The sequence below is a fragment of the Demetria terragena DSM 11295 genome, from assembly GCF_000376825.1.
GTDB classification, from domain to species: Bacteria; Actinomycetota; Actinomycetes; order Actinomycetales; family Dermatophilaceae; genus Demetria; species Demetria terragena.
Map to the genome: position 1 here is coordinate 1,883,726 of NZ_AQXW01000004.1, position 57,523 is coordinate 1,941,248.

The 57,523-nt window shown below is 64.2% G+C and carries 55 protein-coding genes and 3 tRNA genes (1 of these 58 only partly in view); 33 read left to right on the forward strand and 25 right to left on the reverse strand.

Going from position 1 to position 57,523, the window contains the following annotated elements; all coding sequences use genetic code 11:
- The first annotated feature begins 77 nt into the window (after positions 1-77).
- The 7 genes from F562_RS0113445 (at position 78) to F562_RS0113475 (ending at position 7,325) form a co-directional block, all read left to right on the forward strand.
- Positions 78-1,526 carry an APC family permease gene (locus F562_RS0113445; RefSeq protein ID WP_018157491.1) on the forward strand — a complete coding sequence of 483 codons (1,449 nt, stop codon included), beginning with the start codon at positions 78-80 and terminating at the stop codon, positions 1,524-1,526.
- Positions 1,523-2,413: a universal stress protein gene (locus tag F562_RS0113450; RefSeq protein WP_018157492.1), complete on the forward strand. Its 891-nt coding sequence runs from the start codon at positions 1,523-1,525 to the stop codon at positions 2,411-2,413. Before F562_RS0113445 ends, F562_RS0113450 begins: the two co-directional genes overlap by 4 nt.
- A 97-nt stretch (positions 2,414-2,510) precedes the next feature.
- Positions 2,511-4,328, forward strand: a complete 1,818-nt coding sequence (gene ggt / locus F562_RS0113455) for a gamma-glutamyltransferase (protein ID WP_018157493.1) — start codon at positions 2,511-2,513, stop codon at positions 4,326-4,328.
- Between the two features lie 117 nt (positions 4,329-4,445).
- Entirely contained in the window at positions 4,446-5,219 is a 774-nt protein-coding gene (locus F562_RS0113460; RefSeq protein ID WP_018157494.1) for a CHRD domain-containing protein, read from the forward strand.
- Between the two features lie 242 nt (positions 5,220-5,461).
- Complete coding sequence (locus F562_RS20945) at positions 5,462-5,926, forward strand: class F sortase (protein WP_281164235.1); 465 nt, start codon at positions 5,462-5,464, stop codon at positions 5,924-5,926.
- Between the two features lie 71 nt (positions 5,927-5,997).
- Positions 5,998-6,555, forward strand: coding sequence for an ECF RNA polymerase sigma factor SigK (gene sigK, locus F562_RS0113470; RefSeq protein ID WP_018157496.1), 558 nt, complete (start codon positions 5,998-6,000; stop codon positions 6,553-6,555).
- Positions 6,555-7,325 carry an anti-sigma factor gene (locus F562_RS0113475; RefSeq protein WP_018157497.1) on the forward strand — a complete coding sequence of 257 codons (771 nt, stop codon included), beginning with the start codon at positions 6,555-6,557 and terminating at the stop codon, positions 7,323-7,325. Before sigK ends, F562_RS0113475 begins: the two co-directional genes overlap by 1 nt.
- Positions 7,326-7,331: 6 nt before the next feature.
- On the opposite strand, the gene F562_RS19225 is transcribed toward F562_RS0113475, so the two are convergent.
- From F562_RS19225 to F562_RS0113500, 5 genes are all read right to left on the reverse strand, one after another.
- Positions 7,332-8,381 carry a methyltransferase domain-containing protein gene (locus F562_RS19225; protein ID WP_018157498.1) on the reverse strand — a complete coding sequence of 350 codons (1,050 nt, stop codon included), beginning with the start codon at positions 8,379-8,381 and terminating at the stop codon, positions 7,332-7,334.
- Positions 8,382-8,453: 72 nt separating this feature from the next.
- Positions 8,454-8,939, reverse strand: a complete 486-nt coding sequence (locus F562_RS0113485) for an SRPBCC family protein (protein ID WP_018157499.1) — start codon at positions 8,937-8,939, stop codon at positions 8,454-8,456.
- Positions 8,940-9,061: 122 nt separating this feature from the next.
- Positions 9,062-9,145 (reverse strand) — tRNA-Leu (locus F562_RS0113490).
- A 109-nt stretch (positions 9,146-9,254) separates the two neighbouring features.
- On the reverse strand, positions 9,255-9,656 hold the full coding sequence (locus F562_RS0113495; protein ID WP_018157500.1) for a VOC family protein: 402 nt from the start codon (positions 9,654-9,656) through the stop codon (positions 9,255-9,257).
- Between the two features lie 217 nt (positions 9,657-9,873).
- Positions 9,874-10,404, reverse strand: a complete 531-nt coding sequence (locus F562_RS0113500; RefSeq protein ID WP_026181271.1) for a YbaK/EbsC family protein — start codon at positions 10,402-10,404, stop codon at positions 9,874-9,876.
- 204 nt (positions 10,405-10,608) lie between these two features.
- Between F562_RS0113500 and F562_RS0113505 the strand changes: the two genes are divergently transcribed.
- The 7 genes from F562_RS0113505 to pknB are packed head-to-tail and all read left to right on the forward strand — an operon-like array spanning position 10,609 to position 19,455.
- Positions 10,609-11,493 (forward strand): FHA domain-containing protein, encoded by an 885-nt coding sequence (locus tag F562_RS0113505; protein WP_018157502.1) that lies wholly within the window; start codon positions 10,609-10,611, stop codon positions 11,491-11,493.
- Positions 11,490-11,966 (forward strand): FHA domain-containing protein FhaB/FipA, encoded by a 477-nt coding sequence (locus F562_RS0113510; RefSeq protein WP_018157503.1) that lies wholly within the window; start codon positions 11,490-11,492, stop codon positions 11,964-11,966. The genes F562_RS0113505 and F562_RS0113510 overlap by 4 nt, the downstream gene beginning before the upstream one ends.
- Before the next feature lie 5 nt (positions 11,967-11,971).
- Positions 11,972-13,285, forward strand: a complete 1,314-nt coding sequence (locus F562_RS0113515; protein WP_018157504.1) for a PP2C family protein-serine/threonine phosphatase — start codon at positions 11,972-11,974, stop codon at positions 13,283-13,285.
- Complete coding sequence (locus tag F562_RS0113520) at positions 13,282-14,655, forward strand: FtsW/RodA/SpoVE family cell cycle protein (protein WP_018157505.1); 1,374 nt, start codon at positions 13,282-13,284, stop codon at positions 14,653-14,655. Before F562_RS0113515 ends, F562_RS0113520 begins: the two co-directional genes overlap by 4 nt.
- Positions 14,652-16,109, forward strand: a complete 1,458-nt coding sequence (locus F562_RS0113525) for a peptidoglycan D,D-transpeptidase FtsI family protein (RefSeq protein ID WP_018157506.1) — start codon at positions 14,652-14,654, stop codon at positions 16,107-16,109. The genes F562_RS0113520 and F562_RS0113525 overlap by 4 nt, the downstream gene beginning before the upstream one ends.
- Positions 16,106-17,569, forward strand: coding sequence for a protein kinase domain-containing protein (locus F562_RS20300; RefSeq protein ID WP_018157507.1), 1,464 nt, complete (start codon positions 16,106-16,108; stop codon positions 17,567-17,569). Before F562_RS0113525 ends, F562_RS20300 begins: the two co-directional genes overlap by 4 nt.
- A gap of 23 nt (positions 17,570-17,592) precedes the next feature.
- Positions 17,593-19,455: a Stk1 family PASTA domain-containing Ser/Thr kinase gene (gene pknB, locus F562_RS19235; RefSeq protein ID WP_018157508.1), complete on the forward strand. Its 1,863-nt coding sequence runs from the start codon at positions 17,593-17,595 to the stop codon at positions 19,453-19,455.
- On the opposite strand, the gene F562_RS0113540 is transcribed toward pknB, so the two are convergent.
- Both F562_RS0113540 and F562_RS0113545 read right to left on the reverse strand, forming a co-directional pair.
- Entirely contained in the window at positions 19,452-20,075 is a 624-nt protein-coding gene (locus F562_RS0113540) for an aminodeoxychorismate/anthranilate synthase component II (RefSeq protein WP_018157509.1), read from the reverse strand. The two genes, pknB and F562_RS0113540, sit on opposite strands and share 4 nt — an antisense overlap.
- Before the next feature lie 33 nt (positions 20,076-20,108).
- Positions 20,109-20,825: a DUF881 domain-containing protein gene (locus F562_RS0113545; protein ID WP_018157510.1), complete on the reverse strand. Its 717-nt coding sequence runs from the start codon at positions 20,823-20,825 to the stop codon at positions 20,109-20,111.
- Positions 20,826-20,951: 126 nt separating this feature from the next.
- Here F562_RS0113545 and F562_RS20640 point away from each other — a divergent pair, with 126 nt between their 5' ends.
- A complete protein-coding gene (locus F562_RS20640) occupies positions 20,952-21,269 on the forward strand; it encodes a cell division protein CrgA (RefSeq protein ID WP_018157511.1) in 318 nt (105 codons plus the stop codon).
- A 65-nt stretch (positions 21,270-21,334) separates the two neighbouring features.
- Here the strand turns inward: F562_RS20640 and F562_RS0113555 are convergent, their stop codons facing one another.
- Positions 21,335-22,252 (reverse strand): rhomboid family intramembrane serine protease, encoded by a 918-nt coding sequence (locus F562_RS0113555; RefSeq protein ID WP_026181274.1) that lies wholly within the window; start codon positions 22,250-22,252, stop codon positions 21,335-21,337.
- Between the two features lie 20 nt (positions 22,253-22,272).
- Positions 22,273-22,791 (reverse strand): peptidylprolyl isomerase, encoded by a 519-nt coding sequence (locus F562_RS0113560; protein ID WP_018157513.1) that lies wholly within the window; start codon positions 22,789-22,791, stop codon positions 22,273-22,275.
- Between the two features lie 134 nt (positions 22,792-22,925).
- Here F562_RS0113560 and F562_RS0113565 point away from each other — a divergent pair, with 134 nt between their 5' ends.
- The 5 genes from F562_RS0113565 (at position 22,926) to dcm (ending at position 28,786) form a co-directional block, all read left to right on the forward strand.
- Positions 22,926-23,720 carry a VOC family protein gene (locus F562_RS0113565; RefSeq protein WP_018157514.1) on the forward strand — a complete coding sequence of 265 codons (795 nt, stop codon included), beginning with the start codon at positions 22,926-22,928 and terminating at the stop codon, positions 23,718-23,720.
- A 63-nt stretch (positions 23,721-23,783) separates the two neighbouring features.
- Complete coding sequence (locus F562_RS0113570) at positions 23,784-25,001, forward strand: ATP-grasp domain-containing protein (protein ID WP_018157515.1); 1,218 nt, start codon at positions 23,784-23,786, stop codon at positions 24,999-25,001.
- Positions 24,998-25,978: a type 1 glutamine amidotransferase family protein gene (locus tag F562_RS19240; protein ID WP_018157516.1), complete on the forward strand. Its 981-nt coding sequence runs from the start codon at positions 24,998-25,000 to the stop codon at positions 25,976-25,978. Before F562_RS0113570 ends, F562_RS19240 begins: the two co-directional genes overlap by 4 nt.
- Positions 25,971-27,158: an alpha/beta hydrolase gene (locus F562_RS0113580; protein WP_018157517.1), complete on the forward strand. Its 1,188-nt coding sequence runs from the start codon at positions 25,971-25,973 to the stop codon at positions 27,156-27,158. Before F562_RS19240 ends, F562_RS0113580 begins: the two co-directional genes overlap by 8 nt.
- A 212-nt stretch (positions 27,159-27,370) precedes the next feature.
- Entirely contained in the window at positions 27,371-28,786 is a 1,416-nt protein-coding gene (gene dcm, locus F562_RS0113585; RefSeq protein ID WP_018157518.1) for a DNA (cytosine-5-)-methyltransferase, read from the forward strand.
- 45 nt (positions 28,787-28,831) lie between these two features.
- Here the strand turns inward: dcm and F562_RS0113590 are convergent, their stop codons facing one another.
- Complete coding sequence (locus tag F562_RS0113590; RefSeq protein ID WP_018157519.1) at positions 28,832-30,043, reverse strand: hypothetical protein; 1,212 nt, start codon at positions 30,041-30,043, stop codon at positions 28,832-28,834.
- Between the two features lie 72 nt (positions 30,044-30,115).
- Between F562_RS0113590 and F562_RS0113595 the strand changes: the two genes are divergently transcribed.
- The 3 genes from F562_RS0113595 to F562_RS0113605 all read left to right on the forward strand — a co-directional run bounded on the left by F562_RS0113595 (position 30,116) and on the right by F562_RS0113605 (position 31,412).
- On the forward strand, positions 30,116-30,691 hold the full coding sequence (locus F562_RS0113595) for an NYN domain-containing protein (protein ID WP_018157520.1): 576 nt from the start codon (positions 30,116-30,118) through the stop codon (positions 30,689-30,691).
- Entirely contained in the window at positions 30,688-30,972 is a 285-nt protein-coding gene (locus F562_RS0113600; protein ID WP_018157521.1) for a hypothetical protein, read from the forward strand. The genes F562_RS0113595 and F562_RS0113600 overlap by 4 nt, the downstream gene beginning before the upstream one ends.
- A 101-nt stretch (positions 30,973-31,073) precedes the next feature.
- Positions 31,074-31,412, forward strand: a complete 339-nt coding sequence (locus tag F562_RS0113605; protein ID WP_156822662.1) for a hypothetical protein — start codon at positions 31,074-31,076, stop codon at positions 31,410-31,412.
- 8 nt (positions 31,413-31,420) lie between these two features.
- Here the strand turns inward: F562_RS0113605 and F562_RS0113610 are convergent, their stop codons facing one another.
- Entirely contained in the window at positions 31,421-31,840 is a 420-nt protein-coding gene (locus F562_RS0113610; protein WP_018157523.1) for a hypothetical protein, read from the reverse strand.
- Between the two features lie 4 nt (positions 31,841-31,844).
- A complete protein-coding gene (locus F562_RS0113615; protein WP_018157524.1) occupies positions 31,845-32,858 on the reverse strand; it encodes a TerC family protein in 1,014 nt (337 codons plus the stop codon).
- A gap of 195 nt (positions 32,859-33,053) precedes the next feature.
- On the opposite strand from F562_RS0113615, the gene F562_RS0113620 reads away from it, so the two are divergent.
- Positions 33,054-33,710, forward strand: coding sequence for a maleylpyruvate isomerase family mycothiol-dependent enzyme (locus F562_RS0113620; protein ID WP_018157525.1), 657 nt, complete (start codon positions 33,054-33,056; stop codon positions 33,708-33,710).
- Here F562_RS0113620 and F562_RS0113625 read toward each other — a convergent pair.
- A complete protein-coding gene (locus F562_RS0113625; protein WP_040385334.1) occupies positions 33,700-35,142 on the reverse strand; it encodes a phytoene desaturase family protein in 1,443 nt (480 codons plus the stop codon). The two genes, F562_RS0113620 and F562_RS0113625, sit on opposite strands and share 11 nt — an antisense overlap.
- Before the next feature lie 44 nt (positions 35,143-35,186).
- Here F562_RS0113625 and F562_RS21225 point away from each other — a divergent pair, with 44 nt between their 5' ends.
- The 4 genes from F562_RS21225 (at position 35,187) to F562_RS0113645 (ending at position 38,077) form a co-directional block, all read left to right on the forward strand.
- Positions 35,187-35,444, forward strand: coding sequence for a hypothetical protein (locus F562_RS21225; RefSeq protein WP_018157527.1), 258 nt, complete (start codon positions 35,187-35,189; stop codon positions 35,442-35,444).
- A 449-nt stretch (positions 35,445-35,893) separates the two neighbouring features.
- The gene (locus tag F562_RS0113635; RefSeq protein ID WP_018157528.1) at positions 35,894-36,172 is read left to right on the forward strand and encodes a hypothetical protein; all 279 of its coding nucleotides are present in this window, start codon (positions 35,894-35,896) and stop codon (positions 36,170-36,172) included.
- Between the two features lie 97 nt (positions 36,173-36,269).
- Positions 36,270-36,788 carry a hypothetical protein gene (locus F562_RS20305; protein ID WP_018157529.1) on the forward strand — a complete coding sequence of 173 codons (519 nt, stop codon included), beginning with the start codon at positions 36,270-36,272 and terminating at the stop codon, positions 36,786-36,788.
- Positions 36,789-37,312: 524 nt separating this feature from the next.
- Positions 37,313-38,077 (forward strand): class I SAM-dependent methyltransferase, encoded by a 765-nt coding sequence (locus F562_RS0113645; RefSeq protein ID WP_018157530.1) that lies wholly within the window; start codon positions 37,313-37,315, stop codon positions 38,075-38,077.
- A gap of 69 nt (positions 38,078-38,146) precedes the next feature.
- Here the strand turns inward: F562_RS0113645 and F562_RS0113650 are convergent, their stop codons facing one another.
- Positions 38,147-39,652, reverse strand: coding sequence for a PucR family transcriptional regulator (locus F562_RS0113650; protein ID WP_026181276.1), 1,506 nt, complete (start codon positions 39,650-39,652; stop codon positions 38,147-38,149).
- 122 nt (positions 39,653-39,774) lie between these two features.
- On the opposite strand from F562_RS0113650, the gene speB reads away from it, so the two are divergent.
- The 4 genes from speB to F562_RS20645 all read left to right on the forward strand — a co-directional run bounded on the left by speB (position 39,775) and on the right by F562_RS20645 (position 43,786).
- Entirely contained in the window at positions 39,775-40,809 is a 1,035-nt protein-coding gene (gene speB, locus F562_RS0113655) for an agmatinase (RefSeq protein WP_083915628.1), read from the forward strand.
- The gene (locus tag F562_RS19250) at positions 40,806-42,230 is read left to right on the forward strand and encodes a purine-cytosine permease family protein (protein ID WP_018157533.1); all 1,425 of its coding nucleotides are present in this window, start codon (positions 40,806-40,808) and stop codon (positions 42,228-42,230) included. Before speB ends, F562_RS19250 begins: the two co-directional genes overlap by 4 nt.
- Entirely contained in the window at positions 42,223-43,032 is an 810-nt protein-coding gene (locus F562_RS0113665) for a nitrilase-related carbon-nitrogen hydrolase (RefSeq protein ID WP_018157534.1), read from the forward strand. Before F562_RS19250 ends, F562_RS0113665 begins: the two co-directional genes overlap by 8 nt.
- A 103-nt stretch (positions 43,033-43,135) precedes the next feature.
- Positions 43,136-43,786, forward strand: a complete 651-nt coding sequence (locus F562_RS20645; protein WP_083915555.1) for a DUF998 domain-containing protein — start codon at positions 43,136-43,138, stop codon at positions 43,784-43,786.
- Here the strand turns inward: F562_RS20645 and F562_RS0113675 are convergent.
- The 4 genes from F562_RS0113675 to F562_RS0113690 form a co-directional block, all read right to left on the reverse strand.
- Positions 43,760-43,832, reverse strand: a tRNA-Ala gene (locus tag F562_RS0113675). The two genes, F562_RS20645 and F562_RS0113675, sit on opposite strands and share 27 nt — an antisense overlap.
- Positions 43,833-43,845: 13 nt before the next feature.
- Complete coding sequence (locus F562_RS20825) at positions 43,846-44,004, reverse strand: DLW-39 family protein (RefSeq protein WP_018157535.1); 159 nt, start codon at positions 44,002-44,004, stop codon at positions 43,846-43,848.
- A 24-nt stretch (positions 44,005-44,028) separates the two neighbouring features.
- A tRNA-Ile gene (locus F562_RS0113685) sits at positions 44,029-44,105 on the reverse strand.
- Positions 44,106-44,199: 94 nt separating this feature from the next.
- A complete protein-coding gene (locus F562_RS0113690) occupies positions 44,200-47,301 on the reverse strand; it encodes an endo-alpha-N-acetylgalactosaminidase family protein (protein ID WP_018157536.1) in 3,102 nt (1,033 codons plus the stop codon).
- Positions 47,302-47,406: 105 nt separating this feature from the next.
- On the opposite strand from F562_RS0113690, the gene F562_RS0113695 reads away from it, so the two are divergent.
- On the forward strand, positions 47,407-48,456 hold the full coding sequence (locus tag F562_RS0113695; RefSeq protein ID WP_026181278.1) for a LacI family DNA-binding transcriptional regulator: 1,050 nt from the start codon (positions 47,407-47,409) through the stop codon (positions 48,454-48,456).
- A gap of 330 nt (positions 48,457-48,786) precedes the next feature.
- Here F562_RS0113695 and F562_RS0113700 read toward each other — a convergent pair whose 3' ends face one another.
- From F562_RS0113700 to gnd, 7 genes are all read right to left on the reverse strand, one after another.
- Entirely contained in the window at positions 48,787-49,311 is a 525-nt protein-coding gene (locus tag F562_RS0113700) for a DUF3566 domain-containing protein (protein ID WP_156822663.1), read from the reverse strand.
- Positions 49,308-51,908 carry a DNA gyrase subunit A gene (gyrA, locus tag F562_RS0113705; RefSeq protein WP_018157539.1) on the reverse strand — a complete coding sequence of 867 codons (2,601 nt, stop codon included), beginning with the start codon at positions 51,906-51,908 and terminating at the stop codon, positions 49,308-49,310. The genes F562_RS0113700 and gyrA overlap by 4 nt, the downstream gene beginning before the upstream one ends.
- A 57-nt stretch (positions 51,909-51,965) precedes the next feature.
- Positions 51,966-54,041 (reverse strand): DNA topoisomerase (ATP-hydrolyzing) subunit B, encoded by a 2,076-nt coding sequence (gene gyrB / locus F562_RS0113710; RefSeq protein WP_018157540.1) that lies wholly within the window; start codon positions 54,039-54,041, stop codon positions 51,966-51,968.
- A 271-nt stretch (positions 54,042-54,312) separates the two neighbouring features.
- The gene (locus tag F562_RS20310; RefSeq protein WP_051080172.1) at positions 54,313-55,074 is read right to left on the reverse strand and encodes a hypothetical protein; all 762 of its coding nucleotides are present in this window, start codon (positions 55,072-55,074) and stop codon (positions 54,313-54,315) included.
- Positions 55,075-55,158: 84 nt separating this feature from the next.
- Entirely contained in the window at positions 55,159-55,695 is a 537-nt protein-coding gene (locus F562_RS21310; protein WP_018157541.1) for a DciA family protein, read from the reverse strand.
- On the reverse strand, positions 55,692-56,879 hold the full coding sequence (recF, locus tag F562_RS0113725; protein WP_018157542.1) for a DNA replication/repair protein RecF: 1,188 nt from the start codon (positions 56,877-56,879) through the stop codon (positions 55,692-55,694). Before recF ends, F562_RS21310 begins: the two co-directional genes overlap by 4 nt.
- A gap of 47 nt (positions 56,880-56,926) precedes the next feature.
- On the reverse strand, positions 56,927-57,523 hold the 3' portion of the coding sequence (gene gnd / locus F562_RS0113730; RefSeq protein WP_018157543.1) for a phosphogluconate dehydrogenase (NAD(+)-dependent, decarboxylating). Its footprint extends 399 nt past the window's final position; only the last 597 of its 996 coding nucleotides appear in the window; the start codon falls outside the window, past its right edge; its stop codon occupies positions 56,927-56,929.

The following is a 57,523-nucleotide window of genomic DNA, read 5'->3' on the forward strand; positions in this document are numbered from 1 at the left end:
CGCTTGGGCCGGTGGCTACGGCACCGAAGGCATCGGCTTTCCTCGCCCGTGCGCAGGTTGGGGGTTATGTTGCGACGATGACGACATCGCTGTCGCAGCAGTTGCGGCTCAAGAAGCCGCTCGCGACCAACCCGCTCGATGGCCACGATCTCTCCCGAAACCTCAGCACCTTCACGTTGATGATGTTCGGCGTCGGGTCAACGGTCGGCACTGGGATCTTCTTTGTCCTCCAGGAGGCCGTCCCTGAGGCCGGCCCGGCCGTGGTGATCTCGTTCATCCTGGCGGGCATCGCTGCCGGGCTCTCGGCTCTCAACTACGCCGAGCTCGCGAGCGCGATGCCAGTCTCCGGATCGAGCTATTCGTACGCCTACCACTCCCTCGGGGAGGGCGTCGCGATGCTGATCGGCGCCTGCGTCCTGCTGGAGTACGGCGTCTCCGCCTCGGCGGTCGCCGTGGGCTGGAGTGGTTACTTCAATGAGCTGACCGACAAGTTGTTCGGAGCGCGGCTCCCCGATGCGTTGTCGTACTCACCTATCTCGGTGGACGGCAGCACGACCGGCCTCCTCAACCTGCCGGCCGTCGTCCTGGTGGCAATGTGCGCCGTGCTGCTGGTGCGCGGAGCCAGCGAATCGGCCCGCGCCAACGCGATCATGGTCGGCATCAAGCTCGCGGCCCTCGCCATGTTTATCGTCATCGCGTTGACCGCCTTCGAGGTCGACCGCTTCGATCACTTCTTCGACTCCGGCCTGCACGGTATGGCCACTGCTGCGGGCACCATCTTCTTCTCCTTCATCGGACTTGATGCCATCTCGACCGCGGGTGAGGAGGTGAAAGACCCACAGCGGGCCCTGCCCCGCGCCCTCTTTGGCGCGCTGGCGATCGTGATCGGCGTGTACTTGCTGGTCGCCATTGCCGGTGTCGGCTCGCAGCCGCTGTCGGAGTTCTCCTCCGAAGAACAAGAAAGTGCCGGCATGTCCGTCATGCTGGCGAACATCACCGGGTCGCAGATTCCGGGCACGATCCTGGCCGCCGGCGCGGTGATCTCGATCTTTTCGGTCACCTTGGTCTCTCTCTATGGGCAGACCCGAGTGCTGTTCGCGATGGCCCGTGACCGGATGCTGCCGGACCGATTCGCCGAGGTGAATCCCAAGACCCTGACGCCGCGCTACAACACCATCGTGGTGGCGATCGTGGTGGCGCTCATCGCGGGCTTTGTGCCCTCGGATTACCTCTGGGACACGGTCTCGATCGGAACCCTGATGGCCTTCATCGTCGTCGCGTCCGGCGTACTGGTGTTGCGCCGTACCCGGCCCGATATGGAGCGTCCGTTCCGGGTGCCTGCCTTCCCCGTTCTGCCTCTTCTGACAATCGCCATCTGCATCTACGTGCTGTCCGGTCTGCCGCTAATCACGTGGGCGATCTTCTTGAGCTGGCTCGGCGTCGTCCTGGTCTATTACCTGCTGTACGCCCGCCACCGCTCACGGCTGATCACCCCAGACGCGCCGCCGAAGGTGGACGCCCGATGACGCTCATCGCCGGGTTTCCCTTTGGGAAGGACGATTCGTCGGGCATCGAGTTGGCCGCCTCGCTGGCTCGCTCGGCCGGAACCGACCTGCGCGTCGTCACCGTCCTACCCGCCCGATGGCCCACCACCACCGCCGAGCGCACCGACCGCGCGATGGAGGAGTGGGCGGCCGAACAAGGTGCGGCGGCAGTTACCCATGCGACCGAGGTGCTCGCCGAGCAGTGCCCCGACCTGCAGAGCGAAGCAGCCTGGGTCTCGGGCCGCTCCATTCCGTCCGCATTGGTCGATGAGGCACAGCGGATCGGCGCGTCCATGATCGTGGTCGGGTCCGGTCGGGATGGTGCCTACGGCCACGTCCACCTGGGCTCGACCGTCGACCGCCTACTGCACTCTTCGCCGGTGCCCGTAGCGATTGCGCCGCGCGGCTTCCATGCCCCCGACGGGGCCACGGTGTCCCGGGCGACGTGCGCCTTTCGTGGTGATCGGGTGTCGTGGCAGACCCTCGATCGCACAGCAGAAATCTGTACGGCGGTCGACTGTGCGCTTCGCGTCGTGACCTTCGCGATCCGGGGTCGCACGATGTATCCGCCCGAGGTCGGTACCCGGGTCGAGGACGACATCCTGGCGCGCTGGCGCGAGCAGGCCGAGGAAGCTCAGCGTGTTGCGTTGGCTGACCTTCAAACCCGTGGAGACCTTCCTTCCCGAGTGGAAAGCACTGTGGCCCAGGGAAATTCGTGGTCAGCCGCGTTTGATCGTTTGACGTGGGAGCGCGACGAGGTGCTGGTCGTCGGGTCCTCGGCGAGTTCGTTCGTCGAGCGCTTGTTCCTCGGCTCGAGTGGCTCAAAACTGTTGCGGCATTCGCCGGTTCCAGTGATCGTCGTGCCCTGATCCGACCGTTTCGAAGATCGGTTGGTCACAAAGCGCACCTGGCCGACCTTCCCGCGAGACGATGACGCCAGGACACCCGTACGTTGAGGAGCCGAATATGCACCAGCCCGTCAGTCGCCGCACCATGCTCGCCGCCGGGACCGCCGGCGGACTCGCTCTCGGGTTGGGCCGACCGCACGTCGCACAGGCTCTCGACGGACGGCCCATCCGCGAGCCGCACAAGGTGCCCGAAGCGGTCGGCACGGGCGGCGCGGTGTCGTCCGTCGACCCGTACGCCAGCGATATCGGCATCCAGGTGCTGAAGGCTGGTGGAAACGCGGCCGATGCTGCTATCGCCATGGCGGCCGCGCTGGGAGTGACTGAGCCCTTCTCCAGCGGGCTCGGCGGCGGCGGATTCTTCGTGTTCTATGACGCCCGATCAGGTCGTACTCGCACGATCAACGGCCGGGAGACGGCGCCGGCGTCCTACACCTCCCGGGAGTTCGCCGACCACAATGGAGAGGCGCTCGACTTCGACACGGTCGTCAACTCAGGCAAGTCGATCGGCGTTCCCGGCACGCTCGCCACCTGGGAGTTGGCCGCCCACCGCTTTGGTACGCGCCGCCTGGCCGAACTCCTCGAGCCCGCCGAGGATCTGGCCCGCCGCGGCTTTGTCGTCGATGACTACTACCGAAGCCACACCGAAAGCAATGCCGAGAGATTTCGGATGTTTCCGGAGACCGTCGCGGTATATCTGCCGGGCGGGAAGGTCCCCAAGGTGGGCGACATCATGCGCAACCGCGACCTCGCCGACACCTACCGGCTGATCGCCCGGCGGGGGACCAGGGAGTTTTACCACGGGTCCATTGGGCGCGCGATCGTCGAGGAGTCACGCCGCCCGACCACCGCGCGCGGCGTCAGCGTCCTGCGCGGCGAGATGCGCATGCGCGACATCGAGGGCTACCGCCCGACCGTGGAGCGCCCCACCCGTAGCCGCTATCGCGGACTCGACGTACATGGCATGGGCATTCCCGGGTCGGGAGGCATCGGCGTCAGCCAGATCCTCAACCTGATGGCCGCCTACTCCGAGCGCACCAAGCGCAGGGTGTCGGACCTGCCCGAAGTCGACTACCTGCACTGGTTCTCCGAGGCGAGCGCCACCGCCTTCGCTGACCGCAACCGCTATGTCGGCGACGTGCGGGGCGTTCCCATTCGCGAACTGCTCTCCATGCGCTTCGCGCGCGAGCGAGCCATGCTTTTCGACCCCGATCAGGCCATGGAGCGGCCGGTCCCGTTCGGCTACCCGGATGGTGACTATGACCGGCCACCGAAAACTGGGCTCCGCCAGGGCCAGCCGCACCAGGGCCAGTCGACCACCCACCTCAACGCGACCGACCGGTGGGGAAATGTGGCGTCCTACACGCTCACCATCGAGCAGACCGGCGGGTCGGGCATCACCGTCCCTGGCCACGGCTTCCTGCTCAATAACGAGCTGACTGACTTCGATTTCGTGCCCCTGACGAAGGGCGTACCTGACCCGAATCTGCCCGGACCCGGCAAGCGTCCCCGGTCCTCGATGAGCCCAACGATCGTCTTTGACCGTGGGCGCCCGGTGTTGACGGCCGGGACGCCTGGCGGGTCGCGCATCATCACCACCGTCGCTCAGATTCTGCTCGGCTATCTCGATCGGGATCTCGACTTGGTCGACGCCATCGCCGCACCCCGGTTGTCTTCGCGCAACGGCGTCGAGGACGCCGACCTGGGACTCAAGGACACTCCGACCGGCGCAGCCCTTGCCGCAAAAGGTCACGACCTGGCTGCGCAGCGCTGGATCTCCAATGCATCGGGCATCGCATTCGAAAAAGGCCGCATGGTCGCAGCGGCGGAAACCGAGCGGGGCGATGGCGGTTCGGCCCGGGTCGTACGCCAACGATGACCAATCTCACATTTTTTTGAAATCTTTCCAATCCAGGATCGGGAGGTCTCCGAATACCTCCTGTCTAGATCCCATCGGCGAGGGTCGCCGATAGAGGAACCGACAGGAGACCGTCACATGCGCACTACCTCCAAGACCGCCCTCGGGCTTGCCGCGTTCGGCATGGCCTTGGCGCCTATCGCGGGTGCTTCACCCGCATCGGCTCACGCCACTGCCCATGACTTCACCGCCAACCTGACCCAGCTCAACGACTCCGGCGCCTCCGGCACCGCGTGGATCAAACTGCAGGGGCACACCGCCACGGTGAAGGTCACGACCAAGGGGCTGCTCGCGGGCGCCCCCCACGCACAGCACATCCACATCGGCGCCAAGGGCCAGTGCCCGAGCAACGACACGAAGGGCACCGGGGTCAACGGAGCCCTTCGCGTCCTGGACGCCATAAAGGACTACGGCATGATCGGACAGTCCTTGACCACCACGGGCGACGTCACTCCCGACAGTGGCCTTGCGGTGACCCGCTTCCCGACCGGCGACGGTACCTACGAGCGCACCTTCAAGGTCTCCGAAGACACCCGCATGGCGTTGCTCAAGGGCAAGTCCGCAGTTGTCGTTCACGGCGTTGACTTGAACAAGAACGGCAAGTACGACGGCGCCTCGAAGTCCGAACTGGACCCGAGCCTGCCCGAGGAAGCAACCGACCCGGCAGCCTGTGGCGCATTGAACATGAGCCAGATGAACCACATGCCAAACGGTGGCGTCCAGACTGGTGACGGTTCCACCGCCGCCAGTGACAACAGCAGCACCATGATGGGTCTCGCCGCGACCGCTCTCGTGGCCGGTGCCGGCGGATTCGTGATCGCTCGTCGTCGCGATGCCAAGCAGCACGGCTGATTGAGGATCTGAAGATGTCAGTTGAGGGCGGGCGTGCAATAAGTCGCCGGTCGATGATCGGGGCCACCGTGGCAGGTGCCGTGACGGTGCTGTGGAGCGTCGGGGCGTGTAGCTCAGACGGTCCTCCAGCGCCGCCGCGCTCCACGCCCACAGATGGTGCACTCCCGCCCTCACCTGACGCAGTCGATACCCCGGCCACCTCCGATAAGGAATCGACGGCATCGCCCAGCAGCACGACCAACATGCCACCCTCGAAGCCCGCAAGCATGAGCATCCCGACGATCGGGGTTACGTCACGAGTGATCGAGCTCGGCCTGCAGGCCAACGGTGAGATGCAGGTTCCCAAGGGTGCGACATACGACCGTGCTGGGTGGTTCAACGGTTCACCGACGCCCGGTGAATTGGGCCCGTCGGTGCTCGCCGGACATGTCGACGGCAAAGACGGACCGTCGGTGTTTTACCGGCTTGGTTCGCTCAAGTCTGGCGACAGCATCACGGTGACACGCGCCGACAAGCAGCGGGTGACCTACCGGGTCTATGAGACCGAACGCTATGCCAAGGACGCCTTTCCCACCGTCCGCGTGTATGGCAACACCACGACACCCGAACTCCGTCTGATCACCTGCTCAGGCGGCCTTGGCCCCGACGGCCACTACCTCGACAACACCGTCGTCTACGCCCGCATGTCCGGCGCGACGACTTCATGACACCTCGGAGGAGGGAAAGTATGCCTGGCGATTCATCGTCACCCCCGGACATACCGCCGGGCCTACGCTCCGTGAGTGAGTCCTCGGAACCGGACCTGTCCGAGTTGCTGCGACGCTGCGCCCGAGGAGATGAGCGGGCGTTCACAGCGCTATACGACGCAACCTCGTCGCGGCTCTACGGTCTCGCGGTCCGCATCGTGCGCAATCGAGCGATGGCCGAAGAAGTCACCCAGGAGTGTTACCTGGAGTTGTGGCGCCACTCGGCTCGCTTCGACTCCTCCCAGGGCAGCGCTCTCTCGTGGATGCTGACCATCACCCACCGCAAGGCGGTGGACCAGGTACGCAGCGTCGAAGCTGCGGACCGGCGGGATGTGACGTACGAACAGCGTTCCCGCACACCGTCGTTCGACTCCACCGCCGAGTCGGCGCACGCAAATTTTGAGGGCGCTCGAGTGCGAAGGGCACTGGAGACTCTCACCTCAACCCAGCGTGAAGCTGTGGAACTCGCCTACTTCGGTGGATACACACACACCGAAGTAGCGCAACTGCTAGATCTGCCTTTGGGCACCGCAAAGACCCGCATCCGGGATGGCCTCATCCGGTTGCGCGACACGATGGGAGGCGAATGATGTCTATCGAGTCCTACCAACTGATCGGCGCTTACGCCATAGATGCCGTAGATGACGATGAACGCCGAGTGGTCGACCAGTCGATGGCCGAAGACTCCGAGTACGCCGCCGAGATGCGTTCGCTGCGCGACGCCGCGAACGAACTCAGTGTGCTCAGCGCGATCGAGCCTCCCGCGTCCTTGCGCTCATCCGTGCTGGTCAGCATCGCCCAGACTCGCCCATTGCCTCCGCTGACCCCCGAGGCCGACGCCGAAACTGACGCCTCTGACGGCTCCGACCAGGCGCCCGTAGCTGACCTGGGTGCAGTTCGCGAACGCCGCCAGCGACGGTGGAGCGGCTGGTTGCTGTCCGCCGCCGCGGCAGTCCTGCTCGTGACGGGTGGGCTCAGTGTCGCGATGTGGTCGCCGTGGCAGAACGAAGGTGGCACCACGGTTGCCGCTCAGGTGTCCAGCGCTGCCGACGCGGAGACGTACGACTTGCCGTTGGGCGATTCCAACGCGACCGTGACCCGCTCTGCGTCCGAGGGCAAGGCTGTGCTGCGCAGCATCGACCTTCCCGCACCGCCGGCTGGCCAGAACTATCAGATGTGGTTGCAGCAGGACGGCAAGATGGTCTCGGCTGGAATGCTTCCGAAGATCGCCAAGGACGGCACCGTCACGATGGTCTTGGACGGCGACGCCGGGCGGGCCAGCGCGACAGCGATGACCCTTGAGCCCGCAGGCGGCTCAAAGCAGCCGACCACCACCCCGATGGGTTTGATCGCCTTCTAAAGAAGATCAGTTGCGACGTCGCTGCTGGCCTCGCGCCCTGACGGCAACGTAGGCCGTCGGGTGTGCGCCGCCTGATTCGAGGACGATCCGTTTGATGATCCTCAGACCGCGAGTGCGCTGGATGCTCTCCTCCAGCAAACGCTTGTCTTCCGTGAGGAGGATCGCCCGACCCGGGCCGGTCATCACCCGGTCGAGTTCTCTCAAGAAGCGGGGATACAGGGTCGCGTTCTCTTGGTGGGAGCCGACCCTCTTGCCGAACGGCAGGTTCGCGATGACGCGATCGAACGCGCTATCCGGGAACGGCAGCCGGGCGGCATCTGCCTGGGAGAGCGTCGCGGGAACACCTCGGGAAACACAGTTCCGTCGCGCTTTCTGCACCGCACCAAGGTTGAGGTCCGTGCCCACCACTTTGGCCGCGCTGACTTCTGCGGCGACCACCAGGTTCGTGCCTGCTCCACAGAACGGATCCAACAGCCGATGCTCCGGCCCGGCCTTAGCAAGTCGGGTCAGCACCCCGGCGATGACTGGCGTGGTGGAGGCCGGGACGCGTTCAAGTTCCCCGAACCGACTGGTCTGGAACAGCGGCCCAAACTGGGCGACGACGTAACCGTCGAAGTCGTCGAAGTTCACGACCCACGACTTCGGGGCATTGTCCCAGCCCCAACGCTCAACGACCGCGTCCCGGGCCGCCCACCGCTCGTCGCCGAGAGGTCCCACCCGGAAGCCGGCGCCATCCTGCTGCACAAGGCTCAGAAGTCCGTGTTGCCTCGACTTCTGCAACACCGGCCAGTCCGGAAGGCTTGAGATCGAGGAGCCTGACGTCCGTTCACCAGTCCACACCGCACACGCACTGAAGTATCGGTTGTCCGCCAGCGCAGCCAGCTCCCCGTCGTACGCCACGAGCAGGGCGTCCGGCCAGCGCCGGAGTACCTCAACGTGTGCCCGAGCGTCGCTTCGCAGATCCTCCACCAGATAGTCGAGCGCGCCCTTAAGGCTGTAAAGCAGCAGGGTGTCGCGCACGATGCCAGAGGGAGGGAGCCCGTGCTCGGTAGCCATCGAGGCCTTTCAGCCGGTGCTTGGAATGTGCGGCGGTTTGTCAACCAGTCCAGTATGGATCGCTTGGGCGGCCTAGACGAAGTCCTCGGAGTCTCGCCCACCGCGAGGCGGTGCGGGCGTGTGAGCGCGCAGCCAGTCGTTCCGTTCTTCCAAGAGTTTGGTCATGTAACGCGTGAGCACCAGGTCGTTGACCAGCCGCCCCAACGCGCCCACAGGTGACTCGAACTCCACGATGTCCGTCATGAGGGTGCCTGCAGCCACCGGTTCGAATCGGTGCTCGTGCCACCAGCGCCGAAATGGACCTGAGATCTGTTCGTCGACAAATCGGTGCGGCGACTCGTACTGACTGATGACCGAGGTCATGGTGAAGGGGATGCCGAAGTGGCGGGCCCGCCACGTGACCGAATCTCCGAGGCGCATGACCCCGTGTGTCACTCCGCGGATCGCACGCTCACCGGCGCGCTCCATCGAGGCGCGATGTGCATCCACAGAAAGACTCATGTCGAAGCATCGCTCCGGGGTCGACCCGACCTGGGTCTCGAGCTCGATGCGCGGCATGTGTCTCTCCTAAATCACGCGCGCCGGCCTTCGCTGCGGCGTTTTCCCCATGATCTCCCATGGCGCCGTCAACAACGACGCAGCCCGGCTCATGAAGAACATGAGCCGGGCTGCGTTTCGCGTGCGCGAGGGGGGACTTGAACCCCCACGCCTGTTAAGGCACACGGACCTGAACCGTGCGCGTCTACCAATTCCGCCACTCGCGCGAGTGCCGTCCTAGTTTGCCCTGTCCGGCAGTAGATCACCAAACCGAGCATGCCCTCGGTGCCCGGCCAAGCGCGGCCCCGCAGCCACCCCCGCCGGATCGTTGCGAGGTCACTCGCTAGCGACACGCTCCGCTTCGGACCGCAGGATGCAGAACTCATTGCCTTCGGGGTCGGCCAGCGTCACCCAGCCGGAACCGGGTCCGTGGATACCGCGGTGATCAGCGAGCTGTGTTGCACCCTTGGTCAGCAGCCAGGCGACCTCGTCGTCACGCGTACGCTCCCGCGGCCGCAGGTCGAAGTGGATGCGGTTCTTGACGGACTTGGACTCGGGCACCTCGATGAAGAGCACCGGCGAACCGGATCCCGCCGGGTCGACAAGCATGCACTCCTCGTGGCCGGGGAGGTTCGGGTCGCCCGGCACGTCGGCGTAACCAAGCAACTCCTTCCACCACTCGGAGAGTTCGTACGCATTGCGGCAATCGATGGACGTGTGCGAGATCAGCGTTGTCATGGCCCGCACTCTTGCCCGATCTCGGCAGCGTGACAACTGAATTCGGTCGACCGTGGTGGTTTGTTGCACGGGGTCTCGACAAGCTCGACCGGCGTGAGTCGGCTAGCGGCGCTCGACCGGCGTTGGGTCTCGACAAGCTCGACCGGCCAGGGGTGCTCGAGCGGCGTTGGGTCTCGAGCGGCGTTGGGTCTCGACAAGCTCGACCGGCGTGAGTCGGCTAGCGGCGGACGAGCGGCAGCACCTCAGCAGACAGCATCTCCGCGAGAGCGGCGCCGTCGACCAGGAGCTTCGCGTCGCGTACGCCCGCACCGATGACCATCTCGCCGCCCATGGCCACCGCGGAGTCGACCAGGATCGGCCAGTCCGTTGGCAACCCGACAGGGGTGATGCCGCCGGACTGCATCGCCGTTGCCTCCTCGGTGTAAGCCTGGTCGGCAAAGCTGATCTTGCGCACGTCTAGGTGCTTCCGCACGATCGTATTGATGTCGGCACGGTCGGTCCCGCGCACCAGCACAGCGGCGTACGTGTGCCGCTCGCCCCGGCGCCCCTCAACCACCACGCAGTTCGCGGAAGCCTCCAACGACACGTCGTATGCCGCGCAAAACTCCGAGGTGTCCGCCAACTGCGGGTCGATCCGCGCCACGAGCGCATTCGGCACTCGGTCCGCCGCGCCTGCCACCGTCGGCCCCACCCAGTCGAGATGGTCCCGTAGGGGCTGCCAATCCAAGGTGCCGCGCGCGCTCGCCATGGGGTGAGCATGCCAACTAGCCGACGGCGAGGGAACCCCGACGGGGGAGCACTCGTCATCACCATGCACGATCACCACGCACGCCACTGCCGACTACGGGGTGGGAGTTCCAGGAACTGACCAGGCACGACAGATACGATCCAGGGACTGACCAGCAGGTCGGTTCGTTCACGAGCCCGCACGACAGCGCCGGAAGGAGTGCCTATGGGACTGTTCGACAAGATCGAGCGACGCCTGGAACAGACGGTGAACGGCGCCTTCGCGAAGGCCTTCCGGTCCGAAGTGCAGCCAGTGGAGATCGCCAGCTCGATGCGCCGCGCCATGGACAACCGGGCGAGCAGTATCAGCAAGAACCAGCGGCCCATCGTTCCCAATGTCTTTGACGTCGAGCTCAGCAGCAACGACTTCGAGCGCCTGACTGCCTACCGCGCCGAGCTCGCTGACGAACTCATCGCCTCGGCCATGGAGCACGCCGACACCCAGCGCTATACGGCTGGTGGTCCGGTCGCCGTGACATTCACCGAGAACACCGAGCTAGAGACGGGGATCTTTCACGTCCGGCCCTCCACGGCCAAAAAGGTCGAGGGCCTAGAAGCTGTCCGACCGGCTGCACCCGAAGGTCACGACGAACCTGAATCCGCAGCGCCAGCAACGGAATCCGCCGCACCCGTTCCCGGACGCCTCGGAGACGCGTACGCGCAGGAACTCGCGGACGAACAGCCGCGCTCCGCCCCGGCACCCCGCGCCACCACCCAGCACGCGCCTCCGCCGCCTCGCCCCAAGGTCGCCAAGTCTCGGCCGTGGCTCGACCTCGACGGCGAGCGCTACCCGCTCCTGTCGGCCCGCACCACCATTGGGCGCGACGACAGCGCCGACATCATCCTGGACGACCCGGGAATCTCGCGGCATCACAGCGAGCTGCGGGTGACGTTCGACGGCCCGCACCTGGTCGTCACACTCAACGACCTCAACTCGACCAACGGCACCTACGTCAACGGCGACCCCGTCACGCGCGCCCGGCTTCTCGACGAAGACCGCATCACCATCGGCCGCACCACCTTCACAATCCGTATGGGAGGACGTCGGTGAGCGAGCTAACCCTCACGATCATTCGACTCGGCCTGCTCGCGCTGCTCTGGACGTTCATCTTCAGCATCGTGGGAGTGCTCCGCGGTGATCTCTACGGCACCCGGGTCGTGTCGCGCAGCGGCTCCACCCCCGCGGCCCCGGTGCGTAACGAAGAGCGCCGGCAGCCGCGCGCCATCCGACGCGGACCGACCCACTTGGCCGTCATCGAGGGCGGGATGCGCGGGGTGACGGTCCCGCTGACCGACGCGGGCGTCCTCATCGGGCGTAACCCCGAGTGTGCCCTGGTGCTCAGCGATGACTTCGCTTCAGGTCGGCACGCCCGCATCTATCGCCAGGATGACGGCTGGTACGTCGACGACCTGGGATCCACCAACGGCACGTTCTCCGGGCAGCAGCGCATCGGCCAAGGCTTCAAAATGGACGCCGGGTCTCGTCTGCGGATCGGTCAGACCGTCCTTGAGTTGAGGAAGTAGGCGTTATGCCGATTGCCTTGCACTACGCCGCTCGTACCGACATCGGTGTGGGATCCAAGACCCGCAACGAAGATTCCGGGTATGCCGGCCCTGACCTGCTGGTCCTGGCCGACGGAATGGGCGGGCACGCCGCGGGCGATGTCGCATCCTCAACGGTCGTGGGTGAGCTCGTCGAGCTCGACGGAGTCAGCCTCGGCGCCGATGACGCCCAAGACCAGTTGCGCTCCGCGGTGATCCGCGCCAACTCCCACCTGCGCCAGGCCATGGACGGGTCCGAGGACCTCGACGGCATGGGCACCACCTGCATCGCCCTGCTGCGAGCGGGCAACAACCTTGTGGTCGCCAACATCGGTGACTCCCGCGCGTTCCTCATGCGCGACGGCAAACTCACCCAGATCACCAAAGACCACTCCTTCGTTCAGGCGCTCTTGGACGACGGGCGCATCACCGCCGAAGAGGCCGAGCACCACCCGCAACGCAACATGGTCACCCGGGTCCTCACTGGTCGCGAAGACGATGAGCCCGACCTGTCGTTGCGCGAGGGCAAGATCGGGGACCGCTACCTCCTGTGCTCTGACGGGCTGAGCGACTACGTCGCTAAGAGCTCCATCCAAGAGGTCATGGCCAAGGCGGAGACCCCGGCAGAGGCGGCCGACCGACTCATCGACATGGCGCTGCGGGGAAGCACCCGCGACAACGTCACCGTGGTCATCGCCGATGTCGTCGATCAGGCCAACGCTCCTTCCAACCATCCCGAAGTCGTCGGCGCGGCCGCGGACCTGCATACCGCTCCGCACGCAGACGAGACTCAGCTTGCACCGCAAACACCTGCTGCTAAAGCAGCAGCGCTACGCCGGGAGGCGAACCAGCAACCGCCTGCATCACCCCCACCGGCGGGCGGGCCCGAGGGCGCCGGTCCGCCAGCGCCCAGCGGCCCCCAGCTAGCGGAGGAGGCATCTGGGTCGCGTCAGTCGACCCGCTTTCGATGGGGACTCCTCGCCGGAGTGATCGTCCTGATCCTGGCCGTCGCCGCGTTCGTCGGATACCGATGGAGCCAGCAGCAGTACTACGTCGCCAGTCAGGACGGCTACGTCACCATTCACCAGGGCATCCCGCAAGACCTCGGACCCTTGTCGTTGCACTCCGTCGACACCAAGACAGATATCCCCGTGAGCGAACTCCCGCCGATCTATCGCAAGGAAGTTCGCGAAGGTATCTCGGTCGATGACCGGCCCGACGCCATAAGCACCGCCGAACGCCTCCGCGGCGAGATGGTGCGCTGCCAGAGTGGCGAAGAGGGGAGTGGTTGCACCCCGTGACGACGGTGACCACTCACCCCCAACGGACGCGCCGCAACACCGAACTGGTGTTGTTGGTCTTCGCCATCGGCATCGTGCTGTTGGCGTACGCCAACGTCGGCATCGCCACCTCTGATGCGATTCCGGCGGACCTGGCCACCCTTGGCATCGGCGTGGGCGTGCTGTCGCTGGTGTTCCACCTGGTGCTGCGGTGGAAGGCCCCGTACGCCGACCCGTTGCTGCTGCCGATCGTGACGCTGCTCAACGGTTTGGGCTTGGTGATGATTCACCGCCTCGACATCGCCAACGGGCTGGGCCTCGGCGACGGACGCGCCACCCGCCAGTTGATGTGGTCGGCGATCTCGGTCGCCGCCGCGATCGGGCTGATCCTGCTCATCCGGGACCACCGTCGGCTGACCCGCTACACCTTCACCTTCGCGCTCGCCGGTTTGGCGTTGCTGCTTTTGCCCCTGCTGCCCGTGATTGGCGACAACAAGAACGGTTCGCGCATCTGGATCAGCGTCGGGCCGTTGAGTTTCCAGCCCGGTGAGATCGCCAAGATTCTGCTGACCATCTTCTTCGCCTCATACCTCGTGCAGACCCGTGATGCGCTGTCGCTCGTGGGCCGTCGCGTCCTGGGTTTTCCCCTGCCCCGCGCCCGCGACCTAGGGCCCATCATGATCGCCTGGCTGGCCTCGCTGGCCATCCTGGTCTTCCAGAAGGACCTTGGTTCTTCGCTGTTGTTCTTCGGCCTATTCGTGGCAATGCTCTATGTCGCCACCGAGCGGCGCGGCTGGATTGCGATCGGCCTCGGCCTGTTCCTTGGCGGCGCGTTTATTGCGTGGAAACTGTTCGCTCACCTGCAGGAACGGGTCAGCCTGTGGCTCGACCCATTCGCGGCGGGGGCCGCCAGCGATCAGCTCGAAAAAGGCCTCATGGGAATGGGCGCTGGCGGGTTGCTCGGCACCGGTCTTGGCCAAGGCCGTCCCGAACTGACCTACTTCGCCGAGTCTGACTTCATCATCCCCTCCTTCGGTGAGGAGTTGGGACTTGTCGGCCTCATGGCGATCCTCGTGCTCTACGGCCTCATCGTCGAGCGTGGCCTGCGCACCGGCATCGGCGCCCGCGACGGCTTCGGCAAATTGCTCGCGACCGGTCTGGCGTTCTCGATGGCGCTGCAGATATTCGTGGTCGTCGGCGGCGTCACTCGCGTCATCCCGTTGACCGGCCTGACCACCCCGTTCTTATCCGCGGGTGGATCATCCCTGCTAGCCAACTGGGTGATCATTGCGATCCTCTTGCGGATCTCTGACCAAGCCAGACGGCCCCCCGAATTAGCGCAATCCGCGACCGTCGGTGCCGATGAAACTCAGGTGGTGAAGACCCGATGAATACCCCCATCCGGCGGATCGGTCTGGTGGTCGGCGCCATGTTCATGAGCCTGCTGCTAGCCAGCACGCTCATCCAAGTCGTCCAGGCAGACGATCTGCGCGAACGCGAAGGCAACCGACGCACCCTGCTCGACTCCTACAGCCGGGAACGCGGATCTATCCTCGCGGGCGGCAAACCGGTCGCAGTCTCGGAAGAAACCGACGACGACCTGAAGTGGATTCGTCGCTATCCCAGTGGGCCCATGTATGCGCCCGCCACCGGATATTTCTCCTTCACCTACGGTGCCGGGCGTGGCGTGGAGCAGAACTACGACGGGATGCTCTCGGGCACTTCGGATGACCTGTTCTACCGCCGTATCGGCGACCTGCTGAGCGGCAAGCCACCGCAGGGTGCCTCCGTCGAACTGACCATCGACCCCAAGGTGCAAGAGGCCGCGTACTCCGCGCTGGGCAACCAGCGGGGCGCGGTGGTGGCGCTCGACCCTCAGACGGGCGCGATCCTGGCGATGGTGAGCAAGCCGTCGTACGACCCCAACCGGCTCGCCAGCCACAACCTGACTTCAGTGTCGGACAGTTGGTCGGAGCTGACGACCGCCAAAAACAAACCGATGGTCAACCGGACGATTAACGGCGACCTCTATCCGCCTGGGTCCACCTTCAAGTTGGTGACGGCCGCAGCCGCTCTGGAGACGGGCAAGTACCAGCCCAGCACCGAAGGTCCCGGCCCGGCTGAACTCGACTTGCCGCAATCAACCGCGACCTTGCCCAACATCACCGGGCAAGCGTGCGGTCCGGGCGGGCGCACCACGATGGAGCATGCGCTCGAGATTTCCTGCAACACCTACTTCGGCCAGCTGGGCATGGACCTGGGCCAGACCACGCTGCGCGAGCAGGCCAACAAGTTCGGTTTCGGCAAAGCGATCGAGGTGCCGATGACGGCGACTCCGAGCATCTTCCCGCCCGAACTCAACGAGCCACAGCTCGCCCAATCGGCAATCGGACAGTTCGATGTGCGCGCCACACCGCTGCAGATGGCCATGGTCAGCGCGGCCATTGCCAATGGCGGCAAAGAAATGAACCCCTTCCTGGTCCGAAACGTCAGAGACAAAGATCTGGACGTCATCAGCACCACCGACCCCAAAGAGTTCGCGTCACCGATCTCCGGTGACACCGCATCGTCGCTGACCTCGATGATGCAGCGGGTGGTCACCAACGGCTCCGGCAAGAACGCACAGATTCCCGGGGTCAAGGTCGCGGGCAAGACAGGTACGGCGCAGACCGCGGCGAACAAGGCGGCGGATGTGTGGTTCACCGGATTCGCTCCGGCCGACAACCCCAAGATCGCGGTAGCAGTGGTAGTCGAAGAAGGGGGCACGATGGCCCAGGAAGCCAGCGGTGGCGCAGTGTCTGCGCCCATCGCACGCAAAGTGATGGAAGCGGCGGTATCAAAGTGAGCAACGCAGCAGCGGGCGGGACCATGGGTGGTCGCTACACGCTCACCGATCGGATCGCCGCCGGTGGCATGGGTGAGGTGTGGCAGGCCAAGGACGACGTCCTCGGTCGTACGGTCGCGCTCAAGGTCCTGAAAGCCGGCCTCACCGACGAGACCGGCTTCACCGAGCGCTTCCGCAATGAGGCCCGCCTGTCAGCAGGGTTGGCACACGGCAACATTGCCCAGGTCTACGACTACGGCGAGGACAGCGGCACCGCCTACCTGGTGATGGAGTACGTCCCCGGGCGGCCGCTGTCCAAGCTCATCGAAGAGCGCGCGCCGATGTCGCCCATCGACACGGTCGAGATCATCGCCCAGGCCGCGAGCGCCCTCCAAGCCGCCCATAAGAACGGTTTGATCCACCGGGACGTCAAGCCCGCCAACATCCTCATCGACCCGGACGGCGTCGCCAAGCTCACTGACTTCGGTATCGCCCGGGCCGCCGATGCCGTCGCGATGACCAAGACCGGCGAAGTCATGGGCACCGCCCAGTACCTCGCCCCAGAAGCAGCCGTCGGGCGCCCCGCGACCGGGCTCTCCGATGTCTATTCACTCGGCGTCGTCGCCTACGAGATGCTTGCGGGACGTCGCCCGTTCGAGGCCGAGACCGCCGTGGCGCTCGCGCTCGCCCACGTCAATGAGCGTCCCCCGCCGCTGCCACCGTTCGTTCCGCCGACCATTCGCGCGGTCGTACACGCGTCCTTGGAGAAGGATCCCGGGCGACGGCCACCCTCGGCTGCCGAGTTCGGTCGCGCGCTGCGCCAGGCTCTTCGGGACGCCGACCGGATGGGCGCTCTGTCGCCACAGCGCGGACCCATGGGCGGACAAGGTCCCCGTGCCATTGGCGCCGAGCAACAGCGCCAGAACTTCACCAGTGGGCCGCAGCCCACCGGGTCAACCGCGACCAGGGCTCCTGGACCGCAGCGCAATGCGCCCCCCTCGGGACCGCAGCGCACGTCCGGTCCGCCCAGCGGCCCTCAACACACCGGTGGTCAGCACGCGGCGAGACCACAAAGCGGCCCGCAACAGGTCAGTCCGCCCAGTGGCCCGCAGCGACTCGGTCCCCAGAGTGGCCCGCAGCGCGTCGGTCCGCCCAGTGGACCGCAACGTCTTGGTGCGCCGAGCGGCCCCCAGCGGACCCAGGCACAACAGCAGTCGCCAACCCGAACACACGCCACTCGCACAGAGCTTCGGGCTGAAGAACGCGCAGGAGGCGGCCCGTTGTCTTCCCTGGGGCGCAACGCCAAACTAGCGATCGGTGGTGTCCTGGCGGCCCTCGTACTCATCGTGGTGGTCGTGCTGGCTCTCCAACTCGGCGGCGGCGATGGCGGCGGCGGGGAGAACCCGGCCCCCAGTTTTAAGACCAACTTCACCCCGGTATCCATGCCAGGGCTTAACTCACCCGACCGGAGTGTGCTGTGACGGAATCTGGCGACCCTCCTCGCATGCTCGGTGGCCGCTACGAGGTCGGCGAGCTCATTGGCCGCGGCGGTATGGCCGAGGTTCACCTTGGCCATGACACCCGCCTTGGCCGGCAAGTGGCCATCAAGATGCTGCGATCCGACCTGGCCCGCGACCACACCTTCTTGACCCGCTTCCGCCGCGAGGCGCAATCAGCCGCGGGCCTCAACCACCATGCGATCGTCGCGGTCTATGACTCCGGCGAGGACGTCTTCATCGAGACCGGTGGCGCCCAAGTCGACGTCCCGTACATCGTGATGGAGTTCGTCGACGGCAAGACCCTGCGCGAGATCCTCAACGAGGAGGGTCGCCTCTCCCCGGATGAGGCTGCCCGCATCACCCAGGGTGTGCTCGCGGCGTTGGAGTACTCCCACGACCACGGCATCGTGCACCGCGACATCAAGCCGGCCAACGTCATGGTGAGCCGTGGCGGCAGCGTCAAGGTCATGGACTTTGGCATCGCCCGAGCGCTGGCGGATGCCGGCGCAACGATGACGTCTGCCCAAACCGTGGTTGGCACCGCGCGCTACCTCTCACCCGAGCAGGCCCGTGGCGCCACCGTCGACGAACGCTCTGACCTCTATTCCGCCGGCTGTGTGCTGTACGAACTCCTCACTGGCCGTACGCCATTCGTCGGCGAGCCCGTCAGCCTCGTCTACCAGCACATCCAGGACCAACCGGAGTTGCCGTCCAGCCATGAGGCGAGCCTTCCCGAGGCCATGGATGCCATCACGATGCACGCCTTGGAGAAGGATCGGGAGAAGCGCTATCAGTCGGCGGCCGAATTTCGGACTGACCTGCAGGACGGTCGCGCCGGACGCGGTGTGAGCCCCGCCGCGGTAGCCAGCTTGGCTGCCGTCGGAGCAGCGTCGGCTGCGGTCTTACGTCGCCGGTCGGAACCCGAACCCGTGGCAGCCTCTGATCACACCGCCGACATGGCCGACGCGGAGGAGCCGCGCAGGCGTACCGCTCTGTGGGCTCTGGCCGGGGTGGTCGCTCTCGCGGCCATTCTCGGGATCGGCTACCTGCTATTTCAGGATCAGGGCGACACTGAAACGCCCGCAGCCACGGTTCCGGCGGTCGTCCAGCAGCCTCAAGAAGAGGCCGAGCGGATGATCCGGGACGTCGGCCTGGTGCCCAACGTTGAAGAGGTCGCCAGCTCCTCGGTCGACCAGGGCAATGTGATCTCCCAGAACCCGGAGGCCAACTCTCAGGTGCCCGAGGGGTCAGAGGTCACCTTGGAAGTCTCGACCGGTCCCGGCGATGTGAGTTTGCCAGACGTGCGGGGGCAGTCTGAGACTCAAGCCATTGACGCCTTGACCGCGCGGGGCTTCCCCGAAGACCAGATCAGGGTGGCCAACCAGCCGGAGGATGACACCACCTACGCCAAGGGTGAGGTCGCAAGCACCAACCCGGCTCCGGGCAAGCGGGTCGCGCTGTCGCAGACGGTCACCTTGCGGCTGTCCAGCGGCAAGGTCACGGTCCCTGAAGATCTCACCGGGAAGTCTCGAGACGAGGCCACCGTGGCGCTGAGTCAGCTCAAGTTGACGGCTGACGTCCAGGAGCGCACTACCGACGACTCCGACCAATGGGGAACGGTCATCGAGGTTCCGAAGGCTGGCGACAAGGTTGACCTCAACAGTGAGGTGACGGTCTTCGTTGGCGAGCGACCAGACTCGACGGTCACCGTGTCACCGCCACCAACAGAGCCCACCGAGACGCCTTCCCCCTCAACCGAGCCCAGTAGTGAACCGAGTTCGACACCACCGCCGCCGTCGAGTTCGACTCCGCCGGCGCCGTCCCCCACCTCACCGAAAGGCAAGAGCACGCCTCCGCCGCAGGATTAGGTGTGGACCAGCGGCGCTAATCCGGCGCTACGGCCGACGGCCTCCTGGTCGCCACAGACCTGCAGCCAGTTGGCGAGCAGTCGGTGACCGCCTTCGGTCAAGACGCTCTCGGGGTGGAACTGCACTCCGTGCAGGGGCAGCGTGGCGTGCCGGGCGGCCATGATGATTCCGGTGTCGGTACGGCCGTTCACCAGCAGGTGGTCCGACAAGGTGTCCGGGTCGATCGTCAGGGAGTGGTAGCGGGTCGCGGTGAAAGGGGAGCCGAGCCCGTCCAGTACGCCCGAGGCATCGTGGAGCACCTGTGAGGTTTTGCCGTGCAACAACTCGGGGGCCTGACCCACGGTCGAACCGAACACGACTCCCAGCGCCTGATGTCCCAGACATACCCCCAGCATCGGCTGCTCACGCTCAGCGCACGCCTCGATCATGCTCATCGACACCCCCGCGTCTTCGGGCGTGCCGGGTCCCGGCGAGATGAGGACGCCGTCGAAGTCGGCGCCGTCCGCTGCCGTGATCGCGTCGTTGCGCACCACCGTGCATTCGGCGCCCAGCTGTTGGAGGTAGCCGACGATGGTGAACACGAACGAGTCGTAGTTGTCGACAACGAGAATGCGGGTCACGGTCGTTCCTTCAGGCTGGTGGCGAGAGATGGATCAGCGTTCCACAGGCTGCGCGTGGCGTAGATTCAAGGATCCTTCGTAGGACGGGAATTTACCCTTGACGTCCGCAACGTCGTAGCCGAGACCTGCAAGGTCAACATAGGCCCGGTAGTTCTGAACAGCAGGATCGGTGTCGAGTGCCTTCTTCAGGTCTTCGGTGGGCCCGATCGCGGTGATCGTGAACGGCGGCGAATAGACCCGACCCTGGAGGATGAGGGTGTTGCCAACGCACCGCACCGCGCTGGTTGAGATCACGCGCTGATCCATCAGCATCATCGCGCTCGCGCCGCCCCGCCATAGCGCGTTGACGACACCCTGCACGTCTTGTTGGTGGACGACCAACCAATCGGCCGTACCTCCTTGCGGCAGCGAGGACACATCGCGAGTCGAGTCAGTGAGGGTGACTTTGAGGGCCTTGCCGGTCGCCGGACGCATCCCAGCGGCCGGCGCTACCTCGTTGACTTCTTTGCTTAACTCTCCGAGCCGCGAGGTGCTGGGCTGTCCCGCGGTGAGGCGCTGAATGTCGCCGCGCAGGTTTCGTACGGTCTGATGCTGGCCGTCGACCTTGTTGCTCGCGTTCTGGACGACCCCCGCGAGGTTGGCCCCGGGCCGCAGATCGTCGCCTTGCGAAGTGGAAGCGCTCACCGCGAACAGGACCCCCGCACCCATCGCGACTACGGGGACCAGCATGCGCCACTGGGGTGCCTTCATTGAATCAGTACGTCATTGCGGTCAGATGCCCTCTTCGGAGGCCAAGGTGGTCAACTACCCTCAAGGGTAAGCCCGTTCCCTGTGCGGGGACGGCATGAATTTTCAGACCATCAAAGGAGCCGCGGCGTGAGCACGTCGAAGGACAAGGACACTCCCGACTCGACCGATAAGTCTGCCAAGGACGACACTGCGACGTCGAAGACCTCGAAGCTGAAAAAACGCCGGGGTACCCGACCGCAGGCCGTGCCTGGTCTTAACCCGTCCTGGTGGGCACCGGTGATGTGCACCCTGATGCTCGTGGGTCTGCTGTGGATCGTCGTGTTCTACGTCGCGTCCGATGGCACCAAGAACACCTGGCCGATCCCCGGAATCGGCTACGGAAACCTCGCGATTGGGTTCGGCCTCATCATGGCCGGATTCCTCATGACAACGCGGTGGAAGTAGCCAAAGTTATCCACAGGAGTTATCCACAGTGGGGATAACTACAACGGTGTAACTCACTCCGTGGGCTACAAGCCCAGCGGACCCATCACATGGTGGTAGGTCGCCCACGCGGTCACGACAAGCAACACCGCAACGGCGGCGATCCCGCCCCACTGCGCCCGCGCCCGGTCCCTGCCGAGCGCGGCAATGATTCCGGCGATCCCAGCTCCGACCAGCGCGCCACCGACATGGGCCTGCCAGGCGATTCCGGGATAGAAGAACGGGATCAGAGTGTTGACGACGAGCAAGCCCATGAGTTGGCTGATGTCGCGCCCCAAGTGCCTGTTCAGCACAATCAACGCGCCGAACAGGCCGAACACTGCGCCGGAAGCCCCGACGGTGGGGGTGAACCACAGCGAATCTCGTTGGAGCGGGTCGGCGATCAGCCCGGCGTAGACCTCGTAACCCACTGAGCCGCCGAGTGCCGACACGAGGTAGAGCGCAAGGAAGCGAGCCCGTCCGAGGAGCTGCTCGAGGTACTGACCGCAGAACATCAGCGCCAGCATGTTCATCAGGATGTGAAAGACCGCAGTGATGTTCCCGCTACCCGCAGGGGAGTGCACGAACGCCGCGGTGATCATCCGCCACGGCTCGTCGCCGCCGAGCAGCGGTGCATACATCAGCGAAGACGTCACCCGCGGCGACGCGAGCTGGGCGATATAGACCACGACACAGATCGCCATGATCGTGTAGGTCACCAGCGGGCGCCCGAGCGCGGCCGATCCACCGAATATTCCGCGGATCGGCCGCGCTTCACGGGCGGATTGCCGTACGCAGTCAACGCATTGGCTGCCGACACTCGCGACCCGCTGGCAGTCCGGGCACATCGGTCGCTCGCAGCGCTGACAACGCACATACGAGGGACGATCCGGATGGCGAGGGCAGACCGGAGTCGCCTCGCCGCCCGAGGCGGACTCCGATGGACCGTTCGTGGGGTCTGACACGGGTGTCGGGCTTTCTCGGGCTACTTCGTGACTGTGACGCGTTCGATGACAACCGGCTCGACCGGCTTGTCCTGCCCGCCGGTCTGAACGGCCGCGATCTTGTCGACTACATCGCGTCCCGCCTGGTCGGCAACCTCGCCGAAGATGGTGTGCTTGCCCTGCAGCCAGGAGGTGGCGCCGACAGTGATGAAGAACTGGGATCCGTTGGTGCCCTTGCCCATGCGCTTGCCGGCGTTGGCCATGGCCAGCATGTAGGGGGCGTTGAAGTTCTTGTCGGGTGAGATCTCATCGTCGAACTCATAACCCGGGCCACCGATGCCCACGCCCTTCGGGCAGCCGCCCTGGATCATGAATCCGGGGATGATGCGGTGGAAGGTCAGGCCGTCATAGAACGGCGTGGGGCTGGTACGGCCCGCGTCGTCCTTGTAGTCCTTCTCGCCAGTGGCCAGTCCGGTGAAGTTCTCCACCGTGTTGGGGGCGTCGTTGGGAAACAGCGTCACGTTGATGTCGCCGTGGTTGGTGTGCAGCGTTGCATTCATACCGGCAGTCTTTCACGCACCGGACTGGTGCATCCTCCCCAGGCGCCCAAGTTCACTGTAGACAGGTAAGATCAGTGTTCTGCAGACCGTTACGTAGGTTTAGGTTGCAGGCGACTCAGTTGAGGAGCGTGGTCATGAGCGTTGCGCGCGTTGCTCAGCACGGCGCTCCGTGCTGGATTGACGTGGTCCAACCAGATATGTCCCGCGGCCGTGAGTTCTATGGCGAGGTTTTTGGTTGGACCTTCGCTGACCCACACGAGCGCTCCGACGGGATCTATCAGATCGCCATGCTCGACGGACGTCCAGTCGCCGGTCTCGCGATGCGGAGTGGGGAACCAGAGTGGCGGACCTACCTTGCTGTCGATGACATCGACGCCGCGACCAGTTCCGCGCTCGCGTCGGGGGCCACGATCTCCACACCGGTGACAATGCAGCCAGAGGGCCGATCCGCCGCAGTAGTCGACCCGTTTGGCGCACATTTCGGGCTTTTGGAGTCCTCAACCAGGCGTGAGCCTCGAATGCGCGGCCTTGGGTCATGGCGGTGGGCCACGCTGCGCACGCTGGCGCCATGCACCGTGATCGACTGGTACTCGGCCCAGTTCGGCTGGGTAGAACGCACCACTCCCAGCGTGACGGCGTTGTTTCTGGCCGGTCAGGGGGAGGGTGGCGTGGACGACGAGCCGCCCGGCGCGGTCCTCCCAGACACTCACAAGTCCCTGATGCACGCCGCCGCCTGGGTGACCACAGCGATTGAGCCGACCCATTGGTTACCTGTGTTCCGCGTCGCTGACCGTGCTGGATCCATCGACCGCATCGAACGTCTGGGCGGCACACTCCTCAGCAAACATGACATCGCCGGGCGCTCCGAAGGGGCGGTCATGCAAGATCCACAGGGTGCGCAATTCGCCATCGCTCGTGCCGGCGCCTGACGTTGGTGGTGCAGTACGCCGAAGTGTCAGCCGTTCGGCCCGTCCAGAGTTAGGGTCGTTCCCATGAATGTGGTGTTTGTCGAACCGAACTTTCCTCGTAACCAACGGGAGTTTGTTCGCGCTCTCCACGAAGCAGGCGCAACGGTCTTCGCCGTCGGAGAAACTCCATCAGAGTGGCTGGATGAGGAGTTGCGCGGGTGGATCGATCACTACGAGCAGACCAACTCGGTCACTGATGTCGACCAGTTGCGCGCTGTGGTGGAGCACTTCCAGTCGATGGCATGGATCGACGCCCTCGAGGCGACCATCGAGGCGCATACTCTCCCGGCGGCAATCGTTCGGGAACAGACCGGCATCCCAGGGACAAGCGTCAAGACGACCTGGCTCTGTCGCGACAAGCCCTCGATGAAGGAGGCGCTGCGACAGGCCGGCGTACCCACTGCAGCCTCAGCCGCGGTGTCAACACTTGAAGAGTTGCGCGAGTTCGCACGCACCGTGGGTTATCCGCTGATCGTTAAACCCCGCGACGGCGCGGGGGCTGCGGGCACGCACAAGATTGAGAACGACACTGAACTCGCTGCTGTAGCAAGGGAATTGGAAGGCACCGAGTCGGTAGCCGTCGAGGAGTTCGTTGAGGGTCACGAGGGTTTCTACGACACCTTGTCCCTCGATGGCCGGGTTGCTTTGGACTTCGCGTGCCACTACTACCCCAATGTGCTCGAGGCGATGCGTACGCGCTGGGTCAGCCCGCAGTACATCTCGACCAACCGGGTCGAGGAAGCCCCGTTCTATGGCGAACTACGCGAGATGGGCGAGCGGGTCAACGCAGCCCTCGGAATAGGCACCTCCGCCACCCACATGGAATGGTTCTACGGGCCAAAAGGTCTGCGTTTCAGTGAAATTGGGGCTCGCCCACCAGGCGTTGGTTGTTGGGATCTTTACAGTGTCGGCAATGACATGGATGTCTACCGGGCATGGGCCGATGCCATCACCCACGGCGAGGTGACCGCCCGCCCGTCCCGGCAGTACGCCACCGGCATCATCGCGCTGCGCCCGAACCAGGACGGGTTCATCAGCGGCTACAGCGGTCTCGACTTAATCCAGACCACGATGGGCGAGTGGGTCATCGACGCACACGTGCCAGACCCGGGGACCCCCACCCAATCGGTCGCCGCGGGCTATATGGCGAATGCGTGGATTCGCCTGAAGCATCCGGACTATGACGCGCTGCGCGCCATGCTCAACGAAGTCGGGGAAACCGTGCAGGTTTACGCTTCGTGACCCTGACTGAAGCGCACACATCAGACACCCCGATCCCGCCCATCACCCTTCTGGGTCCGCAGCGCAAACCGACATTGGCGGCCGCGCTGCGCCGGCTGGACCTCGATGGCAAACCGCTGGCGTCAGTCACGGCCGGCTGGCAAGACCGCGAGTCGGATGTCGGTGAGCTCAACGAGTACCTCGGCGATAGCGGCGTGAACCTGAACCTTTGGCAGCGTTGGCAGGAGGTGCTCGAGCACGATCCAGAGTTGGCTGAGGCGGATCGCGTACGGCGCGAGACGCGGGATGAGATTCAGGATCTCTACCTGATCGGCGTGTCCCACGCACGGGCCGCGTTGTTCGAGATGGAGCAACTGCCCGACCGGCGACCCTCGTTGGTCGAGCGCGCGGTGGAGGACGCGGTGGAGGTGCTGCAAGGACTCGACGCCAAGCACCTCACTCGCGTCGCCGAGATCGAGAACACGTTTTACGCGCGAACTGCGCCGCACGAGCGCCCGACGATGGCCCGGCACCGGGCCGAGGTGCGCGACCAGGTCGCGCAGTGCGCGGGGGTCGTCATCGCTGGCGGGCATGTTGCCGTCTTGCTGGACATGCTGCACGCCTTCAACCTTGCGCCGTTGCTGACCGAGCGCCCTGTCGTCGCGTGGTCGGCCGGGGCGATGGCGCTCACGGATCGGGTGGTGCTGTTCAACGACCGGAGCACGGGCATTCACACCGACCCGGAGGTCTACACCCAGGGTCTTGGCCTGGTCCGCGACGTGGTGGCACTGCCAGGTGCGCGCCAGCGGCTGATGTTAAACGACGCGCATCTGATGGGCTCGTTGGTGAAGCGCTTCGCTCCGTCCCACTGTTTGCCGCTCGACCCCGGCGCGCGGGTCGAATGTGACAGGGACTTTCGCCTGCCGGAAGGAACGCCCGTCCTGACCGAATCCGGCGGGATCGCCCCGCTGCGCAGAGAGGTCGAGAGCGTTGACTGAGTCGACTCCGGTCCCGGTCGGGCGGTCTGCACACCGGCGCCGCTTGGCCATCAACCGGTTGCGTGACCGCAGGCCACTCGACGAGCCCGCGATCGACCGATTCCTCGCCCGGCAGCCGCATGTGCCGATCGTGGAGGGCGCCAAATGCACCTTCCTCTATCGCGGGGAAGCCGATGAGGTGCACGTACTCCACCGCATCGTGAACCAGCCACAGCGAATCCAGATGCGCCGGGTGGGAAACACCTCGCTGCGTTACGTGACGATCGAACTCCCCGCTGGTTCGCGGGTCGAGTATCAACTCGAAGTTCGGCACGGCGAGCACGTTGAGCAGGGCAATGACCCGCTGAATCAGCGAGTGGCGAATAGTCCGATGGGCTCCTCATCGGTATGCCACGCGGCGGGCTATGTCACACCGGAGTGGACCGAGCCAGATCCGTACGCCAGGCCCGGCACCTTGCACGATGTGGTGATCCCGTCGCGCGCGCTGCGGCGAGATTCATACGCACGCATCTATTTACCAGCGCGGTTCCGCAGCAATCGTCGTTATCCCTTGCTCATCGTCCACGACGGCGATGACTTCCTCAACTTCGCCGCCATGAAGACCGTGCTGGACAACTTGATTCACCGCTTCGACATGGCAGAGACGATCGTGTGCTTCACCAACCCGGGTGATCGCAACCGGGAGTACGCGAACTACTCAGCACATGCACGCTTCGTCAGCGCTGAGTTGTTGCCGCGCCTGGCGGCCGACCTACCGCTGATCGACCGGCCTGATGCGCGGTGCCTGATGGGCGCCTCGTTTGGCGGCGTCGCGTCCCTGTCGACGGCCGTACGCAACCCCGGGACGTTCGGTTCCCTTCTGCTGCAATCGGGTTCGTTCGTATTCACCGATATCGGAATGGACCATGGCGGAGGCGAGGTCTTTGATCCGGTGGTGAAGTTTATGAACCGCTACCGCGCCAACCCCACCCATGTCACTGACCGCATCTTTGCCTCGTGCGGTGTCTATGAGCCCCTCATCGTGCCCAACCGGTCGATGGTGCCCGTCTGGGAAGCCGCTGGCATGAAGGTGCGCTACGTCGAAGCGCGCGATGGCCACTCATGGGAAAACTGGCGCGACCGCCTACGGGATGGGTTGTCCTGGGTGTTTCCGGGGCCTGCGAAGTACTACTACGAGTAGGGGTCCTTAGATGCCGATCGAGCAACCTGCCGGTCGAGCTTGTCGAGACCCCCGTTCTGCGCCGCCCCGACGATGTCAGTAGCGCCTGGTACTCATGTGGCATCTCGAACATGTGTTCGATACTTGCAAGGAGGAGAATCGCGTTGCTTCCACCCTTCAGACATGCCCGATCAGAGCTTGACATTGCGAATCAAATAGCTAAGCTTTCAGCTATGCAGCGGTTCAAGTACATCGATCTCTTCGCCGGAATTGGTGGCTTCCACGCGATGCTTGACCATGCGGGCGGTCGCGCGGTCTACGTCTCCGAGATCGACGCTGCCGCGCGGACGACATACGAGCACAACTGGGTCGATCCGCTTCCCGCAGCGCAACAGCCCGCGCTCAACACCGACATCACATTGGCCACGCCAGAGCGGGGCGAGGTCGGCGTACCCGAACATGACGTGCTCGCAGCAGGGTTCCCGTGCCAGCCCTTCAGTAAGAGCGGATTTCAACGGGGAATGGACGAAACCCGCGGCACCCTGTTCTGGAACATCGCCCGCATCCTCGAAGCGCGCCGTCCAAGCGTCGTGCTGCTTGAGAACGTGCGAAACCTGGCCGGACCACGGCACCGTCACGAGTGGGACGTCATCATCAAGACGCTCCGCGAGATCGGGTACCGGGTGTCGTCCACACCATCGGTCTTCTCTCCACACTTCCTGCCGCCATCCCTGGGTGGCACCCCGCAAGTCCGTGACCGCGTCTTCATCCTTGGCACCTACGTCGGCCCGACGCGCGCGCTGCGTGAGACTGACGTCGCTCCCACCGTGATGCGCGGACCGGTGGACGACTGGAGCGTGCACGACTGGGACGCGGAGTGGGTCCTCGACGAGGACTCCACTATCGACCACCTGGAGCGCTACAAGCTCAGTGCGGACGAAGTCCGATGGATCGATGCCTGGGACGATCTCAATAGGTCCATTCGATCCGCAACGGGACTGCGACTGCCAGGTTTTCCCCTCTGGGCCGACTACTGGCAGCCCCAACGATCCTTCGATGACCTCGAGGTCGACGCGCTGCCGAAGTGGAAGAGCGACTTCATTCGCAAAAACATCCGGTTCTACGAGGACAACAAGGCCACGATCGATGCCTGGCGCCGCCGGCATCGCGAATTCGCAGACTTCCCCGCCTCTCGTCGCAAACTCGAGTGGCAGGCACAGGACCATGAGTCTTTGTGGGACACCGTGATGCACTTGCGCCCCTCGGGTATCCGAGCAAAGGCTCCGACCTACCTTCCTGCCCTCGTGGCCATCACCCAGACATCAATCATCGGAAGTCGTCGCCGACGGATCACGCCGCACGAAGCGGCACGGCTGCAAGGCCTGCCTCGATCCTTCGGCTTCGCAAACAAGCGCGAGGCGCAGTCCTACAAGCAGGTCGGCAACGGTGTAGCCGTCGGGGCTGCCTGGCATGTCTTCCGTACCCACGTCGAGCGTGATCGGGACGATCTGCCGCCACGACTGGTCAAGTGTGTCCTCAGCGCCGAGCCAAACCCGAGTCCTGACGCCTTGAGTTCGCTTGCGCTCGACCGCGAAAGGGCCTTGGCGCGCGAGCGGTCTCGTGGCGCTGCACCGAGCCAAGCGAGTTGAGAAGGGTCAGTCTCGGCACGGTGCCACCGTGTCGAGGACCTCAGGTCAGGTCTCGATCGACTTGCGGTAGATCAGGAAGTTGTCGATGTCCTTCTTCTGGATCATGACTTTTCCCTGTCGGAGCGACCCGTCGGGCTGCTTGAAGTCCTTCTGGAAGTCCCCGAGTACCACGCCGACATTCGCTTGATTGACCTCCAGGACCTTCACCCGGACGAATCGCACCGCCTCCTTGAATTTTCGGGCGTAGGAGAGCGGGTTGTAGACCGCCTCTCGCCCGACGTGGCCGACCGAACGACGCCATTCGTTCCACGCGATGGTCGCGACATCGCCGTTGTCACGCCCGTGCCAGGTCTCGTGCTCGTAGATGACATACCAGAATCGGCCGAACTCCTCGAGACAGCGAAAGAAGTTGGCCGCATCGTTGCCCGGCGAGCCACTGACCGTGATGTTCGAGGCTTTGAGGTCGCCGTAGTGCGCGAGCACGCCGTGATCGAGGAACCGCAGGTCGTAGTCGAATTCGCCTTTGCGCTTGACCTTCTGGACCGTGATGTGGCTCTGCAGATCATGCTCGGCCAGGTATCGGCTCAGCCGAAACTCCAGGTAGAAACCCGCCCACTCGTTCTGAAACTTGTCCGGCCACCCCGCGGTGTACATCTCCTGCACCGCCCTCAGACCCTCAACTCTTGACCCGTCCAGGAACTTCTCGCTGAATCGATCGAGGACTTCGACGTGCGGGTTCGGTTCGTCATAGCCCGAGCGCAGGTAGGTCGCGAACTCGTCTGATCGCACGCTCGTTAGGCGGTTGCCGTTCTTGTCCTGGCGGGAGAACTGGCCGAGCGTCTGCGCCTGAAACAGGTCGTTGGTCGACACATGCGCGGCCGAGTTGTTTGCCTTTCGCGCGATATAGGTGATCGGATCAAAGTCGACAAAGATCGTGCTGCTCTCGTAGTGATAGACCCCCACGAAACGAACGACCAGTCCGTCCTGCGCCGCCTGCCGGTGCACCTCCAGCCAGGATTTCGGAATCTGGATGCGCTTTTTGTAAACCTCCCAGGGAGTACCGAGGTAGGTGATCTGCCTGCTCAGAATCACCTGATTCTCGAACGCCACAACAGCGACTCCCGCGTACGTCTCGCGAGTGGCGCCCGGCAGCGCCGACAGCAACAACTCGGCTCTGGCCCGCACCGAGAGGGTGGTGTCGGTGCCGTGCAGCAGGGTGCCCGCGGCCCCGATCTGATCAACGACGACGTTCCCCATAGAACTATTCGTATCAGCATCGCGCGTATGTGCGCCGATCCGGCTCCTCATCAAGGGAATAGAGTCGAGCCCATGTCAGACGCCACGGCCCCGCAACGGCAGACCTACGTCCTTGTCGACGGGGAAAACATCGACGCCACGCTCGGCACCTCAATCCTGAGTCGCCGCCCGCTCCCCGAAGAGCGGCCCCGCTGGGACCGAGTGCTGACCTACGCCGAGAGCGAGTGGGAGCAGCCGGTCACTGGCCTGTTCTTCCTGGCCGCCTCGCATGGTGAGATGCCGATGTCGTTCGTCCAGGCGCTGACCGCCATGGGGTACCAACCCGTTCCGCTGGCTGGCGGCCCCGGTGAGAAGGTCGTCGACATCGCCATCCAGCGCACCCTGTCGGCGTTGGTAGACCGCCCCGCTGACGTGATGCTGCTCAGCCACGACGGGGATTTCCTCCCACAGTTGAGCGCGCTCGTGACCGACGATCACGACGTCGCGCTGGTGGGCTTCAAGGAGTTCCGCAATGCAGGTTTCGCCGAGCTTGAAGAAAGCGGTCTGCAGTTCCACGACTTGGAGTACGACGTCGGCGCGTTCAATGCGCGTCTCCCGCGCCTGCGCATCATCCCGATCGAGGAGTTCGATCCGCTGGACTTCCTGTGACGGACCAGTTGGCGCCCTGGACCAAGCAGCGTCCGGTCAGCGGCGAAGTGGGCTCGTGGATCAACGAGGCCGCCGGGTCGTGGGGGACGGTCGGTGGCATCGCCACCACGTCTTTCGATTCCTATGCCGTGCTGCCCAATGGCACTGACGGGTACACCCTGTCGTCCCCTGTCGCCGCGCATCTACGGGACGCTGTCCGTCAATGGGTGGCCGAGGATGAGCCTTGCTTCCAGGCGCTGTGGCAGGGGTACGGCGAACTCGGCGGCGGCACGCGCCTGTGAGGGAGCCGCAATCAAGGGTGCTACGCCTCGCGCAGCGCATCGGGTTCCGGCGTCCAGGGGCACTCCCGCGTGTCATCCGTGACCAGGTGCTGGGACAACCCGTGCCACGACTCTTTGCCGAGGATGTCGAGCGCATCTGCGCATTCGACATCCCGTTCCGCGAGTACTTCGCCTTCCATGGCGCCCTCGCCGACCTCGCGCCCCGCCCATGGAGTGAGGATGACCGCCTCGATCAAGCCCAGTCGCCCACGATCTTTTGGCCAGAGTCACGAACCTGGCTGGTTGCCTCTGAAATCGACCTGTTCGTGACCGTAGTGGGTGGGCCCCGATCACTGATCGACGGCGTCCTTGCCCATCCGAGCCTGCTTGCCCGACGAGTCGAAGCCACCGACGAGATTCAGCCCTCGTGGGACCTTGATGACCCCTTCGACGAAGACTGAGGCGCTCCTTAGCGGTACCGTCTCGGCGTTCGCAGCAGAGCAACGCCACCAGCGATCAGAGCCCCACCGATGCCTAGGAAAATGAACAGCCCGATGATCTGACCGCCGAGATAGGCCGCGCTGTCATCGCCGTTCGTATTCGACCCACCGACGGCAGCGGCAAGCGCTCCCAGCATGCCCAGCAGGACGAGTGCCGCAAACAGGAAACACACGACAGCCAAGAGCACCTTCCACACCGGCCGGTGGTACGGGTGCTGGATGCCGAACTGCGGGTATGACTGGTAGCCCTGCGGAGCCAGGCCGTACTGCGAGGGCGATTGACCGAAGTGCGTCTGCCCGGGTGGCGGCTGCCGGGTGGGGTCGTACGCGTAGGGGTCGCCAGCATTGCCTTCGGGAGGCTGTTGGCTCCCGTATCCGTCGTAACTCACGTCGTCAGGATGCCACGCCAGCCTTGTCGTCGTTACGCGTCTTAATCAGGCTGGCGATCGCGGTGATCGCCAAGATCCCGATGATCACCGTCAACGACAACCAAATCGGGATCTCCGGCACACCCTCGAGCTTCTCGCCCTCATTGATGAACGGCAAGTTGTTCTCATGCAACGCATGCAAGATCAACTTCACTCCGATAAACGCCAACAAAATCGACAACCCCAACGACAGGTACACCAACTTCTGCAACAACCCACCGATCAAGAAGTACAACTGCCGCAAACCCATCAACGCGAAAATATTCGCCATCAAAACCAAGAACGGATCCTGCGTCAAACCAAAGATCGCCGGAATCGAATCCAACGCGAACAACAGATCCGTCGTACCCAACGCCAAAATCACCAAGAACATCGGGGTATAGACCCGCGACCCGTTCTCCATCACCCGCGACTTCGTCCCATGATCCCACGAATCCGTGAACGGCAACCGGTTCTTCGCGAACTGCACCACCTTGTTATCGCCCGCGTCCTCATCATCCTCATGCGCGGCGTACTCCTTGGCCAACTTCACTGCGGTGTAGATCAAGAAGGCACCAAAGATATAGAAAATCCACGCCGCCGAATTAATCGCCTGCGCACCCACCAAAATGAAGATCGCCCGCAAAATCAGCGCGATCACGATCCCCACCAACAACGCATACTGCTGATACTGCCGCGGCACGTTCAACTTCGCCATAATGATGATGAAGACGAACAAGTTATCAATCGACAGCGAATACTCCGTCAACCACCCAGCGAAATACTCACCACCCAGTTGCGAACCAGCATCGACGAAAACGTAGATCCCGAACGCCACCGCCAACGAGACATATAACCCCAGCGCAAGACCGGTCTCCTTGTTGCTCGGCACATGCGGACGGCGCCCCAGCACCACCACATCAAAAATCAGCAACGCGACCATGACACCAACACACAGGCCAATGACCCACAGCGGTGCAAACGATTCAGCAAATGCCATCTGCTTCAACCTTTCGACGAGGACTCTCCACGGAACGCGTCGACCTGGTCAGGTGACACGCTCCGGAGGTCTCTCCCGCCCAGCGATTGGGCCGCAGTCCCGGACCCTCGAGGGGTCGTACTGACGAAACTGTGAGATGGGGATACTCCCCTCCGCGACAAATTCTGCCATACCTCCTCGCCTACGATCGAACGCATGACCAATGCGGCACCTGAGGACGCCTTCCGCCTCGCCACGGACAATCGCCTGCTCGCGGTCGCGATGTTCGAGGGACTCAGCGCCACTCAATGGACAACGCCCAGCTTGTGCGAGGGCTGGACGGTGCGTGAGGTAGCTGCCCACCTCCTGCAGCCCCTCGAAGCTGACCTGCGGTTGCCCAGTGTGTTGCGCACCGTGGTCCGATATCGCGGCAACCTGGAGCGATACATCGACGAGAGCACCCGCGAGATCGCCGCTCGCCCTCCCGAAGACCTCGTCGCCCAGTTGCGCGAGCGCGCTTCAGCGCGGGTTCAGCCGCCCTTCGTTGGTCCCGGTGGTCAACTCGCCGACACCTGTATCCATCTGCGCGATGCCGCTCGTCCGCTCGGCCTGGACATCACACCGACCTTGGAGGCGTGGCGAGCTTGCCTCGACTTCCTCGTCTCGCCGCACGGGTCGCGAGGCTTCCTCCCGCGGGGCCGACTCAAAGGACTGCGAATGGTGGCATCCGACCAGGACTGGTCATGGGGAGACGGCGCTGAATTGCACGGCACTAGTGAGGCTCTCGCGTTGGGCCTCTCTGGACGACCCGTCGTCATGCCCGAACTCAGCGGTTCCGGACTATCGATTCTGGCTCAGCGGATCAGCGCTTGATCGACAGGCTCGGTGCGTCAATTCCCAGGTCTTCCAACGCAGTACGCGCCGCTGACCATCCCGCCATGCCATGAACCGATGGCCCTGGCGTCGTCGATCCCGAGCAGACATAGGTGCCTGCCACGGGCGTACGCCATGGCGTCGGCGACAGGATCGGCCGGCGAGCCAGTTGTCTCATCGACACCGCACCGCTGGCGAAGTCCCCTCCGGCAAAATTGGCACTCACCTCGTGCAAGCGCGAGGCCGGGAAGGCGTGTGACCCCAACACTAGGTCGCGAGTTCCCGGGGCGTGCTGCTCGATCGTGTCGAGAATGACGTCGCTGCGATCAACCGAACAGCCATACGGGACATGCGTGTAGGCCCACAGCACCGCTTTGCCCTGCGGGGCACGCGTCGGGTCGACGACTGACGGCTGGACCAGCAAGACGTACGGCGCTTCAGGCAACCGCCCGGCCGCTACCTCCCCTTCTGACTGGCGGATCTGCGCGCGGGTCCCCCCGAGGTGGATGGTCGGAGCCTGGCTCAGGCGCTTATCGCTCCACGGGACTGGCCCATCGAGTGCGAGATCGAGTTTGCTGACCCCCGGTCCCGGGCGCAGGCCGCGCAGGGCCCGGCGATACCGATCAGGAAGGCGATCACGTCCGATCTGCTCCAGGCTGCCCGCAGATACATCGAGCAATCGCACTTTGGCGTAGTCGAGTTCGGCGAGCGACGTTACGTCGACACCGGTGCGTACTCGGCCGCCATGCGCCTGCAGATCCGCCACCATCGCATCCGCAATCGACTGCGAACCACCCCGCGGGACCGGCCAACCACCCGCGTGGGCTAAGGCGCTCAACAACAGACCCGCCCCAGCCACGCTCAGCCTGGGATGCCGCCCGATGACATGTGCCGCAACGCCCGTCAACATGCTGGGTGCCACGTCGTCGTCGAACCCCCACCCCCAGGCCGGAGTGCCCTGCCAGCCAGTGCCCAACGTCATTGCGGCAGTCGCGGCAAGGTGTTGTGGTGGTCGCAGTAGCGAGGACATCGCGAAATCCGCTGCATCATCAGCGCGTTCGACGATGGGTCGAAGGAGACGCTCGTACGTCGAACCGTCCCTGCCCAACTCCTCAACCGTCCGATCCAGATCGCGGTAGGCGACGCCCGCGTGACTCGAAACCGGGTGGGCGTAGGACACCTCCGGGACGATGAGGTCAACCCGGTCGGAGAGTTCAAACTCGCGAAAGAAGGGCGAGGCCAAGGCCATCGGATGTACCGCCGACGCGAGGTCATGCCGGAACCCGGGCAACGTCACTTCTCGTGTCGCCGTACCGCCACCAATCCAGTCGTTGGCTTCGAGCACCTCGACCGACAGCCCGGCGCGAGCAAGGGTCACTGCCGCCGCAAGCCCGTTAGGGCCCGCGCCAACCACTACGGCATCGACTGTCATACGCCAATAGTCGCCCAATGCCCCCTATCCGAGACAATAAGGGCATGTCCGAGTCCTTCGAGTCGCTCATCGACCTGGGTGCGAGTGCCGACGTGTCAGGGTGGGACTTCTCCTGGCTGGAGGGCCGAGCAACGGAGCAGCGCCCGCCCTGGGGGTATGCCCGCCAGCTCGATCACCGCCTCAGCCGGATCCGCGCCGAGCGGCGGGTCGCGAAAGCGCTGGACGCCGCGAGCAACACCGGATTCCGGTTGATCGTCGCCGAGGCGGCACCACTCAAATTGCGCGTCGAGACGGCCCCGTGACGCGCCTTTCCGCCCAACGTGCGTGCGATCCGCTTGTGCTGGTGCAGCGGCCACCGTCGTGTAACTGGTAATGGGTGCCGGTGTCGACCCCGACTCACCGAGCGAGTCCTGTCTCTAAATGCGAGACGGTTCAGTAACACCCTTGCTCCTGGGAGTAGCGCCGTGAAACGGTCAATTAGTCGGCGAGATTGAAGTCCCGTTCAATATCTGTGCATTAGACAGGGGGTAGACATGGTTGGCATAATGTCTCAAGTCCAGTGTGGACCGTCGGGCTCTTCATGACTGAGGGGCTAGACCGACCCGGAGCCACAAGTTTTATTGCGGTTTAGGTTTGAACACCCGAAAGTCATGAGGAGCCATCGGATAGCACTGGCTACTGGTTGCTGTCGAATAGTTGACCGGTAGGAAACGGCTTTTTCGGATCGCATCCGAACAGATTGGAGCAGCCCATGAAGCGCGTGCTTAAATTCCTCGGCCTCAGCAGCGAGTCGCCCGAGGAAGGACAGATGTGGCATGGCGTAGATCAGAGATCGAAGACGAGGATAATCGGCATTGCACTGGCCTTCGCAACGATCGCTTACGCAATCGCCTACCTCACATTGCGAGGAATTGATGGGTTCCCTGTCTTCTCGCCTCTTCTCGTGGCGCTCTTTACTCTTGTGATCACGACGTCAATTCTCAAAGGAAGACATCTCGAAGGAAGGCAGAACAATGTATCGGACCACTAAAACTCTGGCCGCCCTGGGGGTTGCAGGTGCGTTGGCAATCACAGCCCCGTCTGCGACGGCGGCAGGACATGCCGACCTGCGGCCCGCGGGAAGCGGTGTGAGCAGCACGAGTGTCTCGTCGGCTAAGGATCTCCTGAACTACGACTCGTTCGACCGTGCTGGAGATCGACCAGCAGCGAAGACGTCCTCTCTCGGCAAGGATCTTGGACCCGGGATCAGTGAGGCCATCGATGCGTCCACCTTGTCTGAGTTGAAGAAGCGCTTCTCGGAGACTGGGCGCGGTAGTCTTCCTCAGGGCACTAAAGCGTTGCGTTACATGGACTCTGGCGAGATCTATGCCGTAGACGCCACTGGCAAGAAGATTGCCCGGTTTGCAGGCATGACGGCGAGTGTTGAGGACGGCTCCAGCCTGACTGCGGCCCGTGGTGTTATTCATCCTGAGGTAAAGCGCATCATTGGAGCCTGCATCGGTATCGGTGTTACTGGAGGCATCTCAGCGGAGACGATTGTGCAAATGTTTAACACCCCGGCAAAGGCTGCCAAGTTCGTCGTACGCCGCCTGGGGGTCTTCGGTGCGGTAAGTTGCGCAGGAGGCATCATCTGGGAGTACATCTAGAAGTTGCATCTGCTCAAGCTGTGTTCTCGCCCCGTAAGGGGCGAGAACACAGTCGTCGCTCCAGTCCGGAAACCAGTGGTGTCCAAATCCGCTCCGGGTGGATTTGCGATATTTTCGCATATATTCCGTTTAGAGATGAATACGTTACGACTGAATTTTACCAGCGGCAGAAACTGTGGTCGATTCAGATATTAAATGAGGTCGACGTGCTCACTATGGGGTTCGTGAGCCGACCTGTCGGACACTTTTGGTAGCGCTTATGCGACGGCTATTGGTTTTTCAACACGCATCTTCGATACAGTGCTCGTGTCCGATCCAGGCTAGAACGGAATGTCCGAATCCCCGTTGGCATGGTGGTCCGCCTGGCATGTCAGGCTCAATTGGATGAGCTGGGTGGACGGCCAGAGTCAGCGGATCAACTACTGCGCCGCCCGTAAGTCCGTTGGGGCCCGAGCCAACCAGTACGACATCGACTGTCATACGCCAATACTCGCCCAGTGCCCCCTATCCGAGACAATGAGGGCATGTCCGAGTCCTTCGAGTCGCTCATCGATCTGGGTGCTGGTGCCGACGTGTCGGGGTGGGACTTCTCCTGGCTGGAGGGCCGGGCAACTGAGCAGCGCCCGCCCTGGGGGTATGCCCGCCACATGGCCGACCGACTGGCACGCGCGGCGGCGTCACTGGACATTCATACCGGCGGAGGCGAAGTGCTTGCCGAAGCCACCATGTTCCCTCCCACGGCGGTCGCCATCGAGTCGTGGCCACCGAATGCCACCAAGGCGACCCGGGTGCTGCATCCTCGCGGCGTCGTGGTGGTCGCCGGTCCCGAAGAGCCGCCCCTGCCCTTCGCCGACGCAGCATTCGATCTTGTCACCAGTCGGCACCCGGCGACGATCTGGTGGGACGAAATCGCTCGGGTGCTTCAACCAGGCGGTACGTATTTCGCCCAGCATGTCGGCCCGGCGAGTGTGTTCGAGCTGATCGAGTTCTTCCTCGGTCCGCAGCCGACGGCAAGGCGAGGGCGCCATCCGGATGCCGAGGCAGCGGCCGCACGCGCCGCCGGACTGGAGATCGTCGACCTGCAGCCCGCAAAACTGCGCATCGAGATCCACGACATCGCGGCCGTGGTCTACCTGCTACGGAAGGTGATCTGGTGGGTACCCGACTTCTCGGTCGAGGAATACCGCGATCGCCTCCGCGACCTGCACGACCTGATCCAGCAGGAGGGTCCGTTCATCGCCCACTCGACTCGGCACCTGATTGAAGCCAGGCGACCGGCGATCGCCTGACCTTGCTTGAGCGGCGAATCCCCGGTCCTAGAAACAAAAGGAGTGGAGGCCAGGCGTAGATGCTGTCGGTCACAACTCGTCACGTGGTCCGGGGCTGCTCACCTGTAACGCGAACCACAGGTCGAATCTCGTTTCGATGTCCTCCAAGTCGCGGTCCAGCAACTGGGCCGCCCGGTTGATCCGCTGGCGCAAGGTGTGCCGGTGGATTCCCAGTTCCTGCGCCGCCGGACCGAAGTGACCGTGGTGCTTGAGCCAGGTCGTCAACGACATCCGTAGGTCGACGCCCGACGCGGCCGCATAATCGTCCAAAGGCTGGAGAAACTCCACAGCGAACGACTTTGCCGGGCCAGGATCGGCTACCCCCAAGGCGCCCGTTGTGACATCGGCATAGCGAACCAGAGCGATTCCCCGGACTCTCGCGACCTTGCACGCCTGCTCGGCATCATCGAACGCCGACCGCAGATGTTCGGGCGGCACGGCACGCGACACACCCACTGCCAGACCGGCGACCCCAGTCACCTCTTCGATGGCGTCGGCATGGACCAAGGCATATGCCCGCGCCTCAATCGTGCCCGCGATTGCCCGCTCCTCGCCCAGGTCCTGCAAATGCTCGCACCAACTCGACAGCGCGGACGGCTCACCGGTCGCGGCAGCCACCACCAGCGCGCCGCCGCCAAGCAGGCCCTCGCTCAACACCGCGAGTTCGTCGGGTGCTGGCGCGGATCCGGAGCGGACCAGCCGGATGAGTGCGGCTTGACGCAGCAGTCGCTGTGCCGTCGGAGATTCTTGGTCGATCCCGAAGGAGAGGATTGCCGCCGCACCGGCAACCAAGTCTCGCTGCAGTTTGCTCATGGCGGTCATCGTGCTGACCACGAGCACGCCTCGGGTCGACCGGCCCGAGCCGAGTCCCTGCAGCAGGACCCTGCGCGTCCCATCGATGATCGACATCCCGGCCCGGGCGTCTCCGCCCTTCGCTTTACGAACTTTCTCGACATCTGCCTTACACGCCGCCAGCACCCCGATCGCTGCGTCGCTACTCCACGCTCGTGGCCGACCGCCTCCATCGAGCAAAAGTACGTCGCCTGCGAGTTGTGTGGCGAGCATGCGAACCACCCCGCGTGGACCACCAGTTCGAGCAGCGCGGGCCAGTGCCTGATGGTCACGCCGGATATTCACGTGCTGAGAGCGCTCCTCGGCAACGACGATCTCCGAGAGGGCGCGGACTACCGCGACGAACGGGGTCTGCTGTCCCACCTCGACAATCACGAGGCCTCTCCGCGCCGCCGCGAGAACAAGCGGCTCCGGTGTCGACTCCGCAGTGACCCCTATCCCAAATCCCAACGCGACGGCGCCGGCGACAACAAGCCGGTCTACGTATTCCTCCAAGGATGAGAGGTCGCTAGGCAACCGCATCCCGGAGGTTAAGACGAACTCGCCACCCATGAGGTAACTCGTGGGATCGAGCAATTCGCTGACTGCGACCGAGTGCACAGGGCGCTCAAGGGAGTCCTCGCCGCTGAGCACCTTGAGCTGTAGTCCGGGGTGGGCAACCAAGGTGGCGAGGTCGATGACCATGTCCGGACCGTACAACCTGCTCACTTAATGGCGAAAGGTGATTGCGCCTCATCCCAAGCGTCCCCTTGACCTTCCACAGTGGCACGTCGACCGATCTGGAACGCGACGAAGTGTCCATTGCCATGCCGCTGACCACGTCACACCATGAACCAACAGGACCCTCACGAGCAGGAGCACCGTTGAGTCACGTTCATCCGATCGGGCCGGTCGACGCATCACAAGTCCCCCGCTACTGCGGACCGTCCACCTTCGCTCGCCTGCCAGAGATTCGAGATGTCGAGCGCGCCGACATCGCCGTCGTCGGCGTTCCCTTCGATAGTGGTGTCTCCTATCGCCCCGGCGCTCGGTTTGGCCCTGGCCACATTCGCGCAGCCTCCAAACTGCTCCGCCCCTACCACCCGGTGCTTGACATCTCCCCGTTCGCGGCTCTGCAAGTCGCGGACGCTGGCGACATTGTGGCCAACCCCTTTGACATCGCGGCGGCGATCACGGAGATCGAACGCGGCGCCGACGAAGTCTTAGAGCGAGCGGACCGCGTAGTCACGCTCGGTGGGGATCACACCATCGCCCTACCACTGCTGCGTTCGTTGCACCGAAGGCATGGACCCATCTCGGTCCTGCACTTCGACGCCCACCTCGACACGTGGGACACCTACTTCGGTGCCCCCTACACCCACGGAACGCCGTTTCGACGCGCGAGCGAAGAAGGGCTCCTCGACCCGGAGGGTTGCCTCCATGTAGGGATCCGCGGCCCGTTGTACGCCGCATCGAACTTGCTTGACGACAAGGCACTCGGCTTCTCGATCGTGCGGGCGGAAGACTTCGACATCGACGGTCCCCATGGCGTGATCGAGCGATTGCGAGCACGTCTTGCGGACCGCCCCGTCTACGTTTCCATTGATATCGACGTGCTTGACCCGGCTTTCGCACCGGGGACCGGCACCCCCGAGGCCGGCGGCCTCACCAGTCGCGAACTGCTGCGCACGCTGCGCTCGTTGGTGGGCTGCCATGTAGTGGGCGCGGATGTCGTCGAGGTATCTCCGACTTACGACCATGCCGAGATCACCGGCATCGTGGCGAGCCACGTGGTCTACGAGCTACTTTCAGTGATGGGCTCGAACGCAGAACTCCAGTCCCCGAGCGAAGGCACCCGATGATCGAAACTCGTTCCATCGACTACGTCCCGCTCGCGGATCGGCATGGGAAGGTCTGGCACCAGGGACCGTTCTGGTTCACCGGAAACTTCGTCATCACCACCATGGTGACCGGGTTCATCGGGCCCGCCTTAGGTCTCGACCTGGTGTCGTCCATCGTTGCGATGGTTCTCGGGGCGGCTTTCGGAACCTTCTTCATGGCTTTCCACGCCTATCAAGGGCCGCGGATGGGCCTACCCCAGATGATTCAGTCGCGCGCCCAGTTCGGTCTGCGGGGATCGATCGTGCCCCTCATCGCGGTGTTGTTCGTCTACATCGGGTTCAACGTATTCAACGTCATCTTGGCCACCCAGGCCCTACAACTGGTGTTCCCCGGCTCGGGCGCCCTCTGGTATCCCGTCCTGATCGCAATCGCCGTCGTGCTTGCCGTGGTTGGCTACGATCTCCTCCACTTCGTGTTGCGCTGGCTCTCCTACGCCATGGTGGTTGTCTTCGCCCTGGTCACCATCGGGGCGCTTCGGGATCTCGAGGCCGGAGCGGCCCTCCCGAGCACGGCGGGATTTTCTTGGGCTCCGTTCCTGATCAGCTTTGGAGCAGCTGCCGGCTACCAGATTTCGTACGCCGTGTACGTATCGGATTACAGCCGGTACCTGCCCCCGACGGTCTCAAGTCGCGGCGTAATCGGTTGGACTTACGCGGGAGCCGGCCTCTCGGCCATGTGGCTCTTCTCCCTCGGCGCCTTCCTCGGCTCGGCGATCAAGGAGCCCGACGCAATCGGCGGCCTGCGATCGGTCGGCGACGGGTTGTTCGACGGATTTGGAACCTTCGCCGTCCTCGTCGCCGTGCCCGCGCTACTCAGCGTGATGGCTGTCAATCTCTACGGGGCGATGCTGACCGGCACCAGCGCAGTCGACGGCTTCAAGCAGATCCGACCGACGGTGCGTGGCCGAGTCACGGGGATTTTGCTGGTCGCCGTGGTGGTGTACATCGTCGCCCTGAGTCTCCCCGACGACTACTTGGGCAGCTTCAACAACTTCGTTTTGATGATGCTCTACTTCCTGATCCCCTGGACCGCAGTCAACCTGGTCGACTTCTACTTCGTCCGACACGGTCACTACGCAATCGCCGAGATGTTCAAATCGAATGGCATCTATGGGCGCTGGGCGTGGCGGGGCCTAGTCTCCTACGCCGTGGGCTTTGCCGCCATGGTGCCGTTCATCACCACCACGTTCTACGAGGGGCCCGCAGCCAAGGCGATCGGAGGCGGCGACGTCTCGTTCATCGTGGGATTGCTGGTGTCGGGGTTCCTCTACGCCGCGCTGTGTCGAACTTTGGATCACGACCGCGAAGATCAGGCGATGATCGCCAGCGAACTCGAACTCGAAGGCTCAGGTATCGCAGCAGAGCCGGCGCCAAGTGACTAAGGTCGCCGCGTGCCAAGTCGCACCTCTCCTGGGTGACCCCGCCGCAAATCGAGAACTCGTCGCTGATGCGGTGAGCGACGCCGCCAAGCAGTCTGCTGAGCTCGTGGTCCTCCCGGAGCTAGTGTCCAGCGGTTACATGTTCCGCGACCAGGACGAGGCCCGTGCCAGCGCCGAACCCGCAGATGGGCAGACGCTGCAATTGTGGGGCCGATTGGCTCGGGACCACGGCGTGGTGCTCGTCGGCGGCTTCTGCGAGGCGGGGCCTACCGGCGAGCTGTATATCTCGTCTGCGATCGTCGACCCCAGTGGAACACGCGCCATCTACCGTAAGGCTCATCTGTGGGATCAGGAGCGCCTGATCTTCAGCAGGGGTAATGCGCGCCCTCCCGTTGTCGACACCGCCATCGGACGGATTGCGACGATGATCTGCTACGACCTTGAGTTCCCTGAGTGGGTACGCATCCCAGCCCTGGCTGGAGCCGACCTCCTTGCGGCTCCGGTCAACTGGCCCACCGGCGCACACGTCCCGGATCAAGTACCCACCGAGGTCGTGCGGACCCAGGCCGACTCATCCGTCAATCGGATGGCCGTCGTCGCGTGTGACCGAGCCGGTGTCGAACGCGGTGTCGAATGGGTCGGCGGTTCCGTCATCGTGGACTCTGACGGGTGGATCCTGGCTGGTGGATCGAGGACACCGTCGAGCCAGACGCTCTGTGCAGACCTCGACCTCACCGCGTCCCGCAACAAGAACGTCGGCGGGCTCAGCGACATTCACGCGGACCGACGACCGGATCTCTACTAAGGCCCCACCTGGCCGGATCTAGAACGGCTGCCGGACGACATCGTCGACGACGCCAGGGATTTACCGGGTCACGGCCTACCGTGTCAGGTATGACGGAGCGCTCATGACAAGACGCAGCGTGGCTGCGCTGATGTGGATCGTCACGATCGCGTACTGGCCCATGCAGCTGGTAGTGGCTCGATCGTGGTCCACGCCGTACGACTGGACCGAGGACGTCATCAGCGCGCTCGGGGCCACGACGTGCACCGAGTACTGCTCGCCCGATCACGCGCTGATGAATGCGACGTTCATTTGGGTCGGCATCCTCACCACAGTCGGCGCAATCCTGCTGGCACAGAACAGTTTTGGCATCGCTAGAACCGGGTATGTACTCATCGCGGCATCAGGGATCGCGACGAGCGCAGTTGGTTTCCTCCCTGTCGACGTCGCGTCGGGTCCGCACACTATCGCCGCGCAACTCCACTTCGGAACACACCTTGTCGGGATGATCTGTCTGGCCCGCGCGCTCTCCGGGCCGCGGCGGTATTTCACGGTGGGCTGTATCGCCGTGGCCATAGTGGGCGCGATCGCGTTCGTGACGCCAGGAGGCTGGGGACTCGGCTCAGGACTCACCGAACGCATCGCGCTCGACACCATGCGCGTCTGGACGATCTGGTTCGCCGCCATGCTCCTGCACGACGAGCGGGGCGCGCTCGGACAACGATGGGCGCAACGTCCTGAGCGATTGTGGAGCCTAGGAGATTCGAACTCCTGACATCTGCCTTGCAAAGGCAGCGCTCTACCAACTGAGCTAAGGCCCCTAGGGGTGGATATTCAGATGTAGTGCTGCGCCGAAGGCGTGGAGTCGGTGGGCTGACCGGGCTGGTCAGACACCTGCTTCCACAGCTCCTGGCTAGCGGTGTGCTGCTTCTGCTTGCTGCTCACGAAGGCGGCGGCCGCAGCGGCCGCAGCGACGAGCAGGACCTTCTTCATGAGGACTCCTTGTGACTTTGGCGGTGGTGGGCCTAACTGGACTTGAACCAGTGACCTCTGTCTTATCAGGACAGCGCTCTAACCGACTGAGCTATAGGCCCCTTCACCATCACACGCCGCAGAAGCGAACTTCGACGGCGCGCGAGACGCGACTCTACCGCACCCGCGCGCCGCCTCCAAAGTCGCGGCGACCAGTTAGCCCCGCAGTTCTCGTACCTCGAAATCATCGAGGACGAACTCGACCGCGCCGCCCTCCGCTGGCTTGCGAAGACCAACCCAAAGATCGCCATCGGCGGGCGCCTCGATCTCGAGTTTCATCGTGGTGGTCCTGAGCGCCTGGGGCATTGGTGTCGCCTTCAGTACCTCCGACTGGGGCCGATCGATGCCAGTCACCCACTCATACGTGTTGGCGGTTTCGCACTGATAACTGAAGGACACCTCGTAGCGGCGTCCCGGCGTAAAGCGCACCGTATGAGGCACCGTGCGATAGACCAGCCCCGGGTTCTCCCCACGCGACTTCAGCGACTGCTTGCCGGCGATGACGTCGTCGATCGCCTTGCCGTTCCAGCCGCGCTGGGTGTAGGGCGCATTTCGCTGAGCAATGTGCGTCCGCGGGTCAGTCGACCCGCCAGCGTCACCCTTGACGAATGGACCCCAGCCGTAAGGGAGCCGCTCAAAGTCCTCGAAGATGACTGCGCCCTGGCGTTCGGCGGGCGGTCCGGACACCTCATCGACACGTACCGAGGCAAAGGCCACTATCGCCGCTCCGGCCTCCGCCGAGAGTTCCACCTCGACGCGGTCTTGGTCGCGGCGAACCCGGAACGGCACCATCACTCGCTGCATCCGGGTGCCCTGGCGGTGATCGGCAGCGACAAAGTTCTCTGCGGTGGACCGCTCCGCCCACCGACTGACCGTCTTGTCGCCGGTACGAACCGACACCTCGGCACGCCTAGTCTCGCCAGCGGTGGCACCAACCTGGACGTGGACGCCGAGGACGTAGTGACCAGGCTCGAGCCGCCGAAGGCGTTGCGACACCGTGGTAGCCGGACCTGAGGGGAGCACCACTTGGTGGTGCCCGTTGTCGTCGGTCGTGGCCTCCGCGCGCCCGCGCACCTTCCAGTCCGCCAAGCCACCGGAGCGGAAACCTGGGTCTCGTAACGGCGTTCCCTCACCCCAGCGCGGGTCGGTTTGTGTGGGTGCCGGCCGTCGATAGATGGCGTACGCCTCGCCCGCCTTGGCCTCGAGCCGCACCTTCCCAGACCGCACCGGCACGGTTCCAACCTGCTTACGCCCTTGGTCGTTGAGCCGATAGACGTAGACCTGCCGTATCGACCGCCAGCCAGAGGGCAGCACCCACGTCGTTCGACCACCTTTGGCGTTGAAGTGATAGAGCTTCGCCGGCTTGGTGAGTTCGCTTGGCTCCCAAGGGAGGAGATAACTCGACCCGCGTAGCACCTCATGGCCGTCAACCGAGACGACCTGAGTGCCCTGCTCGTCGCGAGAGCTCACCGCGCGCGACGCGAAGAAGGTCACCTCCCGGGCTGACCACGTCTTGATCGGGAAGGCCTGCAGGAACTTCGCGGGAAGGGCCTCAGTCCAGATCTTTTGGTAGAACTCGTTCCAGTCGGTCTTCCCGCGCCAGCCCTCGAAGTTGCCGATTTTGGCCGTCGGCAGCACGGCCGGCCAGCGATCGCTGAAGACGTCTTTCTGGTGGTGGCGGACCATACGAATGAGCTGAGAGTTGATGCCCCGCGACTCGTCCGCTCCGTAGTCGATCTCCGTCGCCCAATGCGACCAGATCGATGAACGCTCCAAGCCGTGACCCCACTCCGTCGTGACCGTCCACCCCTGCTTGCGCAGCTGATGTTGCAATCCGTCGGAGTTCCAGCCGGATTCGCGGAAGACATCGATGTAGAGCATGTTCAGCCCGCGGTGGGTTTCGCGACGAAGGTCGGCGAAGCGCCTGACGATGTCGCCACTGACTAGGTCGCGCCGTGGGTCGATGCGATACGACTGATCCAGCCAATCCCACTGCTCGTCCTCGACGTCGACAAGGGTCTCGGAGAAGGCGTTCGCGACCGGGTACGACTCGGTCGCGTTCACGTGCACCGCGAAGTCGCTGTTCCAGCGAGATCCCTTGCGCAGCAGCGTATTCAGGTCGTCCAGTCCTCCCGCTCCTCGGTTGTAGTTGCCCGCGTAGTCGGGGTGTGCGGAGTCGTGGCCTTCAGACTGATAGCCCTTGAGCAGGACGAACTGGCGCAACCCGTCGGTGGCCAGGTTGACCCGTTTCACCGAGTCGAGGGTGTGCAGGAACGGATTAGTTGCCTGGCTCGCGAAGTTAAACGGGATGTGTGCCACCACGCGCAGATGCTGCTCGTCGGCGCCACGAGGAGTCACGGCGATATCGCGCATGGCGATGGCTGCGTCCTGCCAGTCCACCTTTCCGTCGCCGTTGCGATCGCGAGTGAGGATGACTCGCACCCACGGCAGCGGCTCCATCTCCTTGCTCCTGCTCCGGTCCGGTCGGATGGTCCACTGTCCGGGCGCAAAGCCGGTTTCAGTGGCCTTGCCGCGACTGCGCACCTGGTGCCACAGGCGGCCGTTCTCCCAGGTCGTCCTCGCCTCGGAGTTCGGCAGGTCATAGACCACATTTGTCTCCAGTGCGGCCGCGAGTTCATCTGTCGCCACCACGCCGTACGCCCCGCCCCGGGCGCTCCCGTCCGGCTCCGACGTGTCGGCCGGGTTGACGACGACATCGCCTTCCTTGCTCTGATCGAGTTCGACTCGCCCGCAACGCAATTCGGCTCCAGGCTGGTCACTGCGTATGGCGACCATCCGCAACTGCGGGATCTGCAGCGTGCCAATACGCTCGCCGCCGCCTTCACGAATGTTTGTGACGCGCCACTCGACACCCCAGCCATCCACCTCGATGGACACATCGATCCGGGAACCCGCCGGAGTCTTCAGGCGATAGGTGGCCTTGTCTCGCTCCGTGCGTACCGACGCGGTGGTCACCACTCGCTCACCGTTGATCAGGACATGGTCAACCGGATCGGTCGCACCGTGCAGCAGCCCACCGGACCGGTCGCGATAACTCAGAATGCGCGGGAAGTCACTCCCGACCGTGACCTCGAGGTGCCGCGAGCGCAACACCTTCGTTCGCTCGGCCTTGGCGTGAGCGGGCGCATATCGACTGAGCGTCGCGGCCATGGCGACCGCGCTTGCGCCACCCAGCACGGACCGCCGGGACAGTGCCCGCTCGGGTGCTAGGTCGGTCTGGTGTCGGCTGGTCTTCATGAACGCTCCTCGGGAAACCGGGGTGTCGTCGCAACGACTCGATTCCCTGATGTTAGCGCTCACATGAATCGAGCACAGAGAACTGCGCGCACTAAGATCGCGGCCATGCCGACACCCAGAAACCGCGCACGGTTTGGCACTGGCGACGGGCCAACGATGCACAGCGTGGCCCAACTCGCAGGGGTGTCCGCCCAGACCGTGTCCCGTGTCCTCAGAGACCAGCCCAACGTCGCCGAGAGCACTCGCGCCTCCGTGCTGGAAGCAGTCAATCAACTGGGATACCAACGCAATCACGCCGCGAGTGTGCTGTCCTCAGGACGCAGCCGGACCCTGGGCGTGATCATGTGGTCGATGGTTCAGACCTCGGGCCTGCTGATCTCTCGCGGTATCGAACGTGCAGCCCACCAAGGGGGCTACACCGTCGAGACGATGACCGTCACTGAGCCCCTCATCCCGTCGGTCGAGGCGGCCATGTCGGCCCTTGTCCACCAAGGAGCAAGCGGAGTTGTCCTTGCGCTCCCCATGAATGAGCCCAGCCCTCGCCTGAGCGAACTGCTCGTTCAGATTCCCTGCGTGTCACTCGACGGCATGCTGCCCTCGCACGGACCGCAGATCTCCGTTGACCAGGAGGTCATCGCCCAACTGGCGACGAACCACCTACTCGAGTTGGGTCACCCCACCGTGTGGCATGTCGCCGGCCGCCGGGACTGGAACGACGCCAGTACCCGGGAGCGGGCATGGCGCCAGGCTCTGCAGCAGGCGGGGTGCACGGTGCCACCGGTGCAGTACGGCGACTGGACTCCCGAGTCGGGCTATCGCGTGGGGCAGGTGCTGGCCGCCGACCCGCAGGTCACCGCGATCTTCGTCGCCAGTGACGAGATGGCCTTTGGCGTCTTGCGTGCCCTGCGCGAGGCGGGACGCAAGGTGCCAGAGCACGTGTCGGTTGTCGGGGTGGACGACATCGCCCTGGCGGCGTACGCCTCACCGAGCCTGACAACCGTCGCCCAGCCCTTTGAAGACGTCGGCGAGCGCGCGGTGCACCGGCTCCTAGCCCAGGTGGAGGACCGGCCCTACGAGCCAGCCGCCGCCATGGAGCCGGCGTTAGTCGTGCGGGACAGCACCGGCGTGCCCGCAGCCGGCCGGTCGAGAAGTTAAGCGCCCCAGCCCCTCACGCCGGTCGAGCAGGCGAGCGCGGGGGTCTCGACAAGCTCGACCGACGTTAAGTGAGCGCTCGACCGACGTGACGGCAAACGCGAGCGCGCAGCCGGGGAGGCGAGCGCGGCGCTGGCTGGGTCTGGCGGGAGCCCGACGAGGCGCTAGCCGAGACGGGCGGATGGCTGCGCCGCGCTCGTCTTCCTGGCGGAGCGCGGGGGTCTCGACAAGCTCGACCGGCGTTGGGGGGCTCGACCGACGTTAAGTGGACGCTCGACCGTGGTCTCGATACGGCTCGCGCCAGGGCGCTCGCCTACTCGACCGACGGTGGGGTTACTCGTCGGACAGCGTGAGCTGCACGCCGCCGACGAGTGAGGCGCATACGTTGTAGAGGAAGGCACCCAGTGTCGCCACTGCCGTCACCAGGACAACGTCAATCACGCCGATCACCACGGACAACGACACCACTCGGCCAAAGCCGATGTAGTCCATGAGGTCGAAGGTCGAGGTCTCCGCCTCCAAGGTCGTCAGCATCTCCTGCAGGGAGCTAAAGACTCCCATGCCCGAGAGAACCAGCCACATCATCGCGACCATGACGATGCCGGCAATCGCGGCGGCCACCGACAGCAAGAACGCAATCTTCATGACCGACCATGGGTCGACTCGCGAAAGCGTCAGCCGAACACGGCGCGGGGTAGCGCGCGGTGGCCGACCACCGGACGTACGCGCCGCTGGCCGTGCCCGATCCCGTGCGGCACCTGCCTCCGGTCGCGGCCCACGCGCCGTTTTAGGCAGGCGCGCTGCCGGGGCGTCTCCCGAGCGGGTGGTCTGTTCACCCGCGGAGGAATCAGTGCTCACGCGTCATCTCCCGGTTCTGCTGACTCACTGTCATTCACGTCGGGTTCAGGCACCGGGGTGGTGTCATCTCCAGACTCCTCCGACGCTACGGCATCCTCGACTTCGTCCTCGACCTCTCGCTCGGTGTTGCGCGCAACAGCCACGATGGAATCTCCGCGACCAGGCGTCGCGAACTGCACACCCATCGTCGAGCGGCCCGTCCGGCGGACCTCGTCCACGCGGGAGCGAACGATCTTGCCCTTCTCCATGACGACCATGACTTCGTTGTCGCCATCGACGGTCAACGCGCCCACCAGGTCTCCGCCTCGATCGCTCAACTGAGCGACCTTGACGCCGAGTGTTGCGCGACCCTTGACGGGATAGTCGGAGGCCGCCGTGCGCTTGGCCAGTCCATTTTCGAAGACCACGAACACGTCAGGGTCTTCGTCATCGTGGACAACCATCATGCTGAGCAGCTCATCGCTTGCCCGGAATTTCATGCCCGTGACACCGGAGGTTGCCCGTCCCATTGGACGCAACGTGCTGTCGTCGGCCCGGAAGCGCACCGACTGACCCTTGCGGGACACCAAGAGCACGTCGTCGGTCGCGCTGGCGAGCGCGGCACCGACCAGTTCGTCACCGTCTCGCAGGTTGACGGCGATCAGACCGCCCGACCTGGGGGAGTCGTACTCGGTCAACCGGGTCTTCTTCACCAGTCCGCGCCGGGTGGCCAGCAGCAAATAGGGCTCCTGGTCATAGGACTTCAGTTCGCGTACCTGCGCGATCTGCTCGCCCGGTTGGAAGGCGAGCATGTTGGCCACGTGCTGGCCCTTAGCGTCGCGGGAACCTTCGACCAGGTCATAGCCCTTGATGCGATAGACCCGACCGGCGTTGGTGAAGAACAGCAGCCAGTTGTGGGTGGACGTGGTGAAGAAGTGCTCCACCACATCGTCGCCTCGCAACTGCGCGCCACGCACACCCTTGCCGCCGCGCCGTTGCGAGCGGTACTCGCTGGTCTTGGTGCGCTTGGCATAGCCCCCGCGCGTAATGGTGACGACCACATCCTCTTCCGGGATGAGGTCTTCCATGTTCATGTCACCGTCAAACGGCACGATCTGGGTACGCCGGTCGTCACCGTGCTTGGCCACGATCTCGGCCAACTCATCGAGCACCAACTGCCGCTGACGCTCCGGCTTAGCCAGGATGTCGCGGTAATCATCGATTTCGGCCTGCAACTTGTCGTGCTGGTCGATGATGTTTTGACGCTCCAGCGCGGCGAGCTGACGCAACTGCATGTCCAGGATGGCGCGGGCCTGGATGTCATCGACACCCAGAAGTTCCTTCAAACCCTCGCGCGCCACCTCGGCCGACCGCGAACCACGAATCAGCGCGATGACCTCATCGAGCATGTCGAGCGCTTTGAGCAGACCGCGCAGAATGTGGATCCGCCGCTCGGCTTCAGCCAGGAGGTATTGAGTGCGGCGAACCACGACGTCGATCTGGTGATCAACCCAGTGCCGAATGAACGCCGAAACTGGCAGTGTGCGCGGCACTCCGTCAACCAGGGCCAACATGTTGGCGCCAAAATTCTGCTGGAGCTGGGTGTGCTTGTAAAGGTTGTTCAGCACCACCTTGGCCACCGCGTCCCGCTTCAACACGATGACGAGGCGCTGACCGGTCCGGCCAGAGGTTTCATCCCGCAGGTCGGCGATGCCGCGAACGCGGCCCTCCTTGACCAGCAACGCGATCTTCTCCGCGAGCGCGTCCGGGTTGACCTGGTAGGGGAGTTGGGAGACGACCAGGCAGGTACGCCCCTGAATCTCGTCGACCTCGACCACAGCACGCATCGTGATCGACCCGCGGCCGGTGCGATAGGCCTGCTCAATTCCCTTGTGGCCCATGATGAGTGCGCCACTGGGGAAGTCGGGACCGGGAATCAGTTGGAGTGACTTCTCCAGCAGTTCTTCGCGGGTCGCCTCCGGATTCTCCAGGTACCACTGCGCGGCCGAGGCCACCTCACGCAAGTTGTGTGGCGGGATCTGCGTGGCCATGCCGACCGCGATACCGGCAGAACCGTTGACCAACAGGTTGGGGAAGCGGGATGGCAGCACCGTCGGCTGCATCGTCTTGCCGTCGTAATTGGGCTCGAAGTCGACGGTGTCTTTCTCGATGTCGCGCACCAGCTCCATCGCCAGCGGGGCCATCTTGCACTCGGTGTATCGCGGCGCCGCGGCACCGTCGTTTCCTGGGCTGCCGAAATTGCCCTGGCCATCGACCAACGGGTAGCGCATCGACCAGTGCTGTACGAGGCGCACCAGCGCGTCATAGATCGCACTGTCGCCGTGCGGGTGGTACTGACCCATCACGTCACCGACGACACGCGAGCACTTGTTATAGCCGCGGTCGGGCCGGTAGCCACCGTCATACATCGCATACAAAATGCGCCGGTGTACTGGCTTGAGGCCGTCGCGCACATCGGGCAGTGCACGCGACACGATGACGCTCATCGCGTACTCGATGTAGCTGCGCTGCATCTCCGCGTTGAGGTCAACCGGGTCGACCCGGTTACCGATGACGTTGCCGGCCTCGTCGAGGACCGGGGGAGTTTCGTCAGTCATGAATTTCCTTGCTAGTCAAAGCAGTTCAAGATTAAGTGCGGGAGGGAGGATCGCGCCTCAGGTATCGAGGAAGCGGACGTCCTTAGCGTTGCGCTGGATAAAACTGCGCCGTGATTCCACGTCTTCACCCATGAGGATCGAGAAGATCTCATCGGCCGCTGCGGCATCGTCCAGCGTGACCTGCAACAGCACCCGGTGGTCCGGGTCCATCGTGGTCTCCCACAGCTCCTGGTAGTTCATCTCGCCCAGACCCTTGTAGCGCTGGATCGAGTTGTCCTTGGGCAGGCGACGGCCGTTGCTCTGCCCCTCCTTGATGAGGGCATCACGCTCGCGGTCGGAGAACGCGAACTCATGCTCGTGGTTGGACCACTTAATCCGATACAGCGGCGGCTGAGCCAGATAGACATAACCGGCTTCGATGAGCGGCCTCATAAACCGGAAGAGCAACGTCAACAGCAGGGTGCGGATGTGCATCCCGTCAACATCGGCATCGGCCATCAGCACGATCTTGTGATAGCGAGTCTTATCGATCTCGAAGTCTTCGCCGATGCCGGTGCCGAACCCGGAAATCAGCGCCTGCACTTCAAGGTTGCTCAGCACCTTGTCGATGCGTGCTTTCTCAACGTTGAGGATCTTGCCGCGAATCGGCAGGATCGCCTGGTTGTACGGGTTACGACCTTGGACGGCCGAACCGCCCGCAGAGTCACCCTCCACGATGAAGACCTCAGAAATGCTGGGGTCGTTGGACTGGCAATCCTTGAGCTTTCCGGGCAGGCCACCGTTTTCTAGAAGGCCCTTTCGTCGCGTGGCTTCTCGGGCCTTGCGCGCGGCAAGTCGCGCCGCAGCAGCCTGGGTTGCCTTCTGCACGATGATCTTGCCTTCGCGCGGGTGGGCGCCCAGCCAGTGCCCCAACTCGTCACGAATAGCCGAAGCCACGAAACCGCGGACCTCGGAGTTTCCCAACTTGGTCTTGGTCTGCCCCTCGAACTGCGGCTCAGCGATCTTGACGGACACCACCGCTGTCAGTCCCTCGCGGATGTCCTCGCCGCTGAGGTTGTCGTCCTTGTCTTTCAACAACTTCTGATCTCTGGCGAAGGTGTTGATCAACGACGTCATCGCCGTCCGGAAGCCTTCTTCGTGCGTACCACCCTCGTGAGTGTTGATCGCGTTGGCATAGGTATGCACCGACTCACTGAACGACGTGGTCCACTGCATCGCGACCTCGACCTCGAGCATCGGGTCGTCATTAGCCGCCTCGAAAGCGATGACCTCATCCGTGAGCGCTTCGCTGCGCTTGGAGGAGTTGATGTGTTTGACGTAGTCGATCAGACCGTCTTCATAGCAATAGGAAATCTTCCGTGCCTTCTTGGGCTCGGCGGCCTCGTGGCCCTCGGCCTGAGCCTCTTCCGCTTCACCGGCGTCGACTTCACGGGGCCGCTCGTCGGTCAGCGTGAGGGTCAAGCCTTTGTTGAGGAAGGCGTACTGCTGGAAGCGGGCTCGGATCGTCTCGAAGTCGTAGTTGACCGACTCGAAGATGTCGGCGCTAGCCCAGAAGGTGATCGTGCTGCCCGTGTCCTCTGGGTCGCATTCGCCCACGACCGCCAGCGGCGCCAGGGGTACACCGTTGGCGAACTCCACCCGGTGCACCTGACCTTCGCGGCGAACCTCGGCGATGAGGGTGGAGGACAAGGCGTTGACCACCGAAGAACCCACCCCATGGAGACCGCCAGACACTTTGTATCCGCCGCCACCGAACTTGCCGCCCGCATGGAGTTGGGTCAGGACCAACTCCACCGTGGACATGCCATAGGCCTCGTTGATCTCGACCGGGATACCGCGGGCGTGGTCGTGTACGCGCACCGCGCCATCAGCCAGAATGGTGACCTCGATGTGGTCGCCGTAGCCGGCCATGGCCTCATCGACCGCGTTATCGACGATCTCCCACACCAGGTGGTGAAGACCGCGCTCGCCGGTCGAGCCGATGTACATACCCGGGCGTTTACGAACGGCTTCAAGGCCTTCCAACACCTGAATCGCGTCTGCGCCATAGCTCTCGGTGAGAGGTACGGCAGACGATGAGGTTCGGCGTACGACCTCGGGTGTCTCGTCGGGCTTGTCAACGGCGGATGCCACGGCGCTCCTTCATACAACGCTCAATGAACCGGGCGCGGAAACGTCCTGCGGAACTTCCGCAGGACGACCACGGGTAGTGCGCTCGTGCGGTACAGACCGACTATGACGGCCCTACTGACGAGCAACCCTCATCCTACGCCTTTCCGGCGTCAGAAATCGCGTAGCCATGCCACCTGGGGACCACGAGAAGCCACACGGACACCATCAGCCGTAGGGGATCACGTGCGACGGGGATTTCGGACCTCTACGCGGCTCTCATAGCCGCGGAGATTTACTCCTGCTTCGCGATGTAGATGACCGCTGCGCGGCCGCCGGTGCAGACCGTCACGGGTTTGGCCTTGCAGGCCAACCGATAGTCCTTCTTCGTCGTCGGACTCCAGGCTTTGACGCTGAAGGAAGGCGAACTCTGGTCGGCCGAGTTGACTGCGGTGGCGACGTTCTTGGCGAAGCCACAGGTGGTGGTCGGGCCAGCGCCCAGGCCGGCTCCGCAAACCTTGACCCCAGCCGGAAGCCGCGCGGGCGGGGTCGAACTGCTGGTCGTGCTGGTGGTTTCACTTGGTGAGGTCGAAGACGGCGCCGAACTCGGAGTACTACTGGACGACGGACTCGCCGTGGGAGACGAAGGCACAGCCAGCGACGTCGGCCCGGCCTGCTCCTGGGTACCACCACCGCGGGTCAACGCAAAGACCAACGCGAGTGCACCCAACGACGCAATGATGACCGCCAACGGCGCCAGCCAACCCGGGCGCCCTCCAGGCGCGGCCGTTCGTTCCGCAGCCACCCCGGAAGCCGAGCCCCAAGCACCGGGCTCGGGCTCGCGGTCGTCGGGTTGCACGGCGGCGTGTCGACCACCTGGGAGGCGGGCGGCCGGAAGGTTGGCGGCCGCAGCCGGGTCGGTCTCATCCTCGGCAGGTGGCGAAGGGTTGTTGCTCGCAGCGGGTTGTGGCCGGCTCGGCATGGGTGCGATGTACCGCAGATGGGGGTCGCCGGACGGCTGCTTCGCGTCGGCGTCGTCTCCATCAGGTTTCGTCACGTGGCTTTTCTTTCTCTGGTGTACGGCGGCCTATCTCCGTCGACCCACGGTAGAGAACTGGCCGGTGACGTGCGAATCGATGTCTCAGCCGTAGGTATCGCGCGGTCCCCGGCCATCGCTTACCGAACGCGGTCCGCGCTTCCACGAGGGCGCCGACGGTCCGACGACCTTGAGGTCCGTGACGACGCCCGACCCGACCGCTTCATCCATGCGGGCCAGCAGGGTCGAAGCGAGCCAGCGCAACTCAGTTGCCCACGCTGTCGATTCCGCCCGCACCGTCAGGACGCCACCCTCAAAGGACACCGGTGTGGCATGCCCAGCGACGTCGGCGCCGACTATGTCGGCCCACTGGCCCATCACCGAACCCGCCGCAACGTCGACCTTCCAATCGCGATCCCGCAGGAGTCGGTCCAGTTGGTCGCCGAGCGTTATCGGGTCACGACCCTGCTTATCCGAACCGCGCGATGAGCGTCCTAGTTCGCCCGCGCGCCGGCGGCGAGCGACGGGGGCACCTGGCCGCAGGCCACGATCCCGCGCCGCCCGACGCATCCGGAAGAGCGCCGCGGCCGCGGCATCCTCGAACTCTGGGTCTGGCTTAGCGGGCTCGGGCACGTCACTCATCCCTGCTCCTCAACCGAACCCAGTTGCACGTGAAACCTCTTGCCCGTCAGCGCCTCTGGTACGTCATCGGCGACGGCCGCGGTAATGAGCACCTGCTCGGCATCGGCGATCATCCCGGCCAAGCGATGTCGCCTTCCGGCGTCGAGCTCGGCGAATACATCGTCGAGCACGAGCACTGGGTCGGTCTTCAGGTCATTCCTCAGCAGTTGAAATGCGGCGAGGCGCAGACCCAACGCGAAGGACCAAGACTCGCCGTGACTGGCATACCCCTTGGCGGGAAGGTCGCCAAGCTGCAGCACCAAGTCATCCCGGTGCGGTCCGACCAAGGTGACGCCGCGCTCCACCTCTTGGGTGCGTACTTGCCCGAAAGTCTCGTGCATAGCCCGCGCTAGGTCATCCCGCTCTGGCACGTCACCGGAAGCAATCTGCGCGGCGAGGTCCTCATGCACGCTCGCGCGATAGGTCACCGCTGCGGCCGATGCACCGCCACTGACCTCGCCATAGGCATCCGCGAGAAAGGGTCGTAGGTCGTGAAGCAGGCGAAGCCTGGCGTAGGTCAAGGACGCGCCGACTTCGGCGAGATGCTCGTCCCACACCTCGAGTGTTTGGAGTGTCGACTCCCGTTCGGCATCGACATCGCCACCCACGGGTCGCCGAGATCCCTTGCGCAGCAATGGGGTTGCCGACTTCAAGAGCGCATTGCGTTGCCGAACAATCTTGTCGTAGTCGGCACGCGCAGCCGCCCATCGTGGTTGCCGAGCCACGAGCAGATCATCTAAGAACCGACGTCGGACGCTCGGGTCGCCTTTGACCAGCGCAAGGTCCTCTGGAGCAAACAACACGGTTCTCAGGGTGCCCAGAATGTCGCGGGGACGCGTCGCGGCAGCTCGACCCAACCGCGCCCGATTCGCCTTGCCTGGATTGATCTCCAGCTCGACTAACTGTTCGCGCTGATCCCGCACGACCGCCGCTCGGATGATTGCTTGCTCGGCACCCGCACGCACCAGCGGGCCGTCCTGAGCGACTCGATGCGAGGACAAGGTCGCGACATATCCCGCGGCCTCGACGAGGTTCGTCTTGCCCTGCCCGTTGAACCCAAGGAAAGTCGTCACGCCCGGGCCCAGCGGGACGTCAGCGGTCGCGTACGACCGGAAGTCCGCGAGGGTGAGATGGCGCAGATGCACGAGGTGAGGCTATGCGGTCACTCGCGCTCGCGACGACCGGGCGCCTGTCACGCCTCGTTGTCGGACTTACCCGGAGCCGCCAGGCCGTGGTCTTTCTTGGGCTCGGCGGCCGGGCTGACCTCCGCGCCGGACTGGTCCGAGGGTGTTGTCCACGGCTCATCGCCCAGGTGCATGACGGCATGTCCGCCGAACTCCCCACGCAATGCGGCAACGGCTTGCATCGACGGAGAATTTTCCTGTCGGGAGGCGAACCGTGCAAACAGTGCTGCGCCAAGAACCGGCATGGGTACGGCATGCTCGATGGCTTCTTCCAACGTCCACCGGCCTTCACCCGAGTCCGTGGTGTAGCCGCTGACGCCCGACAAGTCGGGATTTTCTTCCAGCGCCTTGACCATCAGGTCCAGGAGCCAGGAACGCACGACCGTGCCTCGGCTCCACGCCTTGAAGGTTCCGGGCACGTCATCGACGATGTCCTTGGCCTGCAGCAACTCATAGCCCTCGGCGTAGGCGTGCATCAGGCCGTACTCAATGCCGTTGTGCACCATCTTCGCGTAGTGGCCGGCGCCGGTTTTGCCGGCGTGAACGAATCCCTCATCGACCGGGCCCTCGGGGCGTAGCGCATCGAAGATCCACATGGCCCGCTC

Coding starts and splice junctions, on each gene's coding strand:
- F562_RS0113450 (WP_018157492.1), top strand. CDS start 1,523: ATGACGCTCATCGCCGGGTTTCCCTTTGGGAAGGACGATTCGTCGGGC.
- F562_RS19225 (WP_018157498.1), bottom strand. CDS start 8,381: ATGGCTACCGAGCACGGGCTCCCTCCCTCTGGCATCGTGCGCGACACC.
- F562_RS0113650 (WP_026181276.1), bottom strand. CDS start 39,652: ATGGTCATCGACCTCGCCACCTTGGTTGCCCACCCCGGACTACAGCTC.
- F562_RS0113615 (WP_018157524.1), bottom strand. CDS start 32,858: ATGGCATTTGCTGAATCGTTTGCACCGCTGTGGGTCATTGGCCTGTGT.
- ggt (WP_018157493.1), top strand. CDS start 2,511: ATGCACCAGCCCGTCAGTCGCCGCACCATGCTCGCCGCCGGGACCGCC.
- F562_RS0113505 (WP_018157502.1), top strand. CDS start 10,609: ATGGGACTGTTCGACAAGATCGAGCGACGCCTGGAACAGACGGTGAAC.
- F562_RS20645 (WP_083915555.1), top strand. CDS start 43,136: ATGACAAGACGCAGCGTGGCTGCGCTGATGTGGATCGTCACGATCGCG.
- gyrA (WP_018157539.1), bottom strand. CDS start 51,908: ATGACTGACGAAACTCCCCCGGTCCTCGACGAGGCCGGCAACGTCATC.
- F562_RS0113485 (WP_018157499.1), bottom strand. CDS start 8,939: ATGCCGCGCATCGAGCTCGAGACCCAGGTCGGGTCGACCCCGGAGCGA.
- dcm (WP_018157518.1), top strand. CDS start 27,371: ATGCAGCGGTTCAAGTACATCGATCTCTTCGCCGGAATTGGTGGCTTC.
- pknB (WP_018157508.1), top strand. CDS start 17,593: ATGCTCGGTGGCCGCTACGAGGTCGGCGAGCTCATTGGCCGCGGCGGT.
- F562_RS0113545 (WP_018157510.1), bottom strand. CDS start 20,825: ATGAAGGCACCCCAGTGGCGCATGCTGGTCCCCGTAGTCGCGATGGGT.
- F562_RS0113560 (WP_018157513.1), bottom strand. CDS start 22,791: ATGAATGCAACGCTGCACACCAACCACGGCGACATCAACGTGACGCTG.
- F562_RS20825 (WP_018157535.1), bottom strand. CDS start 44,004: ATGAAGAAGGTCCTGCTCGTCGCTGCGGCCGCTGCGGCCGCCGCCTTC.
- F562_RS0113460 (WP_018157494.1), top strand. CDS start 4,446: ATGCGCACTACCTCCAAGACCGCCCTCGGGCTTGCCGCGTTCGGCATG.
- F562_RS0113595 (WP_018157520.1), top strand. CDS start 30,116: ATGTCAGACGCCACGGCCCCGCAACGGCAGACCTACGTCCTTGTCGAC.
- F562_RS0113475 (WP_018157497.1), top strand. CDS start 6,555: ATGTCTATCGAGTCCTACCAACTGATCGGCGCTTACGCCATAGATGCC.
- F562_RS0113645 (WP_018157530.1), top strand. CDS start 37,313: ATGTCCGAGTCCTTCGAGTCGCTCATCGATCTGGGTGCTGGTGCCGAC.
- F562_RS21310 (WP_018157541.1), bottom strand. CDS start 55,695: ATGAGTGACGTGCCCGAGCCCGCTAAGCCAGACCCAGAGTTCGAGGAT.
- speB (WP_083915628.1), top strand. CDS start 39,775: ATGCCGCTGACCACGTCACACCATGAACCAACAGGACCCTCACGAGCA.
- F562_RS0113495 (WP_018157500.1), bottom strand. CDS start 9,656: ATGACAACGCTGATCTCGCACACGTCCATCGATTGCCGCAATGCGTAC.
- F562_RS0113695 (WP_026181278.1), top strand. CDS start 47,407: ATGCCGACACCCAGAAACCGCGCACGGTTTGGCACTGGCGACGGGCCA.
- F562_RS0113445 (WP_018157491.1), top strand. CDS start 78: ATGACGACATCGCTGTCGCAGCAGTTGCGGCTCAAGAAGCCGCTCGCG.
- F562_RS20945 (WP_281164235.1), top strand. CDS start 5,462: ATGCCACCCTCGAAGCCCGCAAGCATGAGCATCCCGACGATCGGGGTT.
- F562_RS0113590 (WP_018157519.1), bottom strand. CDS start 30,043: ATGGGGAACGTCGTCGTTGATCAGATCGGGGCCGCGGGCACCCTGCTG.
- F562_RS0113635 (WP_018157528.1), top strand. CDS start 35,894: ATGAAGCGCGTGCTTAAATTCCTCGGCCTCAGCAGCGAGTCGCCCGAG.
- F562_RS0113525 (WP_018157506.1), top strand. CDS start 14,652: ATGAATACCCCCATCCGGCGGATCGGTCTGGTGGTCGGCGCCATGTTC.
- F562_RS0113500 (WP_026181271.1), bottom strand. CDS start 10,404: ATGGCGAGCGCGCGCGGCACCTTGGATTGGCAGCCCCTACGGGACCAT.
- F562_RS21225 (WP_018157527.1), top strand. CDS start 35,187: ATGTCCGAGTCCTTCGAGTCGCTCATCGACCTGGGTGCGAGTGCCGAC.
- F562_RS0113570 (WP_018157515.1), top strand. CDS start 23,784: ATGAATGTGGTGTTTGTCGAACCGAACTTTCCTCGTAACCAACGGGAG.
- F562_RS0113620 (WP_018157525.1), top strand. CDS start 33,054: ATGACCAATGCGGCACCTGAGGACGCCTTCCGCCTCGCCACGGACAAT.
- F562_RS0113690 (WP_018157536.1), bottom strand. CDS start 47,301: ATGAAGACCAGCCGACACCAGACCGACCTAGCACCCGAGCGGGCACTG.
- F562_RS0113515 (WP_018157504.1), top strand. CDS start 11,972: ATGCCGATTGCCTTGCACTACGCCGCTCGTACCGACATCGGTGTGGGA.
- F562_RS0113565 (WP_018157514.1), top strand. CDS start 22,926: ATGAGCGTTGCGCGCGTTGCTCAGCACGGCGCTCCGTGCTGGATTGAC.
- F562_RS19250 (WP_018157533.1), top strand. CDS start 40,806: ATGATCGAAACTCGTTCCATCGACTACGTCCCGCTCGCGGATCGGCAT.
- F562_RS0113625 (WP_040385334.1), bottom strand. CDS start 35,142: ATGACAGTCGATGCCGTAGTGGTTGGCGCGGGCCCTAACGGGCTTGCG.